This window comes from Corallococcus sp. RDP092CA (genome assembly GCF_041903675.1).
GTDB lineage: Bacteria > Myxococcota > Myxococcia > Myxococcales > Myxococcaceae > Corallococcus.
Window position 1 is genome coordinate 114,157 of sequence record NZ_JAYESI010000011.1, and the last position, 56,586, is coordinate 170,742.

The 56,586-nt window shown below is 73.1% G+C and carries 48 protein-coding genes (2 of these 48 cut by a window edge); 25 read left to right on the forward strand and 23 right to left on the reverse strand.

The window, feature by feature from the left end; genetic code table 11:
- The 7 genes in view from U8525_RS14665 to U8525_RS14695 are tightly spaced (at most 33 nt apart) and all read left to right on the forward strand, a layout consistent with a single transcriptional unit that may run on beyond the window.
- A protein-coding gene (locus U8525_RS14665) for a chemotaxis protein CheA (protein WP_374265962.1) crosses the window boundary here: on the forward strand, positions 1–1,304 show its 3' portion. 859 nt of this gene lie to the left of the window's left edge; the window shows 1,304 of its 2,163 coding nt (coding positions 860–2,163); the start codon falls outside the window, past its left edge; the stop codon is at positions 1,302–1,304.
- On the forward strand, positions 1,301–1,789 hold the full coding sequence (locus U8525_RS14670; protein ID WP_374265964.1) for a chemotaxis protein CheW: 489 nt from the start codon (positions 1,301–1,303) through the stop codon (positions 1,787–1,789). Before U8525_RS14665 ends, U8525_RS14670 begins: the two co-directional genes overlap by 4 nt.
- Positions 1,789–3,879, forward strand: coding sequence for a methyl-accepting chemotaxis protein (locus tag U8525_RS14675; protein ID WP_374265966.1), 2,091 nt, complete (start codon positions 1,789–1,791; stop codon positions 3,877–3,879). The genes U8525_RS14670 and U8525_RS14675 overlap by 1 nt, the downstream gene beginning before the upstream one ends.
- A gap of 33 nt (positions 3,880–3,912) precedes the next feature.
- On the forward strand, positions 3,913–5,442 hold the full coding sequence (locus U8525_RS14680; protein WP_374265969.1) for an AarF/UbiB family protein: 1,530 nt from the start codon (positions 3,913–3,915) through the stop codon (positions 5,440–5,442).
- 22 nt (positions 5,443–5,464) lie between these two features.
- Positions 5,465–5,800, forward strand: coding sequence for an antibiotic biosynthesis monooxygenase (locus tag U8525_RS14685; protein ID WP_374265972.1), 336 nt, complete (start codon positions 5,465–5,467; stop codon positions 5,798–5,800).
- Between the two features lie 11 nt (positions 5,801–5,811).
- Positions 5,812–6,882 (forward strand): chemotaxis response regulator protein-glutamate methylesterase, encoded by a 1,071-nt coding sequence (locus U8525_RS14690; protein WP_374265974.1) that lies wholly within the window; start codon positions 5,812–5,814, stop codon positions 6,880–6,882.
- Complete coding sequence (locus U8525_RS14695) at positions 6,879–7,775, forward strand: protein-glutamate O-methyltransferase CheR (RefSeq protein WP_374265975.1); 897 nt, start codon at positions 6,879–6,881, stop codon at positions 7,773–7,775. The genes U8525_RS14690 and U8525_RS14695 overlap by 4 nt, the downstream gene beginning before the upstream one ends.
- On the opposite strand, the gene U8525_RS14700 is transcribed toward U8525_RS14695, so the two are convergent.
- Positions 7,765–8,685 (reverse strand): diacylglycerol kinase family protein, encoded by a 921-nt coding sequence (locus U8525_RS14700; protein WP_374265977.1) that lies wholly within the window; start codon positions 8,683–8,685, stop codon positions 7,765–7,767. The genes U8525_RS14695 and U8525_RS14700 overlap by 11 nt on opposite strands.
- A 215-nt stretch (positions 8,686–8,900) precedes the next feature.
- On the opposite strand from U8525_RS14700, the gene U8525_RS14705 reads away from it, so the two are divergent.
- Positions 8,901–9,521: a Fic family protein gene (locus tag U8525_RS14705; RefSeq protein WP_374265979.1), complete on the forward strand. Its 621-nt coding sequence runs from the start codon at positions 8,901–8,903 to the stop codon at positions 9,519–9,521.
- Between the two features lie 16 nt (positions 9,522–9,537).
- Positions 9,538–10,233 (forward strand): hypothetical protein, encoded by a 696-nt coding sequence (locus U8525_RS14710; RefSeq protein ID WP_374265981.1) that lies wholly within the window; start codon positions 9,538–9,540, stop codon positions 10,231–10,233.
- 19 nt (positions 10,234–10,252) lie between these two features.
- Here U8525_RS14710 and U8525_RS14715 read toward each other — a convergent pair whose 3' ends face one another.
- Positions 10,253–10,921, reverse strand: a complete 669-nt coding sequence (locus tag U8525_RS14715; protein ID WP_374265983.1) for an Hsp20/alpha crystallin family protein — start codon at positions 10,919–10,921, stop codon at positions 10,253–10,255.
- A 285-nt stretch (positions 10,922–11,206) separates the two neighbouring features.
- On the opposite strand from U8525_RS14715, the gene U8525_RS14720 reads away from it, so the two are divergent.
- The 6 genes from U8525_RS14720 (at position 11,207) to U8525_RS14745 (ending at position 20,216) form a co-directional block, all read left to right on the forward strand.
- Positions 11,207–11,983, forward strand: coding sequence for a YdiY family protein (locus U8525_RS14720; protein WP_374265985.1), 777 nt, complete (start codon positions 11,207–11,209; stop codon positions 11,981–11,983).
- A gap of 134 nt (positions 11,984–12,117) precedes the next feature.
- A complete protein-coding gene (locus tag U8525_RS14725; RefSeq protein WP_374265987.1) occupies positions 12,118–13,917 on the forward strand; it encodes an ABC transporter ATP-binding protein in 1,800 nt (599 codons plus the stop codon).
- On the forward strand, positions 13,917–15,680 hold the full coding sequence (locus tag U8525_RS14730) for an ABC transporter ATP-binding protein (protein WP_374265990.1): 1,764 nt from the start codon (positions 13,917–13,919) through the stop codon (positions 15,678–15,680). Before U8525_RS14725 ends, U8525_RS14730 begins: the two co-directional genes overlap by 1 nt.
- Positions 15,677–16,498: a class I SAM-dependent methyltransferase gene (locus U8525_RS14735; protein WP_374265992.1), complete on the forward strand. Its 822-nt coding sequence runs from the start codon at positions 15,677–15,679 to the stop codon at positions 16,496–16,498. The genes U8525_RS14730 and U8525_RS14735 overlap by 4 nt, the downstream gene beginning before the upstream one ends.
- A 45-nt stretch (positions 16,499–16,543) precedes the next feature.
- Positions 16,544–19,291, forward strand: a complete 2,748-nt coding sequence (locus tag U8525_RS14740) for a TonB family protein (RefSeq protein ID WP_374265994.1) — start codon at positions 16,544–16,546, stop codon at positions 19,289–19,291.
- Between the two features lies 1 nt (position 19,292).
- Positions 19,293–20,216 (forward strand): hypothetical protein, encoded by a 924-nt coding sequence (locus U8525_RS14745; protein ID WP_374265996.1) that lies wholly within the window; start codon positions 19,293–19,295, stop codon positions 20,214–20,216.
- A 60-nt stretch (positions 20,217–20,276) separates the two neighbouring features.
- On the opposite strand, the gene U8525_RS14750 is transcribed toward U8525_RS14745, so the two are convergent.
- A complete protein-coding gene (locus U8525_RS14750; RefSeq protein WP_374265998.1) occupies positions 20,277–21,683 on the reverse strand; it encodes a hypothetical protein in 1,407 nt (468 codons plus the stop codon).
- Between the two features lie 267 nt (positions 21,684–21,950).
- On the opposite strand from U8525_RS14750, the gene U8525_RS14755 reads away from it, so the two are divergent.
- Positions 21,951–22,577 (forward strand): DUF1361 domain-containing protein, encoded by a 627-nt coding sequence (locus U8525_RS14755; protein WP_374266000.1) that lies wholly within the window; start codon positions 21,951–21,953, stop codon positions 22,575–22,577.
- Between the two features lie 96 nt (positions 22,578–22,673).
- On the opposite strand, the gene U8525_RS14760 is transcribed toward U8525_RS14755, so the two are convergent.
- The 3 genes from U8525_RS14760 to U8525_RS14770 all read right to left on the reverse strand — a co-directional run bounded on the left by U8525_RS14760 (position 22,674) and on the right by U8525_RS14770 (position 24,882).
- Positions 22,674–23,312 carry a hypothetical protein gene (locus U8525_RS14760; RefSeq protein WP_374266002.1) on the reverse strand — a complete coding sequence of 213 codons (639 nt, stop codon included), beginning with the start codon at positions 23,310–23,312 and terminating at the stop codon, positions 22,674–22,676.
- On the reverse strand, positions 23,303–24,160 hold the full coding sequence (locus tag U8525_RS14765; RefSeq protein WP_374266004.1) for an endonuclease/exonuclease/phosphatase family protein: 858 nt from the start codon (positions 24,158–24,160) through the stop codon (positions 23,303–23,305). The genes U8525_RS14760 and U8525_RS14765 overlap by 10 nt, the downstream gene beginning before the upstream one ends.
- An 83-nt stretch (positions 24,161–24,243) precedes the next feature.
- A complete protein-coding gene (locus tag U8525_RS14770; protein WP_374266006.1) occupies positions 24,244–24,882 on the reverse strand; it encodes a glutathione S-transferase N-terminal domain-containing protein in 639 nt (212 codons plus the stop codon).
- A gap of 106 nt (positions 24,883–24,988) precedes the next feature.
- On the opposite strand from U8525_RS14770, the gene U8525_RS14775 reads away from it, so the two are divergent.
- Both U8525_RS14775 and U8525_RS14780 read left to right on the forward strand, forming a co-directional pair.
- Positions 24,989–25,918, forward strand: a complete 930-nt coding sequence (locus U8525_RS14775; protein ID WP_374266008.1) for a LysR family transcriptional regulator — start codon at positions 24,989–24,991, stop codon at positions 25,916–25,918.
- Between the two features lie 137 nt (positions 25,919–26,055).
- Positions 26,056–26,718, forward strand: a complete 663-nt coding sequence (locus U8525_RS14780; RefSeq protein WP_374266010.1) for a glutathione S-transferase family protein — start codon at positions 26,056–26,058, stop codon at positions 26,716–26,718.
- A gap of 84 nt (positions 26,719–26,802) precedes the next feature.
- On the opposite strand, the gene U8525_RS14785 is transcribed toward U8525_RS14780, so the two are convergent.
- Positions 26,803–29,205 carry a M20/M25/M40 family metallo-hydrolase gene (locus U8525_RS14785; RefSeq protein ID WP_374266012.1) on the reverse strand — a complete coding sequence of 801 codons (2,403 nt, stop codon included), beginning with the start codon at positions 29,203–29,205 and terminating at the stop codon, positions 26,803–26,805.
- Positions 29,206–29,462: 257 nt separating this feature from the next.
- On the opposite strand from U8525_RS14785, the gene U8525_RS14790 reads away from it, so the two are divergent.
- Positions 29,463–30,290 carry a crotonase/enoyl-CoA hydratase family protein gene (locus U8525_RS14790; protein ID WP_374266014.1) on the forward strand — a complete coding sequence of 276 codons (828 nt, stop codon included), beginning with the start codon at positions 29,463–29,465 and terminating at the stop codon, positions 30,288–30,290.
- Between the two features lie 136 nt (positions 30,291–30,426).
- Entirely contained in the window at positions 30,427–31,452 is a 1,026-nt protein-coding gene (locus tag U8525_RS14795; protein ID WP_374266016.1) for a methyltransferase, read from the forward strand.
- 145 nt (positions 31,453–31,597) lie between these two features.
- Here U8525_RS14795 and U8525_RS14800 read toward each other — a convergent pair whose 3' ends face one another.
- The 12 genes from U8525_RS14800 to U8525_RS14855 form a co-directional block, all read right to left on the reverse strand.
- Positions 31,598–32,113, reverse strand: a complete 516-nt coding sequence (locus tag U8525_RS14800) for an OmpA family protein (RefSeq protein ID WP_374266018.1) — start codon at positions 32,111–32,113, stop codon at positions 31,598–31,600.
- Positions 32,114–32,219: 106 nt separating this feature from the next.
- On the reverse strand, positions 32,220–32,546 hold the full coding sequence (locus U8525_RS14805) for an ArsR/SmtB family transcription factor (protein ID WP_374266021.1): 327 nt from the start codon (positions 32,544–32,546) through the stop codon (positions 32,220–32,222).
- Positions 32,546–33,172, reverse strand: a complete 627-nt coding sequence (locus tag U8525_RS14810; RefSeq protein WP_374266023.1) for an SRPBCC family protein — start codon at positions 33,170–33,172, stop codon at positions 32,546–32,548. Before U8525_RS14810 ends, U8525_RS14805 begins: the two co-directional genes overlap by 1 nt.
- 329 nt (positions 33,173–33,501) lie before the next feature.
- Positions 33,502–33,993: a tenascin-X gene (locus U8525_RS14815; RefSeq protein ID WP_374266025.1), complete on the reverse strand. Its 492-nt coding sequence runs from the start codon at positions 33,991–33,993 to the stop codon at positions 33,502–33,504.
- A gap of 63 nt (positions 33,994–34,056) precedes the next feature.
- A complete protein-coding gene (locus tag U8525_RS14820; RefSeq protein ID WP_374266027.1) occupies positions 34,057–34,488 on the reverse strand; it encodes a MauE/DoxX family redox-associated membrane protein in 432 nt (143 codons plus the stop codon).
- 97 nt (positions 34,489–34,585) lie between these two features.
- Entirely contained in the window at positions 34,586–35,797 is a 1,212-nt protein-coding gene (locus U8525_RS14825) for a proprotein convertase P-domain-containing protein (RefSeq protein WP_374266029.1), read from the reverse strand.
- Positions 35,798–35,839: 42 nt separating this feature from the next.
- A complete protein-coding gene (locus U8525_RS14830; protein WP_374266031.1) occupies positions 35,840–37,339 on the reverse strand; it encodes a methyl-accepting chemotaxis protein in 1,500 nt (499 codons plus the stop codon).
- Positions 37,336–37,953, reverse strand: coding sequence for a RedB protein (locus U8525_RS14835; RefSeq protein ID WP_374266033.1), 618 nt, complete (start codon positions 37,951–37,953; stop codon positions 37,336–37,338). Before U8525_RS14835 ends, U8525_RS14830 begins: the two co-directional genes overlap by 4 nt.
- Before the next feature lie 237 nt (positions 37,954–38,190).
- Complete coding sequence (locus U8525_RS14840) at positions 38,191–39,294, reverse strand: trans-aconitate 2-methyltransferase (protein WP_374266035.1); 1,104 nt, start codon at positions 39,292–39,294, stop codon at positions 38,191–38,193.
- Between the two features lie 127 nt (positions 39,295–39,421).
- Positions 39,422–41,335 carry a glycosyltransferase gene (locus tag U8525_RS14845; protein ID WP_374266037.1) on the reverse strand — a complete coding sequence of 638 codons (1,914 nt, stop codon included), beginning with the start codon at positions 41,333–41,335 and terminating at the stop codon, positions 39,422–39,424.
- Entirely contained in the window at positions 41,332–42,063 is a 732-nt protein-coding gene (locus U8525_RS14850) for a PIG-L deacetylase family protein (RefSeq protein ID WP_374266039.1), read from the reverse strand. Before U8525_RS14850 ends, U8525_RS14845 begins: the two co-directional genes overlap by 4 nt.
- Complete coding sequence (locus tag U8525_RS14855; protein WP_374266041.1) at positions 42,056–43,057, reverse strand: hypothetical protein; 1,002 nt, start codon at positions 43,055–43,057, stop codon at positions 42,056–42,058. The genes U8525_RS14850 and U8525_RS14855 overlap by 8 nt, the downstream gene beginning before the upstream one ends.
- A 380-nt stretch (positions 43,058–43,437) precedes the next feature.
- Here U8525_RS14855 and U8525_RS14860 point away from each other — a divergent pair, with 380 nt between their 5' ends.
- The 4 genes from U8525_RS14860 to U8525_RS14875 all read left to right on the forward strand — a co-directional run bounded on the left by U8525_RS14860 (position 43,438) and on the right by U8525_RS14875 (position 48,283).
- Positions 43,438–43,785: a PEGA domain-containing protein gene (locus tag U8525_RS14860; protein WP_374266043.1), complete on the forward strand. Its 348-nt coding sequence runs from the start codon at positions 43,438–43,440 to the stop codon at positions 43,783–43,785.
- Between the two features lie 46 nt (positions 43,786–43,831).
- Positions 43,832–45,781, forward strand: coding sequence for a protein kinase (locus U8525_RS14865; RefSeq protein ID WP_374266045.1), 1,950 nt, complete (start codon positions 43,832–43,834; stop codon positions 45,779–45,781).
- Positions 45,778–47,103 (forward strand): hypothetical protein, encoded by a 1,326-nt coding sequence (locus tag U8525_RS14870; RefSeq protein WP_374266047.1) that lies wholly within the window; start codon positions 45,778–45,780, stop codon positions 47,101–47,103. The genes U8525_RS14865 and U8525_RS14870 overlap by 4 nt, the downstream gene beginning before the upstream one ends.
- 220 nt (positions 47,104–47,323) lie before the next feature.
- Positions 47,324–48,283, forward strand: a complete 960-nt coding sequence (locus tag U8525_RS14875; RefSeq protein ID WP_374266049.1) for an alpha/beta fold hydrolase — start codon at positions 47,324–47,326, stop codon at positions 48,281–48,283.
- 18 nt (positions 48,284–48,301) lie between these two features.
- Here U8525_RS14875 and U8525_RS14880 read toward each other — a convergent pair whose 3' ends face one another.
- The gene (locus U8525_RS14880) at positions 48,302–50,137 is read right to left on the reverse strand and encodes a hypothetical protein (RefSeq protein WP_374266051.1); all 1,836 of its coding nucleotides are present in this window, start codon (positions 50,135–50,137) and stop codon (positions 48,302–48,304) included.
- Positions 50,138–50,178: 41 nt separating this feature from the next.
- Positions 50,179–50,568, reverse strand: coding sequence for a VOC family protein (locus U8525_RS14885; RefSeq protein WP_374266053.1), 390 nt, complete (start codon positions 50,566–50,568; stop codon positions 50,179–50,181).
- A 27-nt stretch (positions 50,569–50,595) separates the two neighbouring features.
- On the opposite strand from U8525_RS14885, the gene U8525_RS14890 reads away from it, so the two are divergent.
- Positions 50,596–51,957, forward strand: coding sequence for a DUF4388 domain-containing protein (locus tag U8525_RS14890; RefSeq protein WP_374266055.1), 1,362 nt, complete (start codon positions 50,596–50,598; stop codon positions 51,955–51,957).
- On the opposite strand, the gene U8525_RS14895 is transcribed toward U8525_RS14890, so the two are convergent.
- Together U8525_RS14895 and U8525_RS14900 are read right to left on the reverse strand one after the other, a co-directional pair.
- Entirely contained in the window at positions 51,941–55,024 is a 3,084-nt protein-coding gene (locus U8525_RS14895; protein ID WP_374266057.1) for a hypothetical protein, read from the reverse strand. The two genes, U8525_RS14890 and U8525_RS14895, sit on opposite strands and share 17 nt — an antisense overlap.
- Before the next feature lie 24 nt (positions 55,025–55,048).
- Positions 55,049–56,586: the 3' end of a flagellar motor protein gene (locus U8525_RS14900; protein WP_374266059.1), read on the reverse strand. It continues 2,050 nt past the right edge of the window; the window shows 1,538 of its 3,588 coding nt (coding positions 2,051–3,588); its start codon lies off the right edge, out of view — the gene reads right to left on this strand; it ends in the stop codon at positions 55,049–55,051.

Genomic DNA, 56,586 nt, shown 5'->3' on the forward strand with positions numbered 1-56,586 from the left:
AGGCGGGCAAGCCGCCCGTGGGGTGCCTGACGCTGAGCGCGTCGCACGAGGGCGGGCTGGTGCACCTGGGCATGTCCGACGACGGCGCGGGCATCGACGTGCAGCGCGTGCGGCAGGTCGCGGTGCAGCGGGGCCTGCTCACGGCCGAGCAGGCGGCGCGGCTGTCGGACGCGGACGCGCAGCTGCTCATCTTCATGCCGGGCTTCAGCACCGCGGAGCGCGTCACGTCGCTGTCCGGCCGGGGCGTGGGCATGGACGTGGTGCGCACGCAGGTGGACCGCATCGGTGGCACCGTGGAGGTGCACAGCCGGCCCGGCCAGGGCACGACCTTCACCCTGAAGATCCCCCTCACGCTGGCCATCATCCCGGCGCTGCTCGTCACCTGCCGGGGGGACCGCTACGCGCTGCCGCAGGCCTCGCTGCGGGAGGTGGTGTTCCTGGAGCCGGAGCAGGCCCGGAGGGACATCACGCGCCTCCAGGGCGCGTGCGTCCTGCGGCTGCGCGGTGAGCTGCTGCCGCTGGTGGTGCTCGCCGCCGAGCTGGGCGTGGGGCCCCCGACGCCGGAGCTGGACGCGGGCGCCACCCTCGTCGTGCTGCAAGCCGGCGAGCGCACCTTCGGGCTGTGGGTGGACGCCATCCACGACACGGAGGAGATCGTCGTCAAGCCGCTGTGGAAGCACCTGAAGGGGCTGGCCTGCTACGCGGGCGCGACGGTGCTGGGCGACGGGCGCGTGGCGCTCATCCTGGACGCCATGGGCCTGGGCCGCCGCGTGGCCACCGACACCGAGGCGCGGGAGCAGCGCGTCGCTCCGGAGGCCGCGCCAGAGGCGCCGCCAGCGGAGAACCGGGAGCGGGTGCTGCTGTGCCGCACCGGCGCGGAGGGCCGCGTGGCCATCCCGCTGTCGCGCGTGGCGCGGCTGGAGGAGCTGCCCGCGTCGGACGTGGAGCGGCTGAGCGGAGGCATGGAGCTGGCGCGCTACCACGGGCAGCTGCTGCCGCTGGTGCGCGTGGCCTCCGTGCTGGAGGCGAGGCCCGGCGCGGCGGGGCAGCTCGCGCGGGACGTGCGGCTCGCGCTGGGGGAGTCGCTGTCCGTCGTCGTCACCACGCACGCGGACACGCGCGTGGGCCTGGTGGTGGACGCCATCCTCGACGTCGCGGAGGTGGAGCTCGCGCTCCAGCGGGAGACGCGCCGTCCCGGCGTGCTGGGCTCCATGGTGGTGCAGTCCCGGGCCACCGAGTTCCTGGACGTGGAGGGCACCGTGCGCGCCGTGCACCCGGAGCTGCTGACGGGCGGTGCGCCATGAGCGGCCTCCGCCAGCTGTGCTCGTTCCAGGTGGGCGACCACCTGTTCGGCCTGGACATCGAGCGCGTGCAGGAGATCCTGTCGCCGCCTCCGCTGACGCGCGTGCCCGGCGCGCCGCCGGAGGTCGCGGGGCTGCTCAACCTGCGCGGGCAGATCGTCCCCGCCATCGACCTGCGCCGCCGCCTGGACCTGCCCGAGGGCACGGCCCCCGCGGACGCGCCCCACGTCGTCCTGCGCGGCGACGAAGGCGCGGTGAGCCTCCGCGTGGATGCGATTGGCGACATCCTCCCCTTCGAGCCGTCGGACCTGGCGCCGCTGCCGGACAACCTGCGCGGGCCCCTGCGCTCGCTGCTGCTGGGCGTCCACGCGCTGCCGGACCGGCTGCTGCTCGTGCTGTCCGCGGACGCGGTGGTCGACGGGCTTGGGCCCGCGGCCAGCGCTCCCGCCTCCGCTTCCTTCCCCGTGCATTCCCAGGAGTCCCGCTGATGGCCCGCCCGACCGTGCCCGCCGTAAGAAGCCCTCTCTTCCAACGCCTGGGCGGCAAGGCCGTCCTGACGGCCGCCGTGCAGAAGCTCTACGCGCGGGTGATGACGGACGCGCTGCTCAAGCCCTACTTCCGCCGCGCGGACCTGGTCGCGGTGCAGCGCCAGATGGTCGCGTTCCTCACCCAGCACCTGGGCGGTCCCGCCCTGTATCGCGGCCGGTCCATGCGCGACGTACACGCTCGCATGGGGCTCGAACCCCACCACTTCGAGCGCGTCGCCGAGCACCTGGCCACCGTGCTGGATGCGCTGGACATCCCGGGCCCCGTCGCCCGCGAGGTGCTCGCGGCCCTGGGCACGCGCCAGGACGACAGCGTGAGCAAGCCCGCGCCCCGGTCCGCCGCCGCGAAGCTCGCCCCGCCGCGCGCCTCCCGGACGCAGGGGCGCCGGGTCGCGGCGGTCTCCGCGCCCGCCGCCCGGTCCTCGCGCCGCCGCGCGTCCACGCCACTCGAAGGTGCGCTGAGCGAGGCGGTGCTGAACGCGGCGAGCGTCAACCTGTTCGTGCTGGACGCGGACCTGGCCATCACCTTCTCGAACGCGGCCTCCACGGAGGCCATCGAGCGCATCCACCCGGAGGCCGGGATCGGCGATGACGCGGGAGACGCGGGCGGCGACTTCCTCGCCCACTTCGAGCATCAGCTGCGGCTGGAGGAGGAGCGGCTGCGCGCCCCTGAAGCGCTGCCACATGAGGCCCGCTTCGCGGTGGGCCCCGCCCTGATCAAGGCGCGCATCGACGGCATCGTGGGCCGGGACGGAGCGCTCACCGGCTACGTGGCGACGTGGACGGACGTCACGGAGCAGCAGCGCGTGGACACGGAGATGGCTCGGCTCCGGGCCATGCTGGAGAACGCGCCCACCTGCGTGATGGTGGCGGACGTGGACCTGCGGATCGTCTACCTGAACCCCGCCTCGCGCCGGCTGCTCCAGCGGGTGGAGAAGCACCTGCCCGTCACCGCGGACCGGGTGCTGGGCTCGCACATCGACATCTTCCACCGGGACGCGACGTACCAGCGGAAGATCCTCTCCAACGACAAGAACCTGCCGGTGCGCGCGAACATCCCCATTGGCCCGGAGACCGCGGACCTGCTGGTGACGGCGGTGTACGACGGCCAGGGCCGCTACCTGGGCCCCATGGTCACGTGGGAGCTGATCACCGAGAAGCTCGCCGTGCAGCAGCGCGAGAAGGAGCTGGACGCCACCCTGCGCGGCATCTTCCAGGAGGTGACGCAGCACTCGCAGACGCTCGCGGCGGCGTCCCAGGAGCTGTCCAGCGTCAGCCAGCAGATGGTGAGCAACGCGCAGGAGACCGCGGCGCAGGCCACCCAGGTGTCCGCGGGCGCGGAGCAGGTCAGCCGCAACGTGCAGAGCGTCGCGTCCGGCATGGAGGAGGTCAACGCGAACATCCGCGAGGTGGCGCGCAACGCGAGCAGCGCCGCCAAGGTCGCGTCGTCCGCCGTCAGGCTGGCGGACTCCACGTCCAGCATCGTCGGCAAGCTGGGGACGAGCAGCCAGGAGATTGGCAAGGTCATCAAGGTCATCACCTCCATCGCGCAGCAGACCAACCTGCTCGCGCTCAACGCGACCATCGAGGCGGCCCGCGCGGGCGAGGCGGGCCGGGGCTTCGCGGTGGTGGCCAACGAGGTGAAGGAGCTGGCGCGCGAGACGGCCCGCGCCACCGAGGACATCGGCCAGAAGATCGGCAGCATCCAGAGCGACACCGAGGAGGTGGTCAACGCCATCCTGGAGATCGGCGCCACCATCGGCCGCATCAACGAGCTCCAGACGTCCATCGCCTCCTCCGTGGAGGAGCAGACGGCCACGGCCGGGGAGATCCTCCGCAACGTGGGCGAGGCCGCCAAGGGCAGCCAGCAGATCTCCGACAACATGGCCGCCGTGGCGGAGGCCGCGCGCAGCACCACCGAGGGCGCGGGCAGCACGCAGCGCTCGGCGGTGGAGCTGGCCCACATGGCGCAGTCGCTGCAACGGCTGGTCGTGCAGGTGGACACCTCCGACAAGCAGGCGCGAGCGAAGTAGCGCGGAGGGCCCCAGCCCCAGGAGCCACGGCACATGCGAACCGGATTGAAGCGGTGGTGGGCAATGGGTCAGGTGGCCCGCGCCTCCTCGCGCCTGCGGCGGGTGTCCCGCCCCCAGGACGCGGAGCCTGCCCGGCAGGAGCTGACCCGGCGGCTGCTGGGCCTCCGCGGGCTGCCCCAGAAGGTGGGGCAGGTGCTCACGCTCGCGGAGCTGGGCGCGGAGACGCCGGGGTTCGGTTCGCTCGCGGAGGCGCCCTCCCCGCTCGCCCCCGAGGCCGCGCTGGCGGAGGTGTCCCGACGGCTGGGCCGTCCGTGGCGGGAGGTCTTCGCCGCGCTGGAGGGCGTGGGCATCGCCGCGTCGCTGGGCCAGGTGCACCGGGGCGTGCTGCACGACGGGCGCGCCGTGGCGGTGAAGCTGCGGCACCCGGGCATCGCGGAGGCCGTGCGGGAGGATCTGCGCGCGCTGGGGTGGCTGGCCGCGCCGCTGGGGGGCTGGCGCGGGAGGCTGGACCTGTCCGCGTACCGCCACGAGCTGGCCCGGATGCTCCAGGGCGAGCTGGACTACCGCCACGAGGCCCAGGCCCTGCGGGACGCGGGCGCGCGCATGGCGGACGTGCCGGGCGTCATCGTCCCCGTGCCGGTGGACGCGCTCACGCGGGAGGACCTGCTGGTGATGACCTGGGTGGACGGTGCGTCGCTCGCGGAGGGCTGGCGCTGGAGCGAAGCGGACCGCCGCGCGCTGTCCACGACGCTGGTGCGGCTGTTCCTCCAGGGCTGCTTCACGTGGGGCGCGCTCCACGCGGATCCGCACCCGGGCAACTACCGCGTGGCGCGGGGGCCGGAGGGAGCCCCCGTGCTGGGGGTGCTCGACTTCGGCTGCGTGAAGCCGCTGCCGCCGGAGCTGCCCGCGGGGCTGGGGCGGTTGCTCGCCCTCCTCCGCGCCCCAGCCACCCCGCCGAGTCCCGGGCAGTGGGTGTCCGCGTGGGTGCTGCTGGGCTTCACGCCGGAGCTGCTGGAGCCCATGGCGGAGGCGCTGCCCGCCGTCAGCCGGGTGCTGCTGGAGCCGCTCCTCCTGGACCGCCCCTTCCACGCGCGAGACTGGCGGCTGGGAGCGCGGCTCACCGAGGCGCTGGGGCCGCACCGATGGAACTTCCGCGCGGCCGGGCCCGCGTCGCTCCTGTTCGTCCTGCGCGCGTTCCACGGGCTGGTGCGCCACCTGGACGTGCTGGACGCGCCCATCGCCTGGGGGCCGCTCCTGGACGAGGCCCGCGCCCCGTCGCTGCCGCCTCCGCCAGCGCCGCCCGAGGCACGGGGGGAGGGCCGCGCGCGCTACCTGAAGGTCCGCGTGACGGAGGCGGGGCGCACGCGCGTCGCGCTGACCTTCCGCGCGGACGTGACGGCGCACCTGGAGGACCTCCTGCCGGAGGACCTGCCGCGCAGGCTCGCGGCGCGGGGACTCCAGCCGGCCGGCATCGGCGCGGCGGCGGTCGCGGCGGGGCTGCGGCCGTCGGAGCTGTTCCACCTGGACGAGGGCGACCGGCAGGTCCGGGTCTGGCTCGAGTGACACACGGACAAGGAGGTGACGGATGGTCACCATCGGCATGAACTACGAGGTGCGTGAGGGCAAGGCGGACGCCTTCGAGCGGAAGTTCGCGCTCGTGCTGGAGTCGATGCGGGAGCTGCCCGAGCACGCGCACACGGAGCTGTTCCGGAGCGTGGGGGCGCCGGGGCGCTACCTCATCGTCTCCGAGTGGCGCAGCCGTGAGGGCTTCGACACCTTCATCACCTCCGAGGCCTTCCACCGCGTGACGGACTGGGGCGCCAGCGCCATCCTCGCGGGCCGGCCGCGCCACGAGGTGTACGGCGAGACGGCCTCGAGCGCCCCCCAGGGCCGCTGTCCGGTCGCGCACGCGGTCCGGTGACGCGGGTGCGCATGAACACCCTCCGGGTCCTGGTGGTGGACGACGCGGCCGTGGTGCGGCGCCAGGTGTCGATGCTGCTGGCCACGGCTCCGGGCCTGGAGGTCGTCGCCACCGCGCCCAACGGGCGCATCGCGCTGGCGAAGGTGGAGCAGCTCCGGCCGGACGTCGTGCTGCTGGACCTGGAGATGCCGGAGCTGGATGGGCTGGAGACGCTGAAGCTCCTGCGCCAGCGCGCCCCGGAGCTGCCCGTGGTGATGTTCAGCGCGCTCACCGAACGCGCGGGCGTGCTGACCCTGGAGGCGCTCGCGCTGGGCGCCCGCGACTACGTGACGAAGCCCACGTCCGCGGGCGGGCTGAACATCACCGTGGAGGCCGTGCGGGACGAGCTGGTGCGCAAGCTCAAGGCGCTCCAGGTGCGCTCGCCGTCCGCCGCGCCCGCCCCCACTCCGGTGCCGCGCGAGTCGCCCGCCCGACCGCGGACGCCCGCGCGGGTGGAGGTCATCGTCCTGGGCGCTTCGACTGGCGGCCCGGGCGCGCTGGCGCGGGTGGTGGCCGCGCTGCCCGCGGACCTGCCGGTGCCGATGCTCATCGTGCAGCACATGCCGCCCCTCTTCACGCGGCTGCTCGCGGAGCGGTTGCAGGCTGTCACCTCGCTCACCGTGCGCGAGGCGGTGAGCGGCGCGTCCGTACAGGCGGGCGAGGTCTGGATCGCACCGGGGGACTTCCACCTGGCCGTGTGCCGGGACGCGACGGGCGTGCGGCTGCTCACGCACCAGGGGCCCGCGGAGAACGCGTGCCGGCCGGCGGTGGACCTGCTCTTCCGCTCCGCGGCGGAGGTGTACGGCGCGGGAGTGCTGGCGGTGGTGCTCACCGGCATGGGCCAGGACGGGCTGCGGGGCTGCCGCCGGGTGAGCGAGGCGGGCGGTCAGGTGGTGGTGCAGGACCAGGCCAGCTGCGTCGTCGGCGGCATGCCGGGCGCGGTGGAGCAGGCGGGGCTCGCGGACGCCGTGGTGTCGCTGGACGCGGTGGCCCCGGAGCTGGCGCGGCGCGTGGACGCGCGCGGACGGAGGACCGGAGCATGACGATGCACCCCGACGACTTCGCGTATCTGCGGCAGCGCGTGCTGCGACGCTCCGGGCTGGTGCTGGAGCCCGACACGCACGCGCTGGTGGAGGCGCGGCTCACGCCCCTCTTGCGCGAGGAGCAGCTGCCGGACCTCGCCGCCCTGGTGTCGCGGCTGCGCTCGCAGCCGGAGGGTGGCCCGCTCCACCAGCGGCTGGCGGAGGCGCTGGCCAACCACGAGACGGCCTTCTTCCGCGACGCCCCCGTCTTCAACGCCCTGCGCGCCACGGTCCTGCCCGCCCTGCTGGCGAAGCGCGCCCGCGCGCGGACCCTGCGCATCTGGTGCGCGGCGTGCGCCTACGGCCAGGAGCCCTACAGCGTGGCCATGACGCTGGCCGAGACCGGGCTGCTCATCACCGGCTGGACGGTGCGCATCCTCGCCACCGACTTCTCCACCCGCGCGCTCGTGCGCGCCTGCGAGGCCCGCTACGACGCGAAGGAGATCCACCGCGGCCTGCCCCCCGAGCTGCGCCAGCGCTACTTCCGCCAGGAGCGCGACGGGTGGCGGCTGAACGACCAGGTGCGCAGGCCGGTGGAGTTCCGGCCGCTCAACCTGCTGGAAGACTTCGCCCTGGAGGCGCCCGTGGATCTCGTCTTCCTGCGCAACGTGATGATCTACTGGGACATGCCCACGCGGCGCGCGGTGCTGGCCCGCGTGCGGCGGACGCTCCACGCGGATGGCTACCTGGTGCTGGGCGCCGCGGAGGCGTCGCCGCTGGTGGAGGATGGCTTCACGCGGCACCTGATTGGACAGACGAGCTGGTACCGCCCCGCGCCCGCCGCGCCTCACGCCCACCCGCCCTCCTCCGCGGCGGAGGCGCCGCGCCCGCCCCGCCCCGGCGCTACACCTTGAGGCGGATGGCGCTGGGGATCAGCGTCATGGTGCAGGGCAGCCGGCCCGGCGTCTCGCCGTCGACGTCCAGGAACACGTCGCCCGTCAGGGACTCCGCGTGGAGCGTGCGGCAGCGCAGCCGCCGCGTGCCCTTCCAGGTGACGTGGTCGCCGTTGTAGACGCCCTTGGACTTGAGGACGAAGTCGGACAGGCCGTAGTTGGACCAGATGGTGATGTCGAAGAGGCCGTCGTGCGTGGCCGCCTCGGGCGCCACGAACATGCCGCTGCCGAAGTAACGGCCGTTGGCCACGGCGATCGCGGTGACGCTCACCGTCTCCGGCTCGCCGCCGTCCACCGTGATCCGCACCTGCCGCTCCTGGTACTTCAAGAGGCCCTTCACGGTGCCCCACATGAAGCTCAGGTTGCCGCCCAGCGCCTTGCTGCCCTGGTTCACCTCGCGGGCCACCACCGCGCTCACGCCGAACGAGGCGATGTTGGCGAAGAAGCGCGTGGCCGGCTTGCCGTCGTTGTCGATGAACTCCAGCCGCCCCACGTCGAAGGGCTCGGTCTTCTCCGTGCGCAGGCGCTCCAGCGCGGACGTCAGCTCCAGGTCCCACCCGAAGGTGCGCCGGAAGTCGCCGCCCGTGCCCCGGGGCAAGAGGCCCAGCGTGGCCTGGGGGTTGATGACCTGGCCGTCGCGGAAGAACCCGTTGGTGACTTCGTTGAGCGTGCCGTCGCCGCCCACCGCGACGATGCACTCGTAGCCGTCATCGATGGCCTGCCGCGCCAGACGCGCCGCATCCATGCCGCCGCTGGTGAAGCCGTACCCGAACTCACCGAGCACCCTGCCCACCTGCGCGGAGATCTCCACCCATCGCTTCCCCGTCTGCCCGTTGGCGCTGCGCGGGTTGACCACGAGGAACGTCTTCATTCAGTGCCTTCTCCCTGCTGCCAGAACGGCCTGTTTACGCAATTGTGCGGCGGGGCTCCACTCCATGACCCATGCGGGGGTCTGTTTGGCCGGGGTGTTTGTCACCCGGCGCCGTCCATGCTGGGCTCCCGGCCCCGCCCCTTCGCCCCGCCCCCCGAGTGAAGCCCCCGTCCCCCACCGAGCAGCTCGCGCCCCACCAGGAGGCCACGCGTGCCATGGACTGGGCGCTGCCCGCGCTCCGGCTGGACCTGGAGGCCGCGACGCGCCAGCGCTTCCGGGAGACAGGCGCCCAGGAGGACTTCCTGCACCGCCATGACGCACCGGCCCATGAAGCCCAGGGGCCGGCGCGGACGGAGCGCTTCGAGCGGGCCCTGGCCCGGGTGCGGCGCCTCGCGGACTCGGGGGAGCCGCTGAGCTTCACCCGGATGGTGGAGGTCCAGTCGACGCTGCTGGGGGAGCCCACCGGCTTTCGCACCGGGGATGCGTTCGCGCGGGGCGGCGCGCACCGGTACGCGCACGCGCCCGGCCTGGAGGCGACCTTCCGCGAGAAGGTGGAGGCGGACGCGCGGGAGCCACGCCATCCGGTGGCGCATGCCACCCGGTTGTACCTGGACCTGTGTTTCTTCCACCCCTTCCCGGACGGCAATGCCCGGGCGGCGCGGCTGTGGCTGGAGTACATGCTGCGGCGGGGCCGGCTGCCGACGCCGCCGCTGGTCCCGGTGGTGCTGTGGCGCAAGCACCCGGGAGACGCGGTCAACTACACGCGGCTGGCCCGGCTGCTGGCCCGGAGCATCGCGGGACCGGACGCGCCGTGCCGCAACGAGGTGCCTGAATGAACGCGGAGGTGACCGTATGAGCAAGACACCCCTGGGGGCCTGGGAGCGCATCCGCGGCAGCCTGGACGGGTATGACCCGGAGAAGGTCATCCGCATGCTGCGTGAGTACCTGGCGCCGCGCGTGCCGCCGGGGACGCGCAAGCTCACGGACGAGCAGCACGACGCGATGGCGAAACACCTCCAGCGGATGCTCCAGCAGAACCTGGGGCCCTGGTACACGGACACGAACCTGTACCTGGGCAATGAGAGCTTCGGTGGCTACTGCTGGTGTCACCGCTTCTTCCGGCACAAGCCCACGCCGAACATGAGCGTGGAGTACAACATCCAGCTCATCATCGACGCGCTGGAGCGGTCGCGGGAATGGCTGTTCAAGCTGGACGCCCACTTCCAGGCGCTGAAGCAGAGCCTGCCCTCGGCGCCCGAGGACTCGGACATCCGGATGCTCGCGCTGGCGGACGGCATCGTCACCACGATGAACCTCACCATGGACGCCACCGGCTGCGAGGAGGCCTGGTACACCTTCGCGGACGAGGCGATGGCGTGGATGTTCGAAGCCATCGGGCTGCGCCCGGGCTATCAGGCCGGGAAGCTGATGCGGAAGCTGTTCGCCTTCGAGTCCTGGCACTCGCCGCTCGAGGAAGAGCTGCGCGACTCGGCGGAGAAGGTGGCGGCGGCCGTCGTGGAGGACGAGGGCCGCCGACACACGCACTGACATCCGCCCGTCCTCCACTTCAGTGGATGGGCTTCCCGCGCGTCATCCTGCGGGCCTGCTCGCTCGAGCCGCCCTTCACCTCGATGCGCTTGCCCTGGGGCTCGGCCTCCGGGAGCTTCAGGGAGACCTCCAGCACGCCGTTCTCGAAGTTCGCCTGCACCGACTCCGTGTCGATGCCTTCCGGGAGCGGGATGGCGCGGTGGAACATGCCGGTGCCGCGCTCCAGGCTCCAGACGCCTTCGGCCTCCTGCTCCTCCTCCACCTCGAAGGAGCGCTCGCCCTGGATCACGAGCCGGTCCTTCAGCAGCTCCACGTGGATGTCCTCCTGCTTCATTCCAGGCAGGTCGGCCTTGACGATGAGCTGTCCGTTCCGCTCCAGCACGTCCACCTGCGGTGACCAGAGGCCCTCGTCCAGCACGCCGCTCGGCGCGGCGAAGCCCCGGCCGCCGAAGCCGGTGAAGAGCTGATCCATGTCCTCCATCATCCGGCGCATGAGGCCGAACGGGGTCAGGGGCATGGCCTCCCGGCCGGTGGTGGGTGCGTAGGCTTCACGGCGGGAGATGCCAGCGCCCGTCCGGGGCTCCTGGCCCTGCGAGCTGCCGCCCGCCACGCCGGCCTGGGCGTTCTTCACGGCGGGCGAAGAGGAGGGCTCTCCTTGCGCTCCCGGGTTCCTGTTGTCGGTTGCCATGACGTCCTCCCCCGGTGGAGCCCGGCTGGCGCCCGGCCGCCGGACCGCACCGGTGACTCTCAAGCGGGGATGGAATTATCCCAACCCCAAACCTGGAGGCGCGAGGAGGGCCCATCAAGGGTCCGCAGACGCCGACCCGCCGTGGCCGCCATTGTCGGGAGCCCCGCTCCGCGAGCAGCGTGGCGTCCCGCCGGGACTCCGGACGGGCCAGGGGCCCGGGGAAGTGCTGGACCGACGCACAAGGGGGTTGAACGGGGGCGTGGGAGCAGGCACAGCAAGAGGGCCATGAATCCTTTGAGGTCCATCGGGTGGGGGGTGCTGGGGGTGTTGCTCCACGCGAGCAGCGCGGCGGCACAGATCGTCAACGTGCAGGCGCTCTTCGACGAGAAGGCGGAGCTGGGGCCGGCCGCGGCCATCGAGCTGGGCGGCGACTGGCGCACGGGCAGCACGGAGCTGTTCTCCGTGCGCGGCTCCCTGGTGGGCCAGCTGCGCTCCGAGCGAGACGTCTGGCTGGGCGTCATCCGGGGCGAGTACTCGTTCGCCACCGGCGAGCGGATCGTCAGCCAGGTGCTGGAGCACGTGCGCTACCGGCGCAAGCTCACCGAGCGTCTCTCGGCCGAGGTCTTCGCCCAGCATGAATATAACGAGTTCCGCCGGCTCCAGTTCCGGGCCCTGCTGGGCGCCGGACCGCGAGTCATCCTGCTCAACGCGGAGACCGTGGGGTTCACCTTTGGCGTGGCCCTGATGCTGGAGCACGAGCGGCTGCGCAAGGACGGCGAGGTGGACGCGGGAGACCGCTACACGGATCCGCGAGTCTCCAGCTATCTGCTCGGGCGCTTGAGGCTGATGGAGAACATCGACCTCGTGGAGACGGTCTACCTCCAGCCGCGCGTCACCCGTCCCTCCGACCTGCGGGTGCTCAACGAGACGCTGTTCGCGGTCACCCCCAACCCCCTGGTCACGGTAGGCATCGGCTTCAACCTCACCTACGATAGCGCTCCACCCGCGACGGTGCCGGCCCTGGACACGCAGCTGCGAACCACGGTGGGCGTGAGGTTTTGATCGACCCTCCACCACGAGCACCGGGAGCGCACGTCCTCCGCTCCCCACTCCGGGTTGACACACCGCCCCTCCAGGGGCTTCACTGTCGATATTGATTATCACTATCAATATTGAAATCTAAAGGAGGATGGGGTGTGAGTGAGCACGCGCGGGGGGCTCGGCCGGGGATGGGGGGGCTTGTCGCGCTCCTGCGGATGCAGGGGCCGCTGGTGACCGTGGCGGCCCTGAGCTCGACGCTGGCGGCGGGGCTCGGGCTGGTGCCGTTCTTCGCGGTGGCGCGGATGGCGACGGCCATCTACGCCGAGCCGCCGCGGCTCGACGCGGTGACGTCGCTCGCGGGGATGGCGGCGGGGGCGCTGGTGCTCCGGGCGCTGCTGGCGTCGGCGTCGACCGTGACCGCGCACGTGGCGGCGTTCCGCATCCTCCACGGGCTGCGGCTCGCGCTGGCGCGCAAGCTGGGCGCCGTCCCCCTGTCCTTCTACGCCCACCGGAGCACGGGGGAGCTGAAGAAGACGCTGATGGACGACGTGGGGCAGATTGAAGCCTTCGTCGCGCACCACTTCCCGGACGCCGTCGCCGCCGTGGCGGTGCCGCTCGTCACGGCGGCCGCGCTGCTCTGGGTGGACTGGCGCATGGCCCTGGCGAGCGTCGCCGTGGCGCCGCTGGCGTTCGCGGCCATGGCCGTGGCCATGCGCGACGTGGGCAAGGCGCATGAGCAGTGGAGCGCCATCCAGGGCCGGATGAACGCGTCGCTCCTGGAGTACCTGCGCGGCATCCACGTCATCAAGACGTTCGGCCTGTCGGCGAAGCGCTTCGGGGACCTCTCGCGCTCCATCCAGGAGGGGCTGGCCTGGATGGAGGGCTTCATGCGCACCAACGGCCGGGGCTACGGCGCGTTCGGGGCGCTCATCGGCTCCAGCCTGGTGGTGCTGGTGCCCGCGGGCGGGTGGTTCTTCCTGCACGGCACGCTGTCGCTGGAGTCGCTGGTGCTGTTCCTGGTGCTGGGCCCGCAGCTGCTCACGTCGATGCTGCGGCTGATGTTCGCGTCGAGCAACGTGGAGCGCATCCAGGGCGGCATCGCGCGCATCCGCGCCATCCTGGACACCCCCGACCTGGACGAGGCCACGGGCACCGCCGCGCCCGCGCACCACGGGCTCGCCTTCCGGAGCGTCACCTTCCGCTACGAGGAGGGCGGCAAGGACGTGCTCCGCGACGTCACCTTCGAGGCGCCCCCGGGCAAGGTGACGGCGCTCGTCGGCCCGTCGGGCGCGGGCAAGACGACGCTGGTGCGGCTGGTCCCCCGGCTGTGGGAGCCGTCCAGCGGCGCGGTGGAGCTGGGCGGAGTGGACGTGCGCGCGCTCAAGCTGGACGACCTGCTCTCGCGCGTCGCCATGGTGTTCCAGGAGGTGTTCCTCTTCCACGGCACCGTCCGCGACAACCTGCGCCTGGGCCGCGCGGAGGCCACCGACGAAGCGCTGGTCTCGGCCTGCCGCGCGGCGCGGGCCCATGACTTCATCAGCGCCCTCCCCCAGGGCTACGACACCGTCCTGGGCGAGCGCGGCGCGCGCCTGTCCGGCGGGGAGAAGCAGCGGCTGTCCATCGCGCGGGCGCTCCTGAAGGACGCCCCCGTGCTGCTCCTGGACGAGGCCACGGCCTTCGCCGACCCGGAGAACGAGGCCCGCATCCAGGAGGCGCTGTCCACCCTGTGCGTGGGCCGCACCGTCCTGGTCGTCGCCCACCGGCTGTCCACCATCGCCACGGCGGACCACATCGTGGTGCTCGACGGCGGGGCGGTCCAGGACCAGGGCACGCACGAGGCGCTGCTCGCGCGCTGCCCGCTCTATCAGCGGCTCTGGGCCAGCCACACGGATGCCCTGGACTGGTCGCTCGGGGAACCCACGGACGCCCCCGCGTCCTCGCAGGAGGTGGCGTGATGCTGGGCGCGCTCTTCAACGTCGGCGAGCGGCTCGCGGGCCAGCGGGACGCCCGGCTGCGGCGCGGGCTGGTGTTCGCGTTCGCGGAGGCGCTCGCGACCGCCGTCCCCTACGCGCTCGTGCTGCTGCTCGTCCGCGCGGCGCTGGAGGACCGCCTGTCGCTTCCGCTGACGGGGTGGATCACCGGCGGCATCGCGCTGGCGGTGGTGCTCCGGATGCGGCTGTCTCAGGCCGCCATGTCGGACCTCTTCATCGCGGCGCACGCGCTGATGGGCCAAGCGCGGATCCGCGCGGCGGACCACCTGCGGCGCCTGCCCATGGGCTTCTTCACCCGGAACCGGAGCGGCGAGCTGGCGGGCGTCCTCACCACCGACCTCGCGCTGGTGGAGGACATCTGGTCGCACCTCATCGGCCTCTTCGCGGCCAGCTTCGCCCTGCCCATGCTGGTGGGGGTGGGGCTGTGCTTCCTGGACTGGCGGCTGGGGCTCGCGGTCCTCGCGACGATGCCGGTGGCGCTCGCGGTGCTGGCGGTGACGACGCCCCTCTTCGTCCGGGAGCTCGACGCGGTCCTCGACGCGGGCGCGGACGTGAACGCGCGCATCGTCGAGTACGTGCAGGGCATCGCGGTGCTCCGCGCCTTCGGCCGTCACGGCGAGGTGTACCAGCGGTTCGTGAAGGCCATGGAGCGGCTGCGCGACGCGCTCATCCGCGCGGACGTCGCCCCTTCGCCGCTGCTCTCCGTCTTCGGCCTCGTCGTCGAGGCGGGCTTCGTCGTCGTGGCGTACGCGGGCGCGCGGCTGGCGCTGGCGGGAGCGGTGGCGCCCGGCACGCTCCTGGTCTTCCTGGTGGTGACCGTGGGGGTGACGCGGCAGGTGGCCGAGCTGGGCGTGGCGCTGCTGATGCTCCGGGGCTCGCAGCGCGCGCTGGGCCGGGTGGACCGGCTGCTGTCCGAGCCGCCCCTGCGTGAGCCCGAGGCGCCGGCGCAGCGGCCCCAGCGCTTCGACGTGGAGGTGGACGGGGTGACCTTCGCCTACGAGGGCGAGCGCGTGCTCGACGGCGTGTCCGCCACCTTCGCGGAGCGGTCGCTGACGGCCATCGTCGGTCCGTCCGGGTCGGGCAAGTCCACGCTGGTGCACCTGGTGGCGCGCCTGTGGGACGTGCCCCGGGGACAGGGGGCCATCCGCATCGGCGGCGTGGACGTGCGCGACCTCCCCTTCGAGGAGCTGCACCAGCACATCGCGATGGTGTTCCAGGACGTGGTGCTCTTCTCGGGGACCGTCCTGGACAACCTGCGCGTGGGCAGGCCGGACGCGACGCGCGAGGAGGTGGAGCGGGCGGCGCGGGCGGCGAAGGCGCACGACTTCATCTCCGCCCTGCCGGAGGGCTACGACACGCGGCTCGCCGAAGGGGGCGGCTCGCTCTCCGGCGGCGAGCGGCAGCGGCTGTCCATCGCGCGGGCGCTCTTGAAGGACGCGCCCATCGTGCTGCTGGACGAGGCGACGGCGTCGGTGGACGCCTCCTCGGAGGCGGAGCTCCAGCGGGCCGTCGACGCGCTGGTGCGCCACAAGACGGTGGTCGTGATTGCCCACCGGCTGAGGACCGTGCGCCGGGCCCACCACATCGTCGTGCTCGACCGGGGCCGCGTGGCGGAGGCCGGCACGCACGACGCGTTGATGCAGGGAGACGGGCTGTACGCGGCGCTCTGGCGGGAGCAGGAGCGCGCGAAGGGCTGGCGGCTGGGCGGCCTGGAGACACAGCGATGATGAAGACCCCTTCCGTGAACCTCACCGGCGTCCCGGAGACGATGCTCTGGACGCTGCACAACCGCGCCTCGGAGGCGCGGCGGCCCGACGGCTTCCTGCGAGACCTGGACTGCGTCCGCGTGGCCGACGCCATCGACTACGACTACGTGCGCAGCTTCGGGAAGCCGGATGGCTCGCACGCCCTGCGCTCGCGCGTCTTCGACGACGCCGTGCGGCCCTGGATGGCGTCCCACCCCGGGGGCGCGGTGGTGGAGCTGGCGGCCGGGCTGGAGACCCAGTTCCAGCGCGTCGACGACGGGCGGGTGCGCTGGTACTGCGTGGACCTCCCGGAGGCCCTGGCCGTGCGCGAGCGCTTCCTGCCCCCGTCGGAGCGGTGCCGCTTCATCGCCCGCAGCGCGCTGGACCTGGGCTGGATGGACGAGGTGGACGGCTCGCGCGGCGTGTTCATCACCGCCCAGGGGCTGCTCATGTACTTCTCCGAGGCCGACGTCCGGCGCCTGCTCACGGCGGTGTTCGAGCGCTTCCCGGGCGTGGAGCTGATGTTCGACACCATCCCGGAGTGGTTCTCCCGGCTGACGCTGAAGGGGCTGTCCGTGACGAAGCACTACCAGGCGCCCCCCATGCCCTGGGGGGTGAGCCGGGCGCGGCTCGGGCCGCTGCTGCGCGGCTGGAGCCCCCGCGTGACGCGCGTGGCGTTCGCCCCCTACCGCTACCCCCGGGGGGCCTGGCTGCGCTTCCTGCGCGTGGGCTCGCGCGTCCCCGGGCTCCGCGACGCCCTGCCCGCCATGGTGCACGTCACGACCGCCCCGGCGGGCTGAGGAGGGGCTCGCGGCGCGGGCCGCATCCCGTATGCTCCGCGCCCCATGTCCCTGAACCTGAACGCCCGAAGCGCGCTCGCCGCGGCCTCGCTCCTGCTGGGAACCCCGGCGCTGGCGCAGGCCCCTCAAGCCGGCGCGCCGCCCGCGGAAGCGGCCCCGCCCGCCCAGGCCCAGCCGGTGATGACGAAGGCGCCGGAGCTGCTCCAGCCGGTGGAGGCCGCCTACCCACCCGAGGCGCTCGCGGAGGGCCTCACCGCCTCCGTCCGCCTCATCATCACCATCGCGGCGGACGGCTCCGTGGCGGAGGTGGCGCCCACGGAGCCCGCGGGCCACGGCTTCGACGAGGCGGCCATCGAGGCGGTGCGCCAGTTCCGCTTCTCACCGGCGGAGGTGGACGGCGTGCCCGCCCCGGTGCAGGTGGAGTACATCTACCACTTCACCCTGGACGCTCCGCCGGAGGAGCCCTCCTCGCCGGAGCAGGCCCCGGTGGCGAAGAAGGCCACGCTCCAGGGCCAGCTCATCTCGCGCGGCAGCCGCTCGCGGGTGGCCGGCGCCACCGTGCGCTGCGGTGACGACCCGGAGGCGCCCGAGGCCGTGTCGGACGCGGACGGCCGCTTCCGCCTGGAGGTGCCCCCGGGCGAGTGCGCGGTGCGCGTGGTGGCGTCCGGCTACCAGCTCTACCAGACGAAGGAGCAGCTCCAGGAGAACGAGACGACGGAGGTGAACTTCTACCTCGCGCCCTCCGGCGGCGCGCTGGAGACGGTGGTGCGCTCCGAGCGGCCGAAGAAGGAGGTCGTGCGCCGGACCATCACGCGCCAGGAGGCGCAGCGGACGCCGGGCACCTTCGGGGACCCCATCCGCGTCATCCAGACCCTGCCGGGCGTGGCGCGCGCGCCGTTCATCTCCGGCGAGCTGCTGGTGCGCGGCTCCAACCCCGGCCAGACGGCGACGATGATGGACGGGGTCGGCATCCCCCTCCTCTTCCACCTGCTCGGCGGGCCCTCGGTGGTGAACGCCGAGTTCATCGATCAGCTCGACTTCTTCCCGGGCGGCTACGGCAGCCAGTACGGCCGCGCGGTGGGCGGCATCGTGGAGGTGGGCACGCGCAAGGGCGCCGCCGACACGCTCCACGGCTCGGTGAAGGTGGACCTGCTGGACGCGGGCTTCTTCCTGGAGGCGCCCGTGACGGACGGCATCAGCGTGGCCGCCGCCGCGCGGCGCTCGTACGTCGACACGCTCCTGCCCGCCGTCCTCCCCAAGGACGAGGGCAGCACGCTGTCCGTGGTGCCTCGCTACTGGGACTATCAGTTGCGCGTGGACTTCGGCGCGAAGCGCGACGCCCGCACGGAGGAGGAGGCCCAGGCCCAGGCGGGCGGCGCGCGCAGCACCGGCTACGTCATGGCCTTCGGCAGCGACGACCAGCTGCGCCTGGTGTCGTCCGGCCCGGAGACCGAGCGCGACCTGACGGTGGACACGCACACCCTCTTCCACCGCCTCAAGGGCGACTGGACGTACCGCAAGGGCGCGCTCACCTCCGTCTTCACGCCCTACGTGGGCTACGACGGCACCAGCTTCAAGTTCGGCGCCGCCAAGCAGGACGGCGTGGGCTACACCGTGGGCGCGCGCGAGGTGCTGGGCCTGGAGCTGTCCCCGACCCTCACCGTGCGCACCGGCATGGACCTGGTGTTCGAGCACCAGTCCTTCGACGTGGAGTTCCCCGCCCCGGAGAACTTCGAGTACGTGGCCTTCCCCGGCGCCGAGTCCGTGGGCGAGCTGCTGGTGGAGCGCATCGGCCTGGGCTCCTTCGACGGCGCGCTCTTCGTGGAGGCGGACTGGAAGGTGGGGAAGTTCATCTTCACCCCCGGCGTGCGCGCCAACTACCAGCGCGCGGGCGACGCCCGGAACGTGGCGTTGGATCCCCGGCTGTGGGTGGCCTTCAACGCCACCGAGCGCACCCAGCTCAAGGGCTCTCTCGGCCTCTACAGCCAGCCGGGTGAGACGTTCCGCTTCATCACCCTGCCCTACGGCAACCCGGACCTCGCCTACCAGCGCGCGTTCCAGAGCAGCCTGGGCGTGGAGCACCGCCTGACGGACGTCTTCAACGTCGACGTGACGGGCTTCTTCAACCGCCGCTTCAGCAACATCGTGGCGCCCGGGCAGATCGTCTCGCTCCCGAGCGGTGGCGTGTTCCAGGTGCCGTACTCCAACGACGGCATCGGCCGCGCCCTGGGCGTGGAGGTGATGCTCAAGAAGCAGCGCGCGTCCGCGACGGACAAGTGGTCCGGCTGGCTGTCGTACACCTTCAGCCAGTCGCTCGACGGGCGCGCGGGCCGCGTCCCCGAGCGCAGCGAGGACTTCGGGGGCTTCGGGCCCACCGGCGACGACACGGCGTATGGCCTCAGCCCCTTCGACCAGACGCACATCCTCACGCTGGTGAGCAGCTACGTGCTGGGCAACGGCTGGGAGCTGGGCGGGCGCTTCCGCTACACCACCGGCCGCCCCACGACGCCGCTCAACCACACGTATGACGTGTACCAGGTGGACCGCAACCGCTTCAGCGGCACGTACGGCCCCTACGCGTCGGCGCGCATGCGCGGCTTCCACCAGCTGGACGTGCGGGTGGACAAGAGCTGGCAGTTCCAGCGCTGGACGCTGGGGCTCTACCTCGACGTGCAGAACCTCTACAACGCGGAGAACACCGAGTTCACGTTCAACGACTACCGGCAGCGCCGCGAGTACGAGGTGCCCGGCATCCCCATCCTCCCCGTGGTGGGCGTGAAAGGAAGCTTCTGACATGAAGGCCCTGCTCAACACCGGAGTCCTGCTGCTGTGGGGGCTGGCGGCCAGCGCCTGCGTCGACCCCGAGGACAAGCCCTCCAACGTGCACGACCTCCGGGTGCTCGGCGTCTCCACGGAGCAGCCGGAGCTGATCGCCTCCACCTGCGACCAGACCCCGGAGGCCTTCGACGAGCTCGCGGCGGAGGTGACCTACCGCGCGCTGCTGGTGGACCCCGCCGGCGAGGGGCGCCCCCTCCAGTACGCGCTGTGGGCCTGCGCGGCGCAGGACGACCGCACGTGCGCGACGGAGGCGGACCGCGTGCTGCTCGCGGAGGGCACCACGAGCGCGGGCGAGCTGACGCTCCCCATCCGCCCCGGCGCGGCCCGGGTCGCCGGGGACAAGCTCCTGCTGGAGCGCGTGCTGGAGGAGGACTCGTACAAGGGGCTGGGCGGCATCCGCATGCCGCTCGTCCTCCGCGTGTCGGCGGGCGACGAGGAGGTCTACGCGCAGAAGCTGATGGTCTTCTGGTGCCCGGTGGTGGAGGGCATGACGGCCAACGTGCAGCCGGTGCTCCCCGGCCTGCGGGTGGACGACGTGCCCTGGCCGGAGAGCGAGCCCCTGGCGCTGAGCGGCCCCGGCCCCTTCGTGGTGACGGTGGACGACGTGTCGGACCGGGAGGAGGACTACGTCGTGCCGGGCCTGCGGCTGGACGCCGTGCACCTCAAGGAGTCGTGGGTCATCGGCTGGTACAGCACGCTGGGGAAGTTCAGCCTGTCGGAGACGGGCGGCGCGGACATCGGTGGCCAGCAGGGACGACACCGCGTGGAGTGGGAGCCCGCCGAGGGCGCGGCGGCCCAGGAGGTGACTTTCTGGGCCGTGGTGCGTGACGGACGCGGCGGCAGCTCCTGGGTGGCGCGCACGGCCCGCTGGAGCCCCTGAGCACCGTTGTCGCCAGGGGGAGCCAAGGCCAGGCGCCGGGTGGCGCCCCCTGGGGCTCCGTCACGGCTTCATCACGCCCGAGGCCTTCAGGTACTGGAGCATGGAGCGGACCTGCGGGCTGGCCTTGGCGTCCATGGCCTTCAACTGCTCGCCCAGCTTCGGGGTGTAGCCCTCCAGGAGGGCCCGCTTCAGGGCTTCCTGGTCGAAGCCCCAGTCCTTCATCGCCTGGGGCAGGAGCGCCACGGCCCTGGGGTCCTTCAGTCGCACCAGCGCGGCGACGGCCGCGGCCTTGCCCTCGGGACACTTCCGCGCGAGCTCATACGCCTTGTCCGCCGCCGCCTTCGTCCCGACGTAGCCCAGGAGGGCCACCTCCCGCTGATCCGTCCCGTTGCGGCAGAGGATGAGCCGCTGGATGGCGGCCTTGGCCTCCGGGTTGCCCTGGCGCACCGCCGCCTCCACCTCGACCTGGTGCCACCCGAGCTTCGAGGCGTCGAAGGTCACCTTCGTCGCCACTTCGTGGCCGGCGTTCACCAGCTCCGCGGCCGTCATGTTGCGGCGCAGCTCCGGCAGGTGCGCCAGGTCGCGCGCCAGACGCTGCCCCGCGGCCTGCCGCAGCTTCCACTCGCCCTCCGTCTGCGTGGCGAGGAACTTGATCAACCCTTCTTCGTAGGTGCCCTTCGCCGCCACCGCGTCATAGGCCGCGATCGCGCACGCGGGGCTCAGCTCCACCTGCTCGCCGTTCTCGCGCCGCACGTAGACCCGCATGGCGCCCCTGCCCGAGTTCCACCCCGAGGCGGTGGCCAGCCCCTTGACCAGCTCCTCCACGAGGACCGGCTCCAGCTCCGCGGGTTCAACGCACCGCAGGGGCGCGCGCACGGCGTCGGCCAGCTCCTCCAGCTCGCTCGACGCGGCGCTCAACGCCTCCTCGGTGCCATCCTCCCGGCGCTCGGCCTGGCGCGTGAAGCACTCCGCGAACGAGGTCGCCCAGAGCCGCAGCTTCGGGTCGGGCTCCATCCGCATCGCCATCAAGGCATCCACCTGCATCGCCGGGACCCGCGCCGATGCCGCCAGGGCCAGCCCACGGTCGAAGGGCTCCTCGGAGCGCTGCGCCTTCTGCCGGAGGGCCTCGTCCGCCACCAGCATCCGCCCCAGCAGGTCCGCCGCCATCGAGGGGAGCGACACGCGCCCCGGGCGCATCTGCCCGAAGCGCTGCGGGACGGTGAAGCTACAGGAGGTGGCGGGGCCCATGGCGTCCAGGGCCTGCTCCATGCCCCCCACCCGCGCGACCTTGGCCAGGACCCCGTAGGCCGTGGCGCCGCCCTGGAGCAGCGCGGCCTCCGAGCTGGCGCGGACCGCCGGGACGGCCTGCTCCAGAGAGAACACCGCCCTCCACAGCGCGGCTTCATCCGGAGCGGGGGCGGCGCCCGCGAGCACGAGCGCCGCGAGCAGGACTGGAGCGTGGACCATGACTCACCTTGGAAATGAGAATGGGGCCCAGTCTCTCCCAAAACCGGCTCAGGTCGCAGCCAGGGTTGGCCCGCGCATTGCTCAAGCCCGGGTCCAGAAGGCTCCATCGACGGCGCCCCGGCTCCACGCCCTTCCCGGGGCCGCTCCTCCGTGGTCATTCCGCCACGGGGCGCGGCTGGCTCGCCACACGCCACCATGTCCAGACCTCCTCCCTCCCTCGCGTCCACCCCGTGCGGCCATGGCCTGCTGCCAGCGATTGTCGGCAGCATGCTCGCGGTGGACCTGCTGGCCGTCCGGCTCGACTGGAGCGAGCGCGCCAGCTACGCGTTCCTGTCGTGGAACCTGTTCCTCGCGTGGGCGCCCTACACCCTGGCGCTGCTTGCGCGGGTGCTCATGGCGCGGGGATTGGACGAGCCGTGGCTCATGGCCCCGCTGGCCCTGGGCTGGCTCGCGCTGTTCCCCAACGCGCCCTACCTCGTCACGGACTTCATCCACCTGCGTCAGCGGCCCGTGGTCCCGCTCTGGTTCGACGCCGCCCTGCTGGCCCTGTTCGCCGCCCTCGGGTGGATGCTGGGCCTGCTGTCGCTGGAGATCTGGAAGCGGTGGCTGGAGGCGCGCTGGGGACGCGGGGCGGCCTGGGCCTTCGTCGCCGCCACGTCCGTCCTGTGTGGCTATGGCATCTACCTGGGCCGGGTGGAGCGCTGGAACAGCTGGGACGTGCTCGCGGAGCCGGGACGTCTCCTCGCCGCCATGGCCTCGCACGTGCGCGATCCGCTGGCCCACCGGGCCCTGCCTTCCGTCACGCTGCTCTTCGCCCTGCTCCTGCCGCTGTCCTACGCCGCCTATGAAGCGCTCATTGCCCGCCGACGCCGCCAGCCGGGGAACGCCTCCTGACGGCTGAACCGGACCTGGGGGGCGCGGCACCAGCAGGGTCCCCGGGCCCCCGCGTCAGCGATGGGACGTGCGTCCCCACCGGAGCGTCAGCCCCGCCTAACCCCCGGGCTGACGACGGCCCTCGCGCACGTCGAACGGGAACTCGAGGCCCCCCTCCGCGCGCAGCTCCAGGGATGGCGACAGCCGGTACGCGACGCCCAGCGAGCCTCCGGGAGAGACGAGCACGCTCGCGCCGTTGAACCGGCCCTGGAAGACGGTCAGCGGCCCCGCGAGGCCGCCCATCAGCGACGCGCCCCCGGTGAGGGTCCACCTGCGACCGAGCCGGTAGTCGACCAGCGCCTGCGCGCCGAGCCGGAAGTTGACGGGCTCCGTGGAGTTGTTGGTGACGGGCACGTACCAGACCCCCGCGCTCGGGGCGAGCGACAGGGTCCAGGGCGAATGGTCGACGAGCCGATGCCGCGTCCCCAGCTCCAGGCCCAGCAGGGTGAGACGGCCGCCCCAATCCCAGTTCTCACCGGCGCCCTTGCGAAAGGTGAGCTCGGGGTTGGGGAGATACGCCCGCTCCCGGCCGCGCTCGAAGGCGAGGGTGTTGACGGAGACGCCGACCTCGGTGGTCCCCACGGGGGTCGTCGCCGCGCCCAGGTTCCGCGCCCCGCTCATGCAGCCGGGAGCGACGAGGAGCAGCGCGCCCGCCCCCAGCGTCTTCGCGACGTTCCTCGAGGTCATCACGGCCATGCGAAGCGCACCCACACCGGCTGGTGGTCGCTCCCGGAAGGACGCTCGTCCACGCCGCGCTCCACCGGCGTGAGCCCCTTGGTGAACACGGAGTCGAGCGTCAGTCCGCCGATGATGGAGTCCACGGTGTCCCCCACGCCTTCGGAGGCCCACAGGAAGCCCCAGTCCTCGAACAGCTTCACGGTCTGCGTGAGGCTGCCCGGGTCGGAGGTGTTGAAGTCACCGGCGATGACCTGCGCCGGCGCCGCGCCCTCCACCGCGTGGATGACCGTCTCCGCCTGATCCAGCCGCGCGCCCAACCCGACGATGGGCGTCGCGCCGTGCACGGAGACCACCTGGAAGGGGGTCCCCCGGATGTCCACCGTCGCGGCGACGCCGATGCGGTGCTGCTGGTGATACGGGTCGTCGTGGGGGAGGTTGATCTTCTGGTCCGCGGTGATGGGCCACCGGCTCAGCACCGCGTTGCCGAAGTCATCGCCATCCTTCGCCACGGAGGCGGGGTAGTAGACGTAGGAGAGCCCCAGCTCCTTCGCGATCCGCTCCACGGAGGGCGCGTCCATCTCCTGCATCGCGATGACGTCCGCCCCCGCGAGCGGCGGGCTCGACAGGGACGCGATCGCCTCGGTGACGTGCTCGGCGAAGGCGAGGTTGTAGGTCACCACGGTGATCGAGGCGGGAGCCTCCACGCCGGTGGGGACGACGGGCCGGTAGTCCCCGCTGTACCGGGGCCCGGCCGCGTCGGGGTAGCTGGCCATGAGCGGGCACCCGGTCAGCAGACCGAGCACCAGGAGGGCCCACAGCGGTGAAGCGACCGGGCGAGCCTTGTTGCACCGCGGGGACTTGCTCATCTCAGACACCAACATGATGGGCTGCCCGAAATTGCACGCCTTTCCGCGGCGCTGGCTGCTCGGCTGTCCGGGGACCCGCGTCCCTACGAGCGCGCCTTGTGCCTCTCGAGCTGGGCGCCGTAGAGCTTCCGCTCCTCCAGGAAGGCCCGCGCGACGCTGGGCCGGTCCTTCAGGCGCGAGAAGTACGCGAGGAGCGCGGGCCACTTCGACAGGTCGATGGGCGTCGCCACGCACCAGCCCAGCACCGTCACCAGGTACGCGTCCGCGACGCTGAAGCGGTCCAGCAGGAACTCGCGGGCGGCGAGGTGCCGCGCCAGGAAGGCGAGCCGCCCGGCGCCCTTCTCCAGGGCGTAGCTCCTCGCCCCCTCGGTCGCCGACGCGTCGAGCAGCGGGAAGAACGTCGCCTTGTGCAGCTCCGCTCCGATGAAGGACAGCCACTGCTGAAGCCGCGCACGCGCGCGGCGGTCCGTGGGCGCGAGGCCCGCCTGGGGCAGCGCCTCCGCCAGATATTGCAGGATGGCGGCGTTCTCCGTGAGTACGTCGCCGTCGTCGGTGCGCAGCGCGGGGACGAGCCCCAGCGGATGGACCTCCAGGTAGTTGTCTCCGGCGTGCGTCCGCTTCGTCTTCGAATCGACCTCGATGAACGTCGCCTCCGTCCCCGCTTCGTAGAGGCAGATGCGGGCCGCGGCGGAGCACGCCAGGGGGGAGAAGTAGAGCTGCATGGGATGTCCTCCAGGACGTCGAACGTGGGCCTGCGCTGAACGACGGGGACGACTCTCCGCCTCCGGACGGGATGCGTCCAACGCATCGTTGACATAGGCTCGATGCATGGATGACATCGCTCCGCCGCCCTCCCCTCGCCTCGACGTGCGCGACCTGCGCGTGGTGCTGGCCCTGGCGTCGGCCGGGACCACGGCCCGGGCCGCGGCGGCCCTGCACCTCACGCAGCCGGCGGTGAGCCGCGCGCTGCTCGCGGCGGAGGAGCGGCTGGGGACGCGGCTCTTCGACCGGAGCCCTCGCGGGCTGGTGCCCACGCCAGCGGGACAGGAGCTCGTCGAGGGCGCCACGCGCCTCCTCGTGGCGCTGGGCGACCTGGAGCACCGCGTGCGCGCGCCGGTGGCGCCGGCCATCCACCTCCGGCTCGTGTGCGAGTGCTACACCGCGTACCACTGGCTGCCCTCCGCGCTGGTGACGCTGCGCAAGAGCCTGCCGGGCCTCCACCTGTCCCTCGCGGTGGAGCACACCCGGGACCCGGTCCCGGCGCTGCTGGAGGGAGCGTTGGACGTGGCGCTCCTCACGGCGGCGTCCGTGCCTCGCGCCGGGCTGGAGGTGCGGCCGCTCTTCTCGGATGAGATCGTCTTCGTGGTGGCCGCGTCGCACCCGCTGGCCGCGCGTCGCGCCCTCAGCCTGGACGACCTCCGCGAGAACACCCTCCTGGCGGGGCAGACGCCCGCGGCGGAGTCGCACTGGTTCGTGTCGCAGGTCTTCGGCCGCGAGCGCCCGCGGCTGCGCCTGGAGCGGCTGCCGCTCACGGAGGCCATCCTCGACGTGGCGCGCGCGGGCCTGGGCATCGCGGTGCTCTCCGAGTGGATCACCACCCCGCACCTGGGCAGGGGCGACCTCGTCGTGAAGCGCCTCGCGTCCGGGCCCCTGCGGCGGCCCTGGCGGATGGCCTGGCGGAAGGAGGTCGGAGACGCCGCGCTCCGCCTCCTCGCCGCGCTCGAGTCCACGGCGCCCCGGGGGCTCGCGGTGGGGTGAGGGGCCCGGCCCCTCCCACGTGGAGCCCTCCGGCGGGCTTGTGGCCCGGGGAGGGTTCATGACGCGGCGGGCGATGGAGCGCGACGTGCTCCGCCGTCCGCCTCGACAATGCGGGGCACGGTATCGACAATGCCGGGATGATCACGCTCTATGGCTTTGGCCGCGTCAATTCGAAGGTCGTGGGTCTCACGCGCGATCTGCGCCCCTTGTGGACCCTCGAGGAGCTGGGCGTGCCCTACCGGGTGCACGGCGTGGATCACCCCGCGGGGGAGACCCAGGGTGAGGAGTACGGGCGGCTGAACCCCTTCCGCCAGGTGCCGGTGCTCGACGACGACGGACTCGTGCTCACCGAGACGGGCGCCATCCTGCTGTACCTGGCGGAGAAGACGGGCCGGTTGATGCCCGCGGATCTCCAGGGCCGCGCCCAGGTGACGCGCTGGTGCTTCGCCGCGCTCACCACCCTGGAGCTCCCGCTGTCCCAGATCGTGATGATCGATCTGCTCGGCGCCGCCGACCCCACCGGCGCGCAGCGGCGTCCCGGGTTGGTGAAGTACGCGGAGCGCCACCTGACAGCGCTCGAGGACTGGCTTCGGGAGCGACCGTATGTCACCGGCGAGGCGTTCACCGTGGCGGACATCCTGATGACCACGGTGCTGCGCGAGGTGCGGAACGCGAACGTGCTCGACGGCTTTCCCCGCGTCTGCGCCTACCGCGAGCGCTGTGAGGGGCGGCCCGCGTGGCAGCGGACGCTGGAGGCCTATGAGCAACGCCTCGGGGTTCCGGCGGGCAGCGCGCGCTAACGGGTGACCGGGAGGACCGGCGGGCGGCGACGTACTCCGGCAGGCGCGTCGCCAGGGTGGGGCCCGCCGGACGACGCCAGCGCCTCAGGGCGTGGGGCCGGGTGAGACGTGCGTGGCCGCCGCCTCCAGCCGCAGCGTCCGCGTCACCCGGGTGCCCTCGGCCAGGCCCTCACCGAAGGGCACGGGCATGGTGTCCGCCGGGCGAGCGGGCAGCCCCTGCGTCACCGACGGAGGCACCGCGTAGGTGTGCTCCCCCACCCTCACGGTGGGACTGACGCCGGACGTCAGCTCCAGCTCCAGGTCGAAGCCGCTGGCGGACGGCGCCCAGTAGCGCAGCAGCACGCCCTGGGCCGCGTCGCCGCGGGCCCGCAGCACGTCACCGGAGGCCCGCTGGCCCGCGAGCGTCACGGACGCCACCGCGTCGCCGGGCAGCACCTGCACGTCCACGAAGGCCGCGTCCGGATGGGACGGGGCGATGTGGAGCGCCACCTTCCGGCGTCCGCCCTCCCCGGCCTCCGCCCGTGAATCCACCGAGGGGCCCCGCACGTCGTCCCCCGGCATGGGCGCGGGCGCGCTCCAGAACAGCCCCTTCACCTCCGGCAGCGCGTCCACGGGCCCACGCGTCGGGGCGTTGCCCAGGTAGGCGCGCGTCCAGTCGTTGAGCACGGCATCGGAGGTCACCCAGCGCGCGCGCTGCGCGTCCGCGTCCACCAGGTACAGCAGGCCCGTGGGGCGCGGATTGCGCGCGTCGAAGCGCTGGCCCACGGCGAGCGACACCAGCAGGCCCAGGGCCACGAGCGCGGCCCCGCCCGAGGCCCACGGCAGCCCTCGGCCCGCCAGCCACAGCCAGCCGGGCGCGAGCAGGCAGATGCCGAGCATCAGCAGGTCGGTGGGCAGCGCGGTCCGCTCCAGCGGCAGCACCGTGAGGAAGGTGACCAGCAACCACGGGAGCATCAACAGGAGCGGCAGCGCCGCCAGGCCCCACAGCGGCACGTGCCACGGCGTGAGCGGCCGCGTCCCCCGGCTTCCCAGCCACAGGAACAGCAGGACCATGGCCGCCAGGGGCCAGAGGAACAGCGCGCTCGCGCCCGGCAGCACGGCGCTCACGCCGAAGCAGACCACCGCCCACGGCACGCAGCCCCCCGCGGCCAGCTCCAGCACGGGCGCGCGCCGGCGGAGGTACAGCCCCACGCCCATCACCGCCATCACCAGCAACACCACCGCGAGGAAGAAGCGCGCGTTGTCCTGCGTCTCCGAGCGGCCGAGCGCGCGATATGCGGGCTGGAGCAGCTTCAGCAGCGGCCACGCGAGCCGCGGCGAGCTGCTGGCCAGGAAGCCCACGAACAGCAGCACCAACGCCTCCCGCAGGACGGCCCACGGGCGCAGCAGCTTGCGGTGGCGCGCGCGAACGAGCGCGAAGAGGAAGAGACCGCTCCAGAAGCTCGCCAGCGGGATGGCCCAGGCCCTGGGGTAGTGGACGCGCAGCGGCCCCGCGCTGAAGGCGATGAGCTCCTCGCCCTCCGGCACGGACGCCTCGCGGGAGATGCGCCGGGTGAGCGCGAGCAGCGTGTCGCCCTGCTGCTGGAGCAGCCCGTCGGAGACGGCGTCCACGGACTCCTTGTTCGTGTGGTAGGCCTGCGTGCCCTCCACGTTGGCGAAGTTCAGCCCCTGCCAGCCGCCCTGCCGGAGCGCCGTGAAGTCCGTGACGTTCTTCATCCGCTGGTACGCGGCGGTGAAGACCGAACCGGAGCTGACGTCCGGGGCCTCCTCGGCGAGCCTGCGCACGAGCCAGCCGCCGCCCGGGGAGACCTCGAACATCAGGAGCGGCCCCGCGTTGCCGCGCGCGTCCACGTTGAGGAGGACGCCGGACTCGCGAGCCCAGGGGTGGGACGCCGCGAAGGCCGTGCTGCCGAGCAGGTGCTGCTCCTCCGCGTCCGTGAACAGGAACAGCACGTCGCCCGCGAGCGCCGGCCCCTGCTGGAGCGCCCGCGCCACCTCCAGGATGGACGCGACGGCGGCCCCGTTGTCGGACGCGCCCGGCCCCGTGGGCACGGAGTCGTAGTGGGCCACCAGCATCACGGTCGTGCCCTTCGCGCCGTCCTTCGCGCGCAGCCGGCCGATGACGTTCTCCACGTTCCCGGCGGGGCGGGGCACGCCCAGGGCGGGCGCGAAGACGGCCTCTCGCTGGAGCTGGACCTCGGCGCCCAGGTCCCGCAGGCGCGCTTGCAGGTAGTCGCGCACCTGCGCGTGCCGGGGCGTCCCCAGCGCGTGGGACTCCGCGCCGATGAAGCGCAGGTGCTCCCGGGCGCGCTCGGAGGAGAACCGCTCCGCGGGCGCGGAGGCGGGCACCAGCTCCGGCAGCGGGCTCCCGCGCAGCACCAGCAGGACCACGCCCAGCCCGAGCATCGCGGTCACGCCCCGCGCGATCCACCACGCGCGAGGGGAGGCACTCCGTTCCAGGCCCGCGGTCTCGGCGGGGTCGCTCATGGCTCAGTCCTTCAAGCGCGCCCATCATCCGGTGGCGCGAGGTTCACGGATCCGCGCGGCCACTCTACGTCACGGTGAATCCGGTCAACACGGCCCACAGCGAATGCATCCCGCTTGCCCGGCCTCGGGAGGCCCATGCCTGATGGGGCCACCTGCGCCTGACGCGTCCGCATGCCCATGGGGATCGTCAGGTCAGTAGAGACACCGGGCGGTATCTGCTCAAGTGCCATCCGCTCACTTCGATCAAGAGGGAACGGATGGACAGCACATACAAGTCATTGCGCATCGAGAAGGGCGACAGCGTCGCCGAGGTGGTGCTCACCGGCCCTGGAAAGGGCAACGCCATGGGTCCCGACTTCTGGCGGGAGATGCCCGAGGTGCTCCGCGCGCTGGACGCCGACGACGCCGTGCGCGTGGTGCTGCTTCGGAGCGAGGGCCAGAACTTCACCTACGGCCTGGACCTGATGGGGATGATGGAGTCCCTCGGGCCGCTGCTCGCCGGCGAGAGCAACCTCGCGCTGGAGCGCGGCCAGCTCTTGAAACTGATTGGGGACATGCAGCAGGCGACGGAGGGGCTGGCCCGGTGCAGGAAGCCCGTCATCGCCGCGGTGCACGGCTGGTGCATTGGCGGGGGCATGGACCTCATCGCCGCGTGTGACTTCCGGTACTGCTCCCAGGACGCGAAGTTCTCCCTGCGCGAGGTGAAGGTCGGCATCGTCGCGGACCTGGGCGCGCTCCAGCGGCTGCCGCGCATCATCGGCGAGGGGAACACGCGCGAGCTGGCCTACACCGGCAGCGACGTGGACGCGGCGCGCGCGCTGCGCATGGGCCTGGTCAACGAGGTCTTCCCCTCCCCCGAGGCCCTGCTCACCGAAGCGCGCGCGACGGCGCGGCGCATCGCGGACAACCCGCCGCTCGTCGTTCAAGGCGCCAAGCAGGTGATGGAGTACTGCGCGGACAAGTCCATCGCGGACGGGCTGCGCTACGTGGCGGTGTGGAACTCGGCCTTCCTCCAGTCGCATGACTTCGCGGAGGCCTTCGCCGCCTTCGCCGAGCGCCGGCCACCGCGCTTCCAGGGGCGCTGACGCGCGCGGCGTCCCCCAGCAGGCGGCCACGGCCTCGGGAGACGCCAGCCTCCAGTCGGACCCGCGGTCAAATCCATACGTCAACCCACCCCAGGAAATGCAGCCTCGCTCAATGGAACACGATTAGACTCGCGCCATGAACGACACGCTTGGCGGACAACCGTCTCCCACGCAGCAACTGCATGCGGGCATCACGAGCTACTGGCGCACCCAGGTCATTGGCACCGTGGCCCGCCTGGGAATCGCGGATCTGCTCGCGGGGGGCGCCCGCGACAGTGATTCGCTGGCGACCGAGCTGGGCGTCCACCCGGACGCCTTGTTCCGGCTGATGCGCGGCGGCATCGCCGCCGGCCTCTTCATCGCCTTCGCCGAGCGGACCTTCGCCCTGACGCCGATGGGCGAGGGCCTGTGCTCGAACGCCCCCGGCTCGCTGCGGGAGCTGGCCATCATCCAGAGCAGCCCGTCACACTGGCTGCCCTGGGGGCGCCTCACCGACGCGATCCGCACGGGGACCTCTCCCATGCAGGCCGCGCTCGGCTGCGACATCTGGGAGCACTTCGCCCGCCACCCCGAGGAGGCGGAGCACTTCGCCAGGTCCATGGGCGACTGGTCCGAGATGGTGGCCAGCGAGGTGGCGCACCACGTCGACTTCGCGCGGTTCGCGCGCGTGGCGGACATTGGCGGAAGCCACGGCGATCTGCTGGCGCAGGTGCTGCGCGCCCATCCCTCCTGCCGGGGCATCCTCTTCGAGTTGCCCCAGGTCGCCGAGAGCGCGAAGCCCGTCCTGGAGTCCCGGGGCCTCGCCAACCGGGTGGAGGTGGTGGCCGGGAGCTTCTTCGAGCCCGGCATCCCCGCCGCCGACGCCTACCTGCTCAAACACATCCTCCACGACTGGGATGATGACGTCTCCACCACCCTCCTCCGCCGGGTCCATGAGGCGGCCCCGGCGGGAGCCCGGCTCTTCGTGGTGGAGCTGGTGATTCCAGACAACCGGAACCCGGACCCCACGCACCTGATGGACCTCAACATGCTGGTGGTCGCCAACGGGCGCGAGCGCACCCGCGAGGAGTTCCACTCGCTGCTCACCGCGACCGCCTGGAAGGTGGAGCGCCTCATCCTCACGCGGAGTGGCACGAGCATCATCGAGACCGTGAAGGCCTGAGCGGCGGAGGCGGCCGTGGACTGCGCCGGCTTCCTGCCGCGGAAGGACGCCCAGGGGCGCCATTGCGGCCAGACCGTCTGGACCAACGACGCGGACGGGCAAGGGCGGCGCCCGTGACGCCGCCCTCCGGCCTTCGTGAAAGGGATTACAGCCGGACCTGGAGCTCGTAGCGGCGGTTCTGGGCCTTCTTCGCCTCGGTGTTGTCTGGCTTCACCAGGAGGCGCTCGGAGCCGTAGCCCACGGCGGTGATCTCCCCGCGGGGGATGCCGCGCGAGACCAGCTCCTTGACGATGGTCTCCGCGCGCTTCTCGCTGAGCGCCTTGTTCTTCGCGGCGTCACCCGTGGAGTCCGTGTGGCCGGAGACCTCGAACTTGTAGCTGTTCACCCCCGCCGCGACGAGCTGCTTCTTCGCGTCGATGAGGACGTTGGCCAGCTTCTTGAGCTTCGCGTCGCAGCCAGGCGCCAGCTCGGCGGTGCCCGTCTTGAAGCTGCACTGGTTCTTCTTCGCCTCCTCCGTCAGCTTCGTGTTGACGCGCTTCTCGACGGCGGACTTGCTGGCATTGCCCGCGGCCTTCTTGACGGAATCCAGGGGGCTTTGCGCGGCGGCCACGCCCGGGACGGCCAGCAGCGATACGGCGATGCAGAGCGCCTTGAGCTTCATTCGTAGAACTCCTTGGGCTCCAGGGAAGGGAGCCGGCCCCGGAGGCGGCCGAGGGAGGCGCGTCGCGTCCAGCGACACGCTGTGGGCAACGGGGGGCGCCTGCCCGCTAGCCGCGCTTCTTCTTGCCCCGCGCGACTTCTGTAGCCAGGGCGTCCAGCTTCGGCGTCCAGAACGCACGGAAGCGGTCCAGCCAGGCGTCCACCTCCGCCAGCGGGGCGGCGTCCACGGCGTAGAGGCGCCGGGCGCCATCCACCCGGACCGTGGCGAAGCCGTTGTCCCGCAGGACCTTCAGGTGCTGCGAGACGGCCGACTGCGTGATGCCGAACTCGCGCTGGATGACCTCCACGACCTCACCCGAAGCGTGCTCGCCTTCCGCGAGCAGCTCCAGGATGCGGCGGCGGACCGGATCACCGAGGACATCGAAGGCGTGCATCAGCCCCCTGTATAGAACGCGGCCGTGCGCTCGGCCATCCCTCGGGCCACGTCCGGCGCCTCTCCGGCCGCCACGTGGGCGTCGGCCCAGGCCTGCGCGCTCGCGCGCATGAAGGCCTTCGCCTCGTCGGAGGTGCTCCAGGAGGCGGCGGCCTCCGCGGCCACGTCCTTGCCTGTTTCGAGGTACAGGCCCAGGCCCAGGAAGCCCAGGTCCCAGCCCACGCCCGTGGCGCCAGGACCGAACTGGCTCCAGAACTGTTCGATGTCCGCGCTGTGCACGATGTGCTCGAGCGTCAGCCGCGTGCCCTGGCCCTCCGGCGCCAGCCGGACGGTCACCCAGCTCATTCCACCGTTCATCTCCCACGTCAGGTCGAACGCCGAGGGCTTGTCGCACCGGGTGATGGTGCCCCCCGCGTTCCCCTTGATCTGATAGCGACCGCCCTTCTGTAGCTGCCCCTCGACGGGCGCGAACCAGCGCGGGATGCGCTCGGCGTTGGTGACCGCGTCCCACAAGTCCTCGATGTCCGTGGGGTAGACGCGCTGCGCGACGACGACGTGGGCCGGCTTGCCCTCGTGATCGCGTTCGACGCAGGTGCGGAACTGGGCGCCAATGAGCTGGTGAAGCATGTGCGGACCTCCTCCGTTCACCGGAGTCACTACAGTCCGAGCTAATATTAGTCAATTCTTATATAACTCGCGGCGCTGGGCATGTGGCGCGCGCGTGCCCATGGCGACTGGCTCGTCGGTGCGCGTGTCGCGGAAGTGAGGCTGCTGGAGCGCGTACCAGGCGCTCAGGTTCGACTTTGCACTCCACCACGCGGGCACGCGCCGCCAGCCGCCCTGCCCTCGGGGTCGCGACTGGAAGGACACCGCTCGCGGCGAGGCACCCGCGGCGTCACCTTCGAGGTGACGGGGCCCACCCGCCGAGGGCCCCGCCGCCAGCGCGGCGCCGCCCGCTACGGATCCTGCGGCACCTGCGGGCAGTTCGGACCGGTGCAGACGGGGCCGCAGTCCGAGCACCAGCCCATCTCATGGACCTCGCAGAGGTGGTCGCCACACGTCAGGCTTCCGCAGTCCGACAAGCAGCTCGCCACCGTCTCGTTTCCGTTGCACACGCCGTCCCCGCACCAGGTGGAGGGGCCGCAGTCCCACGGGCAGGTGGCGTTCGTCTCGCCGTTGTCGCACCAGCCGTCGCCACAGAAGGGCAGCGGCGTGCAGTCCTCGACGCAGGTGTCGACGGACTCGCCGTTGGCGGTGTCACAGATGCCGTCACCGCAGATGAAGGCACACGGCAGACAGTTCCACGGGCCCACGCCGCCACAGGGACATTCGGACCCGAGCTCGGACTCCGCCTGCGCCGGCGCCACGGACTCGTCGTCCACGCTGCCGCACGCGGCGAGCAATCCCAATGACAATGACGCGAACACCCTCAACAGACGTGCTTTCACGAGAGGCTCCCGGTTGGAGGTGCCCTCAGTGATAGCACAGCCTGTTTTACCCGATAAAACCCCCTACCCCGCGCGGCGGGTCCGCCGCCACGCATCCACGGAGAGGTGGTCGTGGTGCGCGGTGGCGATGAGCACCACGTAGAAGGCCAGGTAGGTCATCTGGATGCTCGCCGCGTTCCAGTTCTGCGCGGAGCACGCACCACCGATGAGCAGCAGCATCAGCAGCGTCCCCGCGACGAGCACGCGCCTCACCTCCACGCCCAGCAGCACCAGGAGCCCGATCACCGCCTCCGCCACCGGGATGACCAGGCTCACCGCGTACACCCACGAGGGCGGCAGCGGGCTCTTGTCGAAGGAGTCGCGCATGCCCGCCGCGAACGCCGTGAGCTGCGGCAGGCGGAAGAGGCCATGGAGCGCGATGTTGAGCCCCAGCCCCACCCGGGCCAGGGCGTACGCGAGGCGTGCGTTGTCGACAGGCTGCGAGGGCACGGTCATCGGGAGACCTCCGTGGCTCCCCGTGTCCCTCCGAACGCCCGCGAGGACAAGCCCCGCGGGCGTCAAAGCATCCTTCGATGGACTCGAAGGATGGGCGTCAGTCCCAGCGGCTGGTGAGCTTCAGCTTCCACTCGCGCAGCTTGCCGTTGCCCACGCCCGACGGGTTCACGATGTGCAGCTTCCACAGGCCGTTGACGGAGCCGTCGCGCGGGATGCCGCGCGTCACCGGGATGCGCTTGGGCGGCGTGCCCTCGTTGGGGCCGTCCCACAGGAGCGCCGTCTCACCGCCCGGATCCTCCAGCGTCAACACCAGCCTGGACGGGTTGTTGTGCGCCAGGTCCAGCTCCACCGTGATGTCCTCCGGCACCGTCGCCAGGCCCACCACCGGCTGCGTCGACGTCCGCGGCGTCGTGTTCCCCTGGAGCGTCAGGTCCGCGAACGCCGTGAACTCGCCCGACATCCACGCCGGCCGGCACCAGCCCTCCGTCGCGCCCGAGTCCAGCCCGTGGCACGCCAGCCCGTCCTCACAGGGCACGAAGCGCGAGCACGAGGCGCCGTCGCCCGGGAGGCTCGACGTCGTCACACAGCGGCCGTAGGGGCTGGAGCCGTCATACGGGATGCCCTCGCAGTGCAGCCCCGTCCCGCAGGTCGCCGCGCCCGTGCACGGGTCGCCCTCCTCGCCCTGCTGGGTGGCCGTCTTGAGGTTCTGGAGCGCCGTCGCGTCCACGGACGGCAGCCGGCCCAGCCGCAGGATGTCGTAGAAGGGCCGCGCCGCCACCATCGCGTTCGCCGCCACCGCGGGCACGTGGTACGTCGTCTGAAGCGCCGCCAGCGGCTGCGTGTTCACCACCGCCAGCGCGCGCCGGGCCTCCGCTACGTTGAAGGACACGCCGTGGAAGGTGCCCACCCAGCCATCCACCGGCAGCTCCACCCGGCCCGTGCCCCGGGCGTACGTCTCCAGCGCCGTCAGCGCCGCCGGCCCCACTTGGGGCAGCGCGTCCACCTGCTCGATGGAGACGAAGCGCCGGTCGTCCGCCGTGTGCGCGATGCCGTCCGGCCCGTTGCGGGAGGTGATGATGCTCTGCGCGGCCTGCGAGTTGAGCGGCACCTCCGTGTCCAGCACGGCGAAGGTCGTGGCCCAGTCGTTGAGGAACAGCACCACCCCGTTGCCCGCGGGCGTGCCCGAGGCCAGCTCCTGCGCCTGCGCGGACAGCGCGTCAGCCGGCGTGTCCGACACCGCGGCCGCGCCGCAGCTCAGGAGGAGGGGAACCGAGGAAAACGAAAGAAAACGACGGAGTCTGGAGTTCATGGCGTCCATGTACTCCAAGACAGGCCGCGTGTCGGTGACCGTTCAGGTCTTGTCCTGATACAGGGCGATGACGCCGTGGACCTGGTCGGTGACCTGCTGGAGGCGGTCCGCCGCGGCGTGGGTGGCCTCCACGCGGGCCACCGAGGCCTGCATCAGCGCGGTCAGGTCCGACACCGCGGTGAAGATCTGCGACACGCCCGCCGACTGCTGGCTCACCGACGCCGAGATCTGCCGGACGGCGTCCGCGTTGCCCTTCACGAGGCCGGACAGCATGACCATCTGTTCGCCGGAGGAGCGGATGATCTCGATGTTCCGCCCCATGCGTTCCCCGCCCTGGCGGGTGAGCTCCACCACCCCCTGGATTCGGGAGCGGGCGTCGTCCAGCACCGCGCGCACCTGTTGCGTAGCCGTGACGGACTGGGACGCCAGGCCCCGCATCTCCCGCGCCACCACCGCGAAGCCCCGGCCCACCTCCCCAGCCCGCGCCGCCTCGATGGCCGCGTTGATGGCGAGCACGTTGGACTGGTCCGCCAGGTCCTGCACCGTCCGGGTGATGCCGACGATCCGCTCCGTATACGACGCCAGCCCCTGGATGCGCTCGGTGAGGTCCACCGCCTGCGCGCGCAGGTCCGCCAGCCCCTCCACGCTCCGGCCCATGGCCTCCTCCACCGCCGCGCCCACGTCCCCCGCCTGCTGCGTGGCCGCCAGCACCCGCGCGGCCTGCGCGGACGCCACCAGCGACGTCTGGCGGATCTCCTCCGCCGTCACCCGCGTCTCCTCCAGCGCGCTGGCCTGCCGGGAGAGCTCCTGGCGCTGCTCGCTCGTGGACGCCGTCAGCGTCGTCACCGAGTCGCGCAGCGCGACCGCGGAGCCCATCAGCGGGCGGAGGACCTGCTCCTCCGTCGCGGTCCTGGACAGCTCCAGCTGCGCCTCGCGCCTCGCCGCCTCCCGCAGGTCGCGCTGGCCCTGCACGCAGGACGTGATGAGGAAGAGGTCCTCGAAGGCCACCCACGCCACATGCTCCAGCCAGCGCCAGGAATCACGGGCGTGCATGCCGAAGATGGACTCCGGCCAGAACATGCCGCGCAGGAAGTGATCCGCCGTCACCACGCCGCTGAAGGTGAGCAGCACCTTCCAGTCCCGGTAGATGGCGAGCAGCGCCAGCGAGCCGAAGATGTGGAAGTGCGTCTCGATGCGGCCCCCCATCAGGTGGATGAGCAGCCCGGATACCAGCGCCTGCCCCGCCGCGATGACGTGCCGCGTGGACGCGCGCCCGGGCCGCGTGAGGGCGAGCGCCACCGGCAGGCCCGCCAGGAGCAGCCCCAGCCACAGCGCCGTCACCACGTGGAGGTGGACCGTGCTCTGCAATCCCTCCCAGGCCCGCGGCGACAGGTAGACCGCCGCCGCGATGCCCCCCAGCCACTGCAGCACCATCAGGACCACGAAGGTCCGGTCCGTCCTCCGGCCCAATGACAGCCATTGCGCCTCGAACAGCTGGCGCGTGCGCGCCGCCACGGCGGTCTCAGACAGTTGGAGTCTCATCGCGGGAGCTCACCGGGTGACGCGGGGGGCGTCTGGAGGGCGCAGCCGAAGACCGGCGCGGCGAGGGGGCGGGCGGCGTCCGAGCGCAGCAGGTCGCGGATGGCGCGCCCCCCCGCGCTCTCACCTTCGTGGCCCCGGGCGGGGGTGATGCCGCCGCTGAAGCGCGCCACGCCGTCCGGAGAGAAGAGGACCACCTGCCCGGACGTGCGCGCGCCCAGCTCTCGCGCCGCCTGACCGTCCACGTCCGCCACCACGCGCGCCCCGGGCAGGGCCGCGGCGCGGGTCCACAGCTCCGAGCGCTCGAAGCCCGGGGGCGCCTCGCGCGGCGCCCAGACGAAGACGCGCGTGGCGAGCCGCCCACCCTCGCGGTCCAGCAGCCTCGCCAGCTCCGACAGGGTCGCGCGGGAACACGGGCACCGGGGATGGAGGAAGACCAGCAGCGTCCACGCCCCCGGCACGCGCGCGAAGCGCTCCGGCAACCGGACCGGGGGCGTGGCTGCGGCCCCCTCGGCGCTCGCGTGCGACCAGACGCTCCCGAGCCCCAGCGCGCACGCCGCGAGCCAGCCGCTCACCATCCACGGCAGGGCCCCGCGCCAGCGCGCGCTGTGCTTCAACCCCGCTTCAAGGAACGCCCGGGCCGGGGCATTCACGGAGCCAGGCGAGACATCCGGGATGGCCATACATAGCCATGCTGAAGACTTTCCGCGTCATTGGCAACGCTGAAACAAGCAGGCAAGTCCATACATGATTCAGCCCGGGATTCGCGCCAAACCCAGACGAGCGATCCTTCCGCGAGAGACGCCTGGCCGCCCTGTGGGCAAGCCCGGATTCCCACCCAAGAATCCTTGTGTTCACCGTTCCCAGCGCCGGATTTCGGTCCCCGCGCGGCGCACGAGCAGGGGGCTCGAAGCGCCATCCACGGGCTCGATGCGGCCCGGGAGCGTCGCGGCCTGGACGCACCTCCAGCCGCGCTCGGCGAGCGCGGCGTGCACCTGCGCGCCGAAGCCTCCGCCGTAGGACGTGAGCAGGTGGGACGCGCGCAGCCGGTCCAGGAGACCTCGGCAGGCGTCGTCGGACAGGTAGTAGAGCACCTCCGCGAACAGCACCAGGTCCGCCTCCAGCGCCACGTCCTCCGCGCGGGCCTCCACGATGCGCACGCGCGCGTGGCGCCCCAGCCGCTCGCGCAGGCGGGTGACGAAGCGGGGCTCCGACTCCACCGCCTGGACGCTCGCGTCGGGGAAGAGCGTCAGCAGGTGCTCGGTCATCACGCCCTCGCAGGCGCCCACGTCCACCACGCGCCGGGGCGGGCCCGCGTGGCGCAAGGTCTCCAGCACCTTCGTGGTGAGGGCGAAGCGCTCGCCCTCGTAGGGGGACCGGGCGAAGCCCCAGGGGTCCGCGAGCTCCGCGAAGACCTCCGGCTTCGTGAGGGACAGGGCGCGCACCACGTCCCCGGCCCGCGCTTCGGTGAAGGCCTCGATGCCGGGCCCGTCGCGCACGGGGTCCGTGCACGCGCCGGAAGCGGCTCCGCCCGGACGCGCCCGGTAGAGCGAGTTGAGCAGCGCCAGCTTGCGCTGGAAGGCCGCGTCGTCCAGCACCGTGCAGGCGGTGGGCCTGGCCCCCGTGGCGGGCACCCACAGCCGGTCGAAGACGCGGCTGACGAGCAGCGCCACCTCCCGGTGCAGCGGGGCCTCCTCCTGCGGGCTGTGCGTGTAGACGCGGACCTCGCTCCGCGCGCGCCGCTCGCGGCACCACGGCCCCACCTCCGAGGGCGACAGCAGGAGGTGCGTGCTCCGCGCGCCCAGGGCTCGGCCCACGGCCTCCAGCTCCCGGCCCGCGCTCCCCTCCTCCGTCACCACCGCGAGGTCCGCTCCCGGCGCCACCGTGCTGAACAGGCGGACCACGTCCTCCGGGTGGGCCACGACGATGAGCGCCGGGGCCTTCTCGTTCTCAGCCATGCACCGCGCTCCCATCTGAAAGCCACTCGTGGGCTCCGGACGATGCGCCGGAGCGTGGAGACCTTCCGCCGGGCGCCAAGCCCCCGCGGGCACGGTCCCGGGCCTCACGTGACGGCGGGCGCCGGGCTCAGCCCATCGCCGCGCTCCAGTCGGACACGTCCCGCGCCTCCTCCTTCGGGAAGCGCAGCAGCGGCAGCAGCTGCTCGCGGATGAGCGGCTCCCAGCGCAGCCGCTCGGACAGCGCCCAGCCCGTCGCCAGCAGGAGGCGGCCCTCGTGCGCGTCGCGTGGAAGGCGGCGCACCACCTCCTCCGCCACGCGCGCGGCGGTGCGCAGCTCCGCTCCCCGCAGCTCGCTGGCGGACAGCGCCTTCCAGGTCTCCACCGAGTGCGCCAGGCCCTCGGCGCGCGCATCCGCCACCGGATCCGACACCACGAGGTTCGGATGCGCGGCCTCCGACAGCCCCTGGCGCTCGCACACCCCCTTCAGGGCGCGCCGGGCGCCGCTCACGCCGGAGATGACGCAGACGGCGCCGCAGCCCAGGGCCTCCAGCTGCGCCAGTCCATGGGACTCATACAGCGACTGGCCGAGGGACACGTCCGTGGCGCGGTGCAGATCATCCCGAGTGAAGTCCAGGCCCGCGGGCCACGTGGGCTGGTTCACCAGCGCGATGTGCAGGCCCGCGTCCTTCGCGTTGAACGCGTCCACCCGCGCCTTCAGCGCGCGCAGGTTGTCGGACGGCGCCGCCTCGCTCCACTCCGTCACCAGCACCAGCAGCGCGGGCTTGCGCTCCGGGGGCAGCAGCGTGGCCAGGTGCTCGCACACGTCCACGTCGCGCCAGAGCCCCTTGCAGACCTCGTCCCGCGCGATGTGCGTGAGCAGCAGGCGGAAGTCCCGCCCCCACTGCGCGCGCGCATGGGCCAGCACCTTCGCCCGCGCGGCCTCCTTCGCGTCCCAGCCCGTCTCGATGGGCCGGTGCCCGTGGGGCACCACCGTCACCGGCTGGAGCGCGTAGCGCGCGTCCAGGAACCTCAGCTCGTCCGCCACGGACGCGCTCACCGCGCCCACGCGGTCGCACAGGTGGCCGTTGCGCAGGATCTGGAAGCTGGGCCAGGTGCCCACGGGGTACACCTCGTCCAGCGTCTTCCCCTGCTCCAGCCCCAGGCGCTGGATGTTGTAGAAGCGCGCGTCGGACGCGCCCTGCCCTCCCTCGCCGTACTCCACGAGCACCCGGGGCGTGCGCACCTCGCCCGCGTAGTACACGGTGCGGCACCAGGCGCGCCCGTCCAGCAGCGCCTTGTACGCGAGCGGCAGCGACAGGTGCTCCTGCGCCAGGATGACCGTCCCCGCGCCCTCCTTCGGGCGCAGCCGCTCCAGCGCGTCGAAGACGGGCTCCGCGAGCGCGATGGCCAGCATCGCGTCATGGTCCAGCGCGGGCGCGTCCACCAGGCCGCGCCGCACCGCCTCGCGGAACAGGCGGTTGACCCAGGGCGCCGCGCCCAGCCGCGTGCCGAAGCGCTGGCGCCACACGCGCGACAGCCCCCGCCACGGCGCCGGGCGCGGCCCCCGGCAGTCGAACGGGAGGTCCACCCCGAGCAGCGTGTGCAGCCGCGCGAGGAACCCCGGCAGCGTGCCCAGGCGCACCCGGTAGCCCCGGAGCACGTCGGTGAGGTCCACGAGCAGCACCTCCACGGGGCCGCCCGGCGCCTCGCGCCGCCCGTAGACGAACGACACGTCGTGCTTCTCCTCCACCGGCTGGAAGACGCGCGTCCACCGCTCCGGGTTGTCCCGGCGCAGGCCGCTGTAGAACACCTCCCCGTGCGCCTCCAGGTCGCGCGCCAGCGACTCCTCCGGCGCGTAGCTGCCCAGGCCGCACGGCCGCACCGTGGGGCTCACCAGCAGCGTGCGCGGGAAGGCCTGCCGGTACTCGGGCGCGGACACCAGGTGCTCCAGCACCACGCCCATGCCTCCCAGCGTGCGGGTGGCCTCATAGGAGAGGTGCACCAGCAGGTCCCCCTCCGCCCGGGGCTCCCTCGCGCTCATGGCGCCACCGTCCAGACGCGCTCGCACAGCCCCCGGCCCGCGCCCAGCCGCCGCGCGTGCGCCTCCACGGCGGGCAGCGTGTGGGGCTCCAGCTGGCTGGCGTAGAAGGACAGCCCGCGCACCTTCGCGGACCACAGCGCCGTCATGTCCAGCCACCGGGGCGACAGCCCGAGCGCCCAGGCGTAGTCGACGATCTCGTCCTCCGGGTGGTGCGCGGAGTACGGCAGGTCCTCGTAGTAGACGACGCTCCGTCCGCCGCGCAGGGCCCGCACCGCGTCGCGCACCATCAGGTGGTCCACGTGGCTGGAGATGCCCAGCGGCACGTAGCAGACCGCGTCCGGAGAGACGCTCACCAGCACCTCCTCCAGGGCCAGCCGCACGCGCGCGGCCAGCGCGGCCCGGGCCTCCTCCGGCTCGGCGGGGGCGCCCGGCGGCGCGCGCAGGCTGGTGTCGCGGAAGCCCAGGTGCACCAGGTCCGCGCCGTGCGCGCGGGCGAATCGCCGGTCCTCGCCCATCCGCAGCGACGTCACCGCCATCGCCCGCGACGGGTCCACCGGCAGCACGAACTCCCAGCAGCTCTGCGAGAAGACCGTGACGAGGGTGGGCACGACGCCCCGGGGCACGCCGAGCAGGCTCGCGTACGCGCCCAGCGCCACGTCGTCCGGATGCGGGGAGAAGAAGACGTGCTCCGGCCCCTCGTCCCTGGAGGTGCGCGCGCGCTCAGCCACGGGCGCCTCCCGCGAGCGGCGGCGCGGGCCACGCGTCCAGCGGCAGGTCGTGCAGGTCGCCCTCGGGCGTGACGAAGCCCAGGATGACCACGCGCTCGCCGTCGTTGTGCACCGTGTGGCGGAACGCGCGCACCGGCGCGTCCAGCTCGCGCGTCAGCCCCTCGGAGAAGAGGCCGGAGGTGATGAGCCAGTGCCCCCCGTCGTTGGGCACGAGGCGCGGCGTGCCCCCGTCCAGCCACACCAGCCCCGGCCGGGACTCCCCCATGTTGAAGGTGAAGAAGCTCTTGTCCGAGTGCGGCTCCGACGCGTGCGCCACCACCTCCCGCCTGCGCCGCGCGGTGCTGGGCGCGTGGTACTTCACGAACCGCACCGCCCCTTCCGAGCGGCGGCGGAACAGCCGCGTGAGCCCGCCGGGGCGCAGGCCGTAGCCCAGCTCCAGCGCCTCCAGCAGCGCGATGCCCACGGCGTGGCAGGCGTCGTAAGCGTCCTCCGAGGCGTCCAGCAGCGCCCGCACCGGCTCCGGCACCACGCGGCGGCGGAAGCACGTCCACATGGCGGGCTTGGCCATGAAGGCCTCGATGGGCTGACGCACCACCGGCGACTCCGGGTACCAGGTGGCGTTGTAGCCCGTCTCGAACACCGTGGCCGCGGGCAGGAGCGCGTGCAGGTACGGGTGCGCCAGCAGCGCGTGCTGGAAGGTCGCCTCGTAGCGCCCGAACAGGCCCGCCAGCGCGTGGCGCTCCAGGAAGGCCGCGGGGCGCTCCAGGTAGAAGAAGCCGCGTTGAGACAGGTGGGTGACGAGCCGCCGCGCGAAGGACTCCCGCTGGCGCGGCGTCCCGGACACGAAGTCCTCCAGCCGGAGCGGCCGGAGGCCCGCGAAGCGCTGTGGCGCCCTGCGCACGAGGCCGTCGCGCGCGGACGCGAACGGTCTGGGAGGCAGGGACGGGGCCGGTGTCCGTGACGCGGTGGCGGGCATGGGGGAGCGGGTCGGCATGGGTGGGACTCGGGCGGGAACGTTTCGCAGGTTACGGGTGGCGTCTGACATGCGTGGATCCACAGGGACCCGGCCCCAGGTCCAATTCCTCTCAAACCCAGCCACCTCCCGGGTCCTCCGGCGCACCCGCGGCGGCGCTCCTGCTCGCGCGGCTCCGGGTCGCGGACGGCGCCCATGCGTCCACCGGCGGACACCCCCTCTTTCCGCTCGGGAAGACGACCCGGGCTGGTGGGTCTGGAAAGCACCCCGGGCGTGTTGTCTTCACCGGGATGTATGGGTGGAGACAGCGCTTGCGACGCGGGGGCCGGTGCCTTGACGGAGGGCCCGGCGCTCGCGCTCCAATCCCTGTCATGCCTCCGCATCCGAGACATCTATTCACCATGCTCCTGATGGCGGGGGCCTGCGCGTGCGCGGGCGCCCCGGGCCCGCGGGACGTCGAGGCCCTGGCGCTCCCGCGGCTGGAGCCCTCCCGTCCACCGCGGCCCGCTCCCGCCCTGGGCCGCGCGGCGGTGACGGGGCTGCGGCTGGCGGTGATGCCGGACCGCGCTCGCGTCTTCGTGGACGGCCGCGCCATGGGGCTCGCGCGGCAGCTGGGCGCGCTGGTGCCGCTCTCGCCCGGCGTCCATCAGGTGAGCGTGCGGCTGGAGGGCCACGCCACGTGGCGGGCCGAGGTGATGGTGGGCGACCGGCCGGAGCCCATCCAGGTGACGCTGGCCGCCGCGCCGTGACGCGACGCGGGAGCACACCGTCCATCCGTCGGGGGGAGGCACAGGCGTGAAGCAGCCAAAGAGGAAGGGCCGGCTGTTCCGGTTGCCGTTCGCGGACACGCCGGAGTCTCGCGCGAGGCTGTGGAGGAGCATGACGGAGCACGGCCTGTTCGTTCCCGAGGACACGCCGCAGCCCATCGGGACGGAGTTCGCGCTCCAGGTGGCCTTCCAGGGGGACGGGCCCACCGTGTCCGGCCGCGTGCGGATCATGGAGCACGGCGTGTCCGGCTGGGTGCGCGGCTACTTCGTGAAGTTCGTCTCGCTGGACGCGGACAGCCTGCCCCTGCCCCTGAGCCCCCGCGAGCCGCCGCCGACCCCGGTGGGGACGCCCGCCGCGAGCGCGCCCGAAGGCGTGTCCGAGGCGAGCGAGGTCTCCTGGCGCGAGGAGCCGACGCCGGTGGGCATCCGGCCGCGCTCCTCGGTGGATGGCGTGTCCGCGCTGAATGACTACTCGCACCTGGAGCTGCTGCACGCGCGAGACCCGGAGGCGTGGCACGGCGGGCTGCGGCCGTTCGACGCGTTCGGGCCGTACCAGCTGCTCCAGCGGCTGGGCGCGGGCGGCATGGCGGAGGTGATCCTCGCGCGGCGCACGATGGCGGAGGGCGTGGACAAGCTGGTGGCGCTCAAGCTGGTGTTCCAGGAGTACGCGCGGCACCCGCGCCTGTCGGAGCTGTTCCTCACCGAGGCGCGGCTGAGCGCCACGCTCCAGCACCCCAACGTCATCCAGGTGTTCGACGTGGGCAGCGCGGCGGGCCGGCCCTTCATCGCCATGGAGTACGTGCACGGCCGCAACGGCGCGGACCTGGTGCAGGCGCTGCGGCGGCGCGGCCAGCCGCCGCCGGTGGCGCTGGCGGTGACGGTCGCCATCGAGCTGGGCAAGGCGCTGGAGTACCTGCACGGGCAGCGAGACCTGGATGGACGCCCGCTGCACCTGGTGCACCGCGACGTGAGCCCGGGGAACCTGCTGGTGGGCCTGCACGGCGAGGTGAAGCTGGTGGACATGGGGGTGGCGTCCGCCAGCATCGCCAGCGGGAATGACCTGCTGGTGGTGGGCAAGCGCGCGTACATGGCGCCGGAGCAGGCCGCCGGAGGCCGCCCGGAGCCCGCGTGGGACATCCACGGGATGGGGCTGCTGCTCTACGAGCTGCTCACGCTGCACCGGGCCCAGGAGGCGGCCGGCCGCGCGGAGGCGCCGCCCGGGCCGCTGAAGCCGTCCCACTTCAACGCCCAGGTGACGCCGGAGCTGGAGCGGCTGGTGCAGTGGGCCACCGCGACGGATCCGTCCGCCCGGGCGCCCAGCGCGAAGGTGCTGCGGCATGCGTTGGAGCGCGTGCGGAGCACCCTGCCGCCCTTCGACCTGGTGCAGACGATGCACGAGCTGTTCGGCGAGTCGCTGGACCGGGCCCGGCGCGAGACGGAGGCGCTGATGGGGGTCGCGCGGAACAAGGACCGGCCGCATGCGTTCCCCCGCTATCGCCGGTGGCGCACCGCCGTGCAGCAGCGCGTCCCGGTGGCCGTGAAGCTGGCGGTCGCCCGGCATGGGCGCGCGCTGCGGTGGGGCGCGCTGGCGCTCACCGTCCTCTGCGCGACGGGCGCGGCGGTGCTGTGGCCGCTGCACGCGCGGGAGGTGGCGCTGGCGACGCACCTGTCGCGCGCGGATCGCCTCATCGCGGTGGCGAAGCTGTCCGGCGCGGGCGAGGACACGGCGCTGGCGCAGTTGCAGGCCGCCCGGGCGCTGCGGCCCGAGGATCCGCGCGTGCGAACGCGGCTGGTCGCGCTGGCGGATGCCTTCGAGCGCCTGGCCGAGGAGGCGACGCAGCGCGGAGACGTGGCGGAGGCGATGGCGCACCTGCGCGCCGCGCTGGAGGCCGCGCCGGACCGGAGCGCGCTCCGCGTCCAGCTCCGCGTCCTGGAAGAGACGCTGCGCAAGGCACCCTCGGGTTGGAGGGTGCGATGAGCACGGCCCTCCCGCGTGGAGGGGCGGCGGTCCACGCGGAGCACCCGGCAGTGGCGCAGGTGACGGGCACGGCCCTCCGGCGATGGAGCGCCGCGGGATGCGTCTTCGTCATGTTGGTCGCGGGTTGCGCACGGACCGCGGAGGACGAGGGCGCCTCGGAGACCGTGTCGCGGGAGCTGGCCGCCATCGTGGCCACCTGCGCGGTCGCGCGCGGTCCCGTGGACACGCTGCGCGCGGCGTCGGCGTACTGGGAGCCGTTCGAGGCGGGCGCCACCTTCCGCTCCGGCGACTGGGTGCGCACCGGCCCGGACGCGTCCACGCGCATCGAGCTTCGGGGCGGTGGCCGCATCGAGCTGGAGGAGCGCACCGTGGTGAAGGTGGAGCGGCCCCCGCCGCTGGAGGGAGGCGGCGCGGTGGTGGCGCTGGAGTCGGGCACCGCTCGGGGCCTGCTGCCCGAGGACGCGCTGCCGGACGGGCCGCTCGTGCTGCGCGGAGACAACGGGCGCCAGGTGGCGCTCACGGTCGAGGCGCACGCGGGCCCCACGGAGTTCCGCGTCACCCGCACCGCGCGCGGCATGCACCTCCGGGTGTCCCGAGGCCGCCTGCTGTTGTCCGAGGGCATGCACCGCCGCACGCTCGATGCCGGCACCTGGCTGGACGTCGCGCGAGGCCTGGAGGACGTCGAGCACGACGGCCCGCCCTTCCCCGCCAGCCTCTCACCGGGCGTGGACGCGCGCATCGCGTGGAGCCCGGAGCTGCGCGTCCCCCTGAGCTGGAAGCCGCTGGACGGCGCGCGGACCTATCAGGTGCAGGTGGCCCGCGACCTGGGCTTCCGCCAGCGCATCGTGGACACGCGGGTGGAGGGCCTGGCCTTCACGTTCGCCCCGCCGGAGCCCGGCATGTTCGTCTGGCGCGTGTCCGCGCTGGACGCGGAAGGACGGCCCGGCGAGTCCGGCTTCGCCCGCCGCATCTTCGTGGAGCGCCAGCGCCCCCGGGGGCTGCTCGTCGCCCCTCGGGACGGCTACGAGGCCCCGGATGGCTCGGCCGCCGAGGACCTGCTCTTCGCGTGGCAGTCCACCGGCGGAGCGCCGCGCTACCGGCTGGTGGTCGCGCGAGACCGGGAGCTGCGACACCCGGTGCTCGTGCGCGAGGGCAGCCCGCAGCAGGTGCTGCTGCCCGGCCTCGCCCCCGGCGAGTACTACTGGGGCGTGTACGTGGCGGAGGAGCCGCCCATGCCGCTGTTCCAGCAGGCTCGCAGGCTGGTGGTGCGCGGGGCTCCCGGGGCTCGCGCGCGCGGCCCGGTCCTCCCCGTGGACCCGTGAGCCCTGGCGCTCCCACCCGACGCGCCTTCCCGGACGGCTGAAGAGTCATGCGCCTCCCGTGCACGCGGCTCCGGAGGCCCGGCGCCGTCAGGCGGGGCACGCGGCGCCTTCCACCCTCACCGCTCGAGCAGCAGGAGGCGAGCGCGGCCCTTATGATGCGCGCCAGGTCACGGCCCGTCCGCCGCGAGGCACGGAGGCCCTTCCCGCCCTGGGTGAGTGCATGTTCGTCGCTCTTGGAGTCCTCGCTGGCGCCGCCGTGCTGGTGCCCACCGCGCGCTGGTGGTTGATGCACCGGGTGGGCCCACCCCGCGCGAGCGAGCCCTTCGACGGCCACGTCTACCGCGTGGGCAAGGCCGTCATCGCCGAGCGTCGCTGCGTGCAGCCCCGCGCGACGGTCATCGTCATGCACGGCTTCGTGGCGGACATGCGCTACTTCACGCACCACTACGGCGAGCCCGACCTCCAGCTCATCCTGCTGACGAGCTGCGACTACCACCTGCCCATCACCGACCCGCGCGAGGAGTCCGCCCCCTGGGCGCAGGTGCCGACCGAGCCGGAGGGCACCATCGCCCATGACGCCGCGGTGCTGGTGCAGGCCCTGGAGCACCTGCCCCGGACGGACGTCGTGCGCGTCCATGGACATTCGCGCGGCGGCGCCGTGGTCCTGGAGGCCGCGAAGCTGCGGCCGGACCTGTTCGAGCGGGTGGAGGTGGTGCTGGAGGCGCCCGTGCTCCCGCAGGCCCGCCCCTACCGGAGCCTGACGCCCTCGCAGCTCTGGCTGCTGCCGTTCCTGATCCCCCTGTGGCGGCTCGCGCCCATCGCCCGGCACAACCAGGCCGCGTGGGGGCCGCTGGAGAACGCCCGCAAGCGCGAGCTCATCATGGCCTTCCCATTCAACCCGAAGCGGGTGGCCACGATGATGGTCAACCTGCGGGACATCGACGCCTGGAGCCAGACGCGCGACGCGTCCCTGTTCGCCAACGTGCGGCGGGGGACGGTGCTCGTTCCGGGGAAGGACCGGGTGCTGGAGTCCGCCTCCATGCGGGAGAGCGCCGGGCGCGCGGAGCCGGGGCTCGACGTGGTGGAGCTGGACGGGTGCAGCCACTTCGTCCTGTGGGACCGTCCGGACGCGGTGCCCGTGCTGGCCCGCGAACCGGCGCGGGCCACCGGCGACGATTGAGCTTCGCGCGGGACGGCGCTACGCGCTCTTGCGCCGCCGCATCATCGCTTCGTAAGAGCGGCCCACGCCCTGCGACAGGATGAGCAGCTCGCCCACGTCCGGCGGGGTGAACTGCTCCGCGCCGTTGTCCACGTAGAGCAGGTGGACCACCTTGCCGCGCACGAGCAGCGGCAGGATGACCGCCGTCGAGGGGAAGCCGCCTCCGAGCAGGCGGTAGAACATGCCCATCGCCGCGTCGCGCTTCACCGGACCGACGTAGTGGGAGCGCAGGTCGCGCACGAGGCGGAAGGTGCTCTGGTCGCGCAGCGGCACGCCGATGCGGCGGACGCCTTCGGCGCTCACGCCCTGCCCCATGCCGTGCCAGCCGGTGACGAGGTTGCCCTGCACGGACAGCAGCAGGCACCGGCGCCACTTGCCCATCGCGAAGCGGAGCACCGTGCGCGCCACGTCCTCGCGGTCCGAGCTGCGCGCCAGCTCCGCCTGGGCCTCCGGGAACGTGAGCGGCGTCGGAGGAGGAGCCACCGGCTTCGCGGCCACCGGTGGACTCGCGGGCGAGCCCGGGGGCATCGCGCCAGCCTGCGCGGGAATGCCCTGCGCACCTGCTCCGTGCCCGACGGGATGCTGCATGCCCTGCGCGCCCGCCTGTGCCGCGAGGTGCGCCGGGACGCCATGGGCTCCAGCCTGAGCCGTGAGGTGCGCCGGAACGCCATGCGCACCCGTCTGAGCCGTGAGGTGCGCCGGGACGCCATGGGCTCCATCCTGAGCCGCGAGGTGCGCCGGAACTCCATGCGCACCCGTCTGAGCCGCGCGGTGCGCCGGGACGCCGTGAGTCCCCGCGAGGTGCGCCGGGACTCCGCCTTGCCCCGCCAGATGGGCTGGGACGCCGTGCGCACCCGGCTGCCCCGCCAGATGCGCCGGAACGCCCTGCGCCGCACCCGCCTGCCCCGCCAGAGGCGTGGGCGCTCCCTGCGCTCCAGGCTGCCCCGCCATGTGGCCAGGCACTCCCGCCTGCCCCGCCAGCTGCGCGGGCACTCCCGCGCCCTGCCCCGCCGGACTCGCGGCGCGAGCCACCGGCGCGGGCACTCCCTGCACCGGGACGGGCGGCGCGATGTGCGCGGGGATGTCCACTCGCGGGGCCGCGGGCGCTCCGGCGCGCGGCTGCGTCGGCATCGCGGGCCGTCCCTGGGGCGGCGCGTCCACGGGCGCCTCCATCACCTCCTCGCCGGTGATGACGAGCTCCCCCTCCAACACCTCCCCTTCCGCGTCCGAACCGCCGCGCAGCGCCTGCGCGTAGACGGACTGGAACTCCTCCTCGCTCATCAGGTCCGGCGGCCGCTCCGCCGCCTTCGCCAGCTCCGCCGCCGCGCCCTTCGCGGGCCGGGGCCGGACCGCGTTCATGTCGATGGCCCGCAGCTGCCGGAACGCCTTCGCGTGCCGGCGCAGCAGCTGGTTCATCCGGAACTCGGGGATGACCACCGGCACCACGCGCTTGCCCGTCTTGAACGCGATGGCGTCCAGCGTCGGGAAGTCATGCGGGTTCACCACCGCGACGCTCAGCCGCGTCGCGTCCGCCCGCATCGGCAGGAACTCCTTGTCGTCCGCCTCGTTCAGGTTCACCAGCGCCACGGCCTTCGGGTCGGGCACCATCTCCCCGGACGCATAGGCGCAGTTGTGAAGCCGCCCCAGCGCCTTCGCCAGGTCCTGCTCGGACAGGAGCCCCAGCTCCACCAGGTTCGTCCCCAACCGGCCGCCGTGGACCACCTGCGACTCCAGCGCCTCCTCCAGCCCCGCCGCGGACACGAGGCCGTCCTTCACCAGCAATTCGCCCAGGCGCATGGGGCCGCTTGTAGCCATGCCCCCTTCCCCTCCGCAAGCACCCGGCCGGGCACGCGCCCCTAGTCGTCCGGATGGTGGCTCAGCCCCACCCGGTTGCCCTCCGGGTCCCGCACGTAGAGCGTCCAGCGCGTCTCGTGCTCCAGCGGCACCCCCGCGCGGGCCAAGGTCTCCACCACCCCACCCCGCGCCTCACGCGGAATCCGGAACACCAACATCAGCAGCCCCGGCGCGGAGTGGCGGAATGGCTCCCCCGCCGGCGTCCCGTCCACCGCCTCGATGGCCAGGAAGGCGCCCCCGGGGACGCCTACCCAGATGCTCCGCAGGGTGCCGTCCTCCCGCAGGTGGCGCTTCAGCTCCGGAAAGCCCAGCAGGTCGCGATAGAACGCCGTCACGCGCTCCACGTCCTTCGCCTGGATCGCCACGTGGTGGAAGCCCTGAACGTCCTTCATGGGGTTGATGGTAGGGTCTGCCCGCCCATGGCGCGACTGCTCATCGTGGAGGACAACCAGGAACTCGCCTCCCTCATCGCCACGGTCGCGCAGACCCGGGGCCATGAGGCGCGCAGCGTCTTCACCGGCGAGTCCGCGCTGGAGGCCCTGGGTCCCCACACCCGCTTCGACGCCGCGCTGGTGGACCTGCTCTTGCCGGACATCCGCGGCAGCGAGGTGCTGGGAGCCCTGCGCGCCCATGGCATCCCCGCCATCGCCGTCAGCGGCGTCTACAAGGGCGACCGCTTCGCCCAGGAGGCCACGCAGGTCCACGGCGCCCGCGCCTTCTTCGAGAAGCCCTTCGAGCTGGACGCCGTGATGGACGCGCTGGAGGAGGCCGCGGGCGTGCCGCCGGTGATGCACGGCGAGCTGCTCGACGAGGTGGACCTGCTCGTCCTGGAGGAGCTGGTCGAGGAGCCGGAGCCGTCCACGGAGCAGGAGCCCGCGCTCGAGTCCGTCCTCGCCCCCGCCGAGCCGCTGGAGCCCGTCGCGCCCGAGGAGCCGTCGGATGGCTCGGAGGCCCTGCCGCTGCCCTTCGCCCAGCGCGACGCCGTGTGGACGGAGGCCGCACCCGCCCGCGCGCGCCAGCGGCGCCAGCTGCCGGAGTGGTCCCTGGGCGGAGACCTGGCGCACACGTCGGTGCCGCGGCTGCTCAACGCCTATTACGAGTCGCGCCACCACGGCGAGCTGAAGCTGCGCCAGGGCACGGTGCTCAAGGTCGTCTACTTCGAGGCCGGCCGCGTCGTGTACGCCGCGTCCAACCTGGCCCCGGAGCGCTTCGGCCGCTTCTGCCTGCGCAAGGGCGCGCTCACGGAGGCCCAGCTCGCGGAGGCCGTGGGCTACGCGCGCGAGCACTCGCTGCGCACCGGCGAGGCGCTGCTCAAGCGCGGCCTCCTCAGCCCCCGGCAACGCCGCCAGCTGCTGGAGGAGCAGGTGAAGGACATCCTCTGGTCCACCTTCGCGTGGACGGAGGGCGGCTACGGCTTCAGCCCCATGCGGCCCCAGCGCGCGGACCTGGTGCCGCTGTCGCTCTTCCCCGGCGACCTCATCCTCGAAGGCGTCGCGCGCACGGAGACGCTGGTGACGCTGCGCCAGCGCATGGCACCCGGACGCCGGCTGTTCCCCGCGGCGGATCCCCCCTACGGCCTGCACGAGCTGAAGCTGGCGGGGCCGCAGGCGATGCTGCTCGCGTTCGCGGACGGCACGAAGACGGTGGAGGACCTGCTCGCCCTCACGGACCTGTCCGAGCGCGAGGCCCTGGCCACCCTGCGCGGCCTGGAGCTGTCCGGCGTGCTGGAGGAGCGTCAGCAGACGCCCAACCGCCGCCAGCGCATCAGCTTCGGGCTCTGACGCCCCGGCGGCGGCGAGCGACCCACGCCAGCGCGCCCAGCCCGAAGGCCGTCACCCCCGAGCCTCCGCCGGAGCACCCGCAGCCCGACATGGGGTCCGGCGGCGGCTCCGCCCGCGACACGACGACCTCGTGCAGCGTCGCCGCGCCGGAGTACTTCGGCGGGGCCAGCAGCGCCGGGCGCACCACGTACGTGAGCGTCGCCGCGGAGCCCGCGGGCAGCGGCACCGGCTCCACCGCGAAGTGCTGCGCTGACGCGTCCACCGGCGTCACCGGCTGGCCATTCAGCGTCACGCTCTGGGGCACCACCTGCGCGCCGGTGACGGTCTCCGCGTAGCGGATGGAGCGCACGTCGCAGGCCGTGTCATTGCGCAGCGTCACCGTGACGCCCACCTGGCCGGAGTTGACGCCCGAGCCCGACTCCGTGCGCCGCTCCACCGTCACGAAGGGCCGCGCGCCGATGCGCACCGAGTGCTCACGCGCCGCCCCGCTGGCGCCCTCGCCCGTCGCCGACACGTCCAGGGTGACGTGCTCGCCCACCAGGGACTCCAGCTCCGTGTCCACCGTGGCCAGCGACACCGAGTCCCCCTGGACGACGAGCGGCTCCAGCGCCGGCCCACCGGCGGGAGCCCACGAGAGGTCCACCGCCGAGCAGGCCCCGTCGGGGATCGTCTGGCGCAGCGTGCCCCGCGCGCCCTCGCCGCAGGTGGCGATGAGCTCGCCGCTCAGCTCGCCCAGCACCACGTCGCGCGCGTCCCGCGTGACGGACTCGACGGCCTCGGGGGCCTCGACGGTCCCGCCGGCGGACGACTCCGAGGAGCGGACCCGCACGGTGTAGGTGGCGCTGCCGCAGGTGGGGGGCAGGTCCAGCTCGAAGGTGCCCGCAGCCCACGGGTACGTCTTCGTGTCGAACACCCGGCCCGGATCCACCGGGTCCTCCAGCGTCACCACCGTGGTGAGGGGCCGCGAGCTCGCGCAGTTGACCAGGGGCTCCGTCGACACGCGCCCCCGCACCTTGCGCTCCTCTGGTGGATCCACCGTCACCACGGGCTTCACGGAGTCCAGCGGCACCCAGCGCGGCTTCACCGACACCTCCACGTCCGACGAGGGGCTGTCGAGCGCGATGCCGTCCACGGTGATGCGGTTGAAGGCCCGCAGCTTCGCCTTCAGCGTGTCCACGCACGTCGCCGAGGCCAGCAGCACCGAGTGGCCCTCGACCGGCTCCGGGCCCACCCGCCGGCGGTCGTTCCCCAGCAGCGCCAGCACCTCCACCCCCGAGGTGTCCTCCAGGAGCGACCAGTACGTCGCCACCGGAGGCAGCCCCGGTGTCGCCACGGGCTTCGCGCACAGGTGGGTCTCATGTGGCGCCAGGGTCGCGCCGGAGAAGACCTCCTGCACGGCCTCGTCGAACGGCGCCTCGGGGGGACCCCACGGGCGGATCCGCACGGCGACGGTCGTCGGCTGGGACTCCAGCACCCCGTCGTTCGCGCGCAGCGCGTAGCTGTAGACGGTCACTCCGTCCTTGCAGCGGTCGCCACGGGTGGCGGGAGGCGTGAGCGTGGCCACGCCGCCGTCCTCGGGGAGCTTCGGCGCCCCGGAGAGCGGCTCCCATCGGTATGAGACAGGCTCGCAGCCGGTGGTGCCCCGCATGGGGGTGAGGGTGCCGGAGGGCCCGCCCATGACGAACGCGCCCCCGTCCACCGACTCGACCGCGCCCTGGGGCGCGCCGGGGGCGACGGTGTGATGCAGCACCAGCGCCACCTCCGTCGACGTGTCGTGCGCGCTCACGCCATCCGAGGCCACCACGTCCAGGTAGGACGTCTGGGACGCGCAGATGCCCGTGGGCGCGGTGAGCGTCAGCTTGAGCCCGCTGTCCTCGCTCGAGTCGAGCGGCGACGGGACGACGGTGACGGGGCTGCCCGGCGCGCGCACCGTGGCCGACAGCCGCACGGCGTCCCCGTCCGGGTCGCGCAGCGTGAGCGTCTCGGTCTTCGTCTCGCCCTCGTTCACGTTGATGACGGAGGGCAGCCCGCTCACCTCGGGACGGGCCGCGTTCTCGTAGATGAGGACGTTCTGCGCGGGGCCGTTGAGGATGGCGACGCAGTAGGACGCGTCCGCGCAGGCCATCTGCACGCCGGACTGGGTGATGCCCTCCGGCAGCTCCGGGTTCCGCCGCCAGCGCGAGCCCGGGAGCGCGGGCGGAAGCACGGGCTCCGCGCTGTACGCCGCCACCTTGCCGTCCGGCTGCTTGAGCAGCAGCAGCCCGAAGCCGCTCGCCGCGTCGAACGCGAGCGCGTCGACGGAGCCGGGCGCCACGGAGAGGGGCTCGAACGGGGTGGCGGAGCCGCCCAGCGTCCCGCGGAACAGGCCCGTGTCGTTGCCGAAGAACGCGACCGGCTTGCCCGGCGCCGCGCCCGGCAGCAGCGCCACGGCGTGCGCCGAGTTTGGCGGGGTGATGCCCGAGGCCACATAGGCCACCGGGGCCGTGCCCCGGTACCACACGAGGTTCGCCTTGGACGACGACACGGAGAACAGCGCCTGCGGCAGGTCATCCGGCTGCGCGGGCAGCACCGCGAGCTGCGGCTGGGCGTTCAGGCCCGCCAGCGGGGGATTCAGGGTGCCCCACTCGGCCGTGCCCTCCTTGGGGAGGAGCGAGGTCCGAAAGCGCGGCGTCTGAAGGGGCAGCTCGGCGGCGACGGCGTAGCCCACGCCCCCGTCGGCCGTGACGCGCGCGGCGCGCACCTCGTAGTCGCCGCCGTCGTCGGGGAACAGGTGCTTGCCGTCAGCCGACGGCGCGCAGCCGCCCACGCTCAGGAGCGTCCCGTCCGTGCGGATGCCCACCACGCAGTCGGGCCCGTGCAGGAAGCTGCCCGCCATGCCCACGTTCACGGTCGTCACGACGCCATCGCGCGACACGTACAGCTGGCTGTCGGTCGCCACGGCGAAGAAGCCGGGCCGGAAGACGGTGACGTCCTTCGGGAGGCCCGTCTGGGTCTGGACGTGGGTCCACTCCGCGCGCGCCACGCCCGCGCACAATCCCAGCCCCAGGATGATCCGCCAGAGTCGCACGTTCGACGTCCCTCGGCCCGGCACCTACCAGGCCACTTCCGCCCGGAGATAGAGGCGATCCGGAGCATCCTCCGATTCGGCCTCCAGACCCAAGCCGCTGAAGCCCAGGACGGTGTACCCCAGCGCCACCCGCAGACGTTCGTCCAGCCGCCAGGCCACCTCCGGCCGGAGGGCGGTCAGCCCCTGGTCGTCCGCCGCGGACGTGCGCCGGGCGGCCTCCACCGCGACCTCCAGCCCGCCCAGCACCCGCACCGAGGGCCGCAGCGTGCCCGTCCACACCCAGCGCGAGGACGCGCCCAGGCTGGAGCGGCCGACATGCAGGCCCGACGCCACGGAGAGCCGCTCGCCCAGCCGCACCGTCGGCATCAGCGACACCGTCTGGAGCACCCGGTCGCCGAAGGCGAAGCGGGCGCCCGGGGACAGCTCGCGGGTGAGGCCGTAGCGGGCCACCACCAGCCAGGGGCCGGGCCGCCAGACGAGCGCCGCGAACCCCTCCGCGAACCGGGCCTCCAGTCCTTCCCGCCCCGCGGTGTGCGCGAAGTCCAGCCGTCCGGAGGCCGTCACGTCCTTCATCAGCTGGCCCTCGGCGGCCAGCGCCAGCACCACCTGGGTGCGGTCCACCGGCCCGGAGGCGCCGCGCGCGGGGGTGCCCTCCTCGTGGCGCAGCTCCGCGCGCACGTCCGCGCGGAAGCGCTCGCGCAGCCACTGCGCGGACACGCTGGCCACGTCGCGCGTGAGGTCGCTGGCGAGGTCCAGCGGGTGGCGCACGCCGCGCTCGTAGCGGGCCCCCACGCTGAAGCCGCTCAGGCCCACCGCGGACTGGAAGCCCACGGCGCGGGCCCGGCGGAGGGCCTGGGCGTCATGCGCGCTCACGTCCTCCACGAACAGGGTGGTGCCGTCCCCCACCTCCGTGCGGGCCCCCGTCACCGCGCGGCCCAGGCCGAAGTCCGGCCCGTCCACGTCCACGGAGTAGCCGCCGTAGTAGGTCTCCTTGCCGCGCCGCACGCGCGCGTCCAGCCAGGCCTGCGGCCCCAGCTCCGGGCCCCAGCCGCCCTTCACGCCCACGGACGTGTCGTCGTCCAGGTTCAGGTCCACGCCCGCGGAGGTGAACGTGTCGTCCATCCGACCCAGGCCTTCGCCGCGCTCGCGCAGCCGCTGGCGGTGGCCCGCGGACACGGTGAGGCGGGACGTCAGCATGCGGGACACCGACACGCCCAGGGACGTCCGGCCGCCTTCGAGCGCGGCGCCCTCGCCGGGCACGTCCGTGGCACGCAGCCAGCTGTCGCGCAGCTCCAGGCGCACGCTTCCTGCGTCGCGCTCATAGGCCACGGCGGCGCCCAGCGTGCGGGCGCCGAAGGGGGTGTCCTCGAAGGGCAGGCGTGGATCCGCGGAGCGCCGCTCGTCGCCCATCAGCGTGAGCGCCACCGGGCCCACGGGCTGCGTGACGCGAAGGGACAGCTGGCGGAAGCGGGCGGCATCCAGGTGCGCGCCGTCGGAGAAGCCGCGGGAGCGCTCGCGCCACGCGGCGTCCACGGAGCCGCCAGCCCCCGGGCCCAGGACGC

Coding starts and splice junctions, on each gene's coding strand:
- U8525_RS14845 (WP_374266037.1), bottom strand. CDS start 41,335: ATGAGCGCGAGGGAGCCCCGGGCGGAGGGGGACCTGCTGGTGCACCTC.
- U8525_RS14890 (WP_374266055.1), top strand. CDS start 50,596: ATGGCGCGACTGCTCATCGTGGAGGACAACCAGGAACTCGCCTCCCTC.
- U8525_RS14720 (WP_374265985.1), top strand. CDS start 11,207: ATGAATCCTTTGAGGTCCATCGGGTGGGGGGTGCTGGGGGTGTTGCTC.
- U8525_RS14730 (WP_374265990.1), top strand. CDS start 13,917: ATGCTGGGCGCGCTCTTCAACGTCGGCGAGCGGCTCGCGGGCCAGCGG.
- U8525_RS14875 (WP_374266049.1), top strand. CDS start 47,324: ATGTTCGTCGCTCTTGGAGTCCTCGCTGGCGCCGCCGTGCTGGTGCCC.
- U8525_RS14735 (WP_374265992.1), top strand. CDS start 15,677: ATGATGAAGACCCCTTCCGTGAACCTCACCGGCGTCCCGGAGACGATG.
- U8525_RS14770 (WP_374266006.1), bottom strand. CDS start 24,882: ATGCAGCTCTACTTCTCCCCCCTGGCGTGCTCCGCCGCGGCCCGCATC.
- U8525_RS14695 (WP_374265975.1), top strand. CDS start 6,879: ATGACGATGCACCCCGACGACTTCGCGTATCTGCGGCAGCGCGTGCTG.
- U8525_RS14795 (WP_374266016.1), top strand. CDS start 30,427: ATGAACGACACGCTTGGCGGACAACCGTCTCCCACGCAGCAACTGCAT.
- U8525_RS14805 (WP_374266021.1), bottom strand. CDS start 32,546: ATGCACGCCTTCGATGTCCTCGGTGATCCGGTCCGCCGCCGCATCCTG.
- U8525_RS14870 (WP_374266047.1), top strand. CDS start 45,778: ATGAGCACGGCCCTCCCGCGTGGAGGGGCGGCGGTCCACGCGGAGCAC.
- U8525_RS14700 (WP_374265977.1), bottom strand. CDS start 8,685: ATGAAGACGTTCCTCGTGGTCAACCCGCGCAGCGCCAACGGGCAGACG.
- U8525_RS14715 (WP_374265983.1), bottom strand. CDS start 10,921: ATGGCAACCGACAACAGGAACCCGGGAGCGCAAGGAGAGCCCTCCTCT.
- U8525_RS14670 (WP_374265964.1), top strand. CDS start 1,301: ATGAGCGGCCTCCGCCAGCTGTGCTCGTTCCAGGTGGGCGACCACCTG.
- U8525_RS14710 (WP_374265981.1), top strand. CDS start 9,538: ATGAGCAAGACACCCCTGGGGGCCTGGGAGCGCATCCGCGGCAGCCTG.
- U8525_RS14885 (WP_374266053.1), bottom strand. CDS start 50,568: ATGAAGGACGTTCAGGGCTTCCACCACGTGGCGATCCAGGCGAAGGAC.
- U8525_RS14680 (WP_374265969.1), top strand. CDS start 3,913: ATGCGAACCGGATTGAAGCGGTGGTGGGCAATGGGTCAGGTGGCCCGC.
- U8525_RS14810 (WP_374266023.1), bottom strand. CDS start 33,172: ATGCTTCACCAGCTCATTGGCGCCCAGTTCCGCACCTGCGTCGAACGC.
- U8525_RS14825 (WP_374266029.1), bottom strand. CDS start 35,797: ATGAACTCCAGACTCCGTCGTTTTCTTTCGTTTTCCTCGGTTCCCCTC.
- U8525_RS14775 (WP_374266008.1), top strand. CDS start 24,989: ATGGATGACATCGCTCCGCCGCCCTCCCCTCGCCTCGACGTGCGCGAC.
- U8525_RS14685 (WP_374265972.1), top strand. CDS start 5,465: ATGGTCACCATCGGCATGAACTACGAGGTGCGTGAGGGCAAGGCGGAC.
- U8525_RS14830 (WP_374266031.1), bottom strand. CDS start 37,339: ATGAGACTCCAACTGTCTGAGACCGCCGTGGCGGCGCGCACGCGCCAG.
- U8525_RS14765 (WP_374266004.1), bottom strand. CDS start 24,160: ATGAGCAAGTCCCCGCGGTGCAACAAGGCTCGCCCGGTCGCTTCACCG.
- U8525_RS14840 (WP_374266035.1), bottom strand. CDS start 39,294: ATGGCTGAGAACGAGAAGGCCCCGGCGCTCATCGTCGTGGCCCACCCG.
- U8525_RS14740 (WP_374265994.1), top strand. CDS start 16,544: ATGTCCCTGAACCTGAACGCCCGAAGCGCGCTCGCCGCGGCCTCGCTC.
- U8525_RS14705 (WP_374265979.1), top strand. CDS start 8,901: ATGGACTGGGCGCTGCCCGCGCTCCGGCTGGACCTGGAGGCCGCGACG.
- U8525_RS14675 (WP_374265966.1), top strand. CDS start 1,789: ATGGCCCGCCCGACCGTGCCCGCCGTAAGAAGCCCTCTCTTCCAACGC.
- U8525_RS14745 (WP_374265996.1), top strand. CDS start 19,293: ATGAAGGCCCTGCTCAACACCGGAGTCCTGCTGCTGTGGGGGCTGGCG.
- U8525_RS14780 (WP_374266010.1), top strand. CDS start 26,056: ATGATCACGCTCTATGGCTTTGGCCGCGTCAATTCGAAGGTCGTGGGT.
- U8525_RS14860 (WP_374266043.1), top strand. CDS start 43,438: ATGCTCCTGATGGCGGGGGCCTGCGCGTGCGCGGGCGCCCCGGGCCCG.
- U8525_RS14750 (WP_374265998.1), bottom strand. CDS start 21,683: ATGGTCCACGCTCCAGTCCTGCTCGCGGCGCTCGTGCTCGCGGGCGCC.
- U8525_RS14760 (WP_374266002.1), bottom strand. CDS start 23,312: ATGGCCGTGATGACCTCGAGGAACGTCGCGAAGACGCTGGGGGCGGGC.
- U8525_RS14880 (WP_374266051.1), bottom strand. CDS start 50,137: ATGGCTACAAGCGGCCCCATGCGCCTGGGCGAATTGCTGGTGAAGGAC.
- U8525_RS14800 (WP_374266018.1), bottom strand. CDS start 32,113: ATGAAGCTCAAGGCGCTCTGCATCGCCGTATCGCTGCTGGCCGTCCCG.
- U8525_RS14785 (WP_374266012.1), bottom strand. CDS start 29,205: ATGAGCGACCCCGCCGAGACCGCGGGCCTGGAACGGAGTGCCTCCCCT.
- U8525_RS14855 (WP_374266041.1), bottom strand. CDS start 43,057: ATGCCGACCCGCTCCCCCATGCCCGCCACCGCGTCACGGACACCGGCC.
- U8525_RS14690 (WP_374265974.1), top strand. CDS start 5,812: ATGAACACCCTCCGGGTCCTGGTGGTGGACGACGCGGCCGTGGTGCGG.
- U8525_RS14820 (WP_374266027.1), bottom strand. CDS start 34,488: ATGACCGTGCCCTCGCAGCCTGTCGACAACGCACGCCTCGCGTACGCC.
- U8525_RS14755 (WP_374266000.1), top strand. CDS start 21,951: ATGCTCGCGGTGGACCTGCTGGCCGTCCGGCTCGACTGGAGCGAGCGC.
- U8525_RS14790 (WP_374266014.1), top strand. CDS start 29,463: ATGGACAGCACATACAAGTCATTGCGCATCGAGAAGGGCGACAGCGTC.